General features: G+C 43.1%; 60 protein-coding genes (2 of these 60 cut by a window edge). 28 read left to right on the forward strand and 32 right to left on the reverse strand.

Translation table 11 applies throughout. The features are described 5' to 3' along the window. From VQ643_RS03585 to VQ643_RS03610, 6 genes are all read left to right on the forward strand, one after another. Window positions 1–23, forward strand: partial view of an acetyl-CoA C-acetyltransferase gene (locus VQ643_RS03585; protein ID WP_414197902.1) — the final stretch only. Its footprint begins 1,156 nt before the window's first position; only the last 23 of its 1,179 coding nucleotides appear in the window; its start codon lies beyond the left edge, outside the window; it ends in the stop codon at window positions 21–23. Window positions 24–168: 145 nt separating this feature from the next. Beyond that, window positions 169–3,033: a DUF748 domain-containing protein gene (locus VQ643_RS03590; RefSeq protein WP_414197903.1), complete on the forward strand. Its 2,865-nt coding sequence runs from the start codon at window positions 169–171 to the stop codon at window positions 3,031–3,033. Window positions 3,034–3,035: 2 nt separating this feature from the next. Next, window positions 3,036–3,332: a DUF2845 domain-containing protein gene (locus VQ643_RS03595; protein ID WP_414197904.1), complete on the forward strand. Its 297-nt coding sequence runs from the start codon at window positions 3,036–3,038 to the stop codon at window positions 3,330–3,332. Between the two features lie 62 nt (window positions 3,333–3,394). After that, window positions 3,395–4,180, forward strand: coding sequence for a hypothetical protein (locus VQ643_RS03600; protein ID WP_414197905.1), 786 nt, complete (start codon window positions 3,395–3,397; stop codon window positions 4,178–4,180). Between the two features lie 47 nt (window positions 4,181–4,227). Then, a complete protein-coding gene (locus VQ643_RS03605) occupies window positions 4,228–4,542 on the forward strand; it encodes a DUF2845 domain-containing protein (RefSeq protein ID WP_414197906.1) in 315 nt (104 codons plus the stop codon). Between the two features lie 2 nt (window positions 4,543–4,544). Continuing rightward, window positions 4,545–5,315, forward strand: coding sequence for a hypothetical protein (locus VQ643_RS03610; RefSeq protein WP_414197907.1), 771 nt, complete (start codon window positions 4,545–4,547; stop codon window positions 5,313–5,315). A 39-nt stretch (window positions 5,316–5,354) separates the two neighbouring features. Here the strand turns inward: VQ643_RS03610 and VQ643_RS03615 are convergent, their stop codons facing one another. Next, window positions 5,355–6,635, reverse strand: a complete 1,281-nt coding sequence (locus VQ643_RS03615) for an OmpP1/FadL family transporter (RefSeq protein ID WP_414197908.1) — start codon at window positions 6,633–6,635, stop codon at window positions 5,355–5,357. Between the two features lie 199 nt (window positions 6,636–6,834). Between VQ643_RS03615 and VQ643_RS03620 the strand changes: the two genes are divergently transcribed. Then, complete coding sequence (locus VQ643_RS03620) at window positions 6,835–7,479, forward strand: LysE family translocator (protein ID WP_414197909.1); 645 nt, start codon at window positions 6,835–6,837, stop codon at window positions 7,477–7,479. On the opposite strand, the gene sfsA is transcribed toward VQ643_RS03620, so the two are convergent. The 6 genes from sfsA to radA all read right to left on the reverse strand — a co-directional run bounded on the left by sfsA (window position 7,460) and on the right by radA (window position 12,806). Then, window positions 7,460–8,173, reverse strand: a complete 714-nt coding sequence (gene sfsA / locus VQ643_RS03625) for a DNA/RNA nuclease SfsA (protein WP_414197910.1) — start codon at window positions 8,171–8,173, stop codon at window positions 7,460–7,462. The genes VQ643_RS03620 and sfsA overlap by 20 nt on opposite strands. 1 nt (window position 8,174) lies before the next feature. After that, window positions 8,175–9,350 carry a pyridoxal phosphate-dependent aminotransferase gene (locus VQ643_RS03630; protein ID WP_414197911.1) on the reverse strand — a complete coding sequence of 392 codons (1,176 nt, stop codon included), beginning with the start codon at window positions 9,348–9,350 and terminating at the stop codon, window positions 8,175–8,177. 122 nt (window positions 9,351–9,472) lie between these two features. After that, on the reverse strand, window positions 9,473–10,300 hold the full coding sequence (locus tag VQ643_RS03635; RefSeq protein ID WP_414197912.1) for a helical backbone metal receptor: 828 nt from the start codon (window positions 10,298–10,300) through the stop codon (window positions 9,473–9,475). Beyond that, window positions 10,300–10,710 (reverse strand): hypothetical protein, encoded by a 411-nt coding sequence (locus VQ643_RS03640; protein WP_414197913.1) that lies wholly within the window; start codon window positions 10,708–10,710, stop codon window positions 10,300–10,302. Before VQ643_RS03640 ends, VQ643_RS03635 begins: the two co-directional genes overlap by 1 nt. Continuing rightward, a complete protein-coding gene (gene ribA, locus VQ643_RS03645; protein ID WP_414197914.1) occupies window positions 10,710–11,324 on the reverse strand; it encodes a GTP cyclohydrolase II in 615 nt (204 codons plus the stop codon). Before ribA ends, VQ643_RS03640 begins: the two co-directional genes overlap by 1 nt. Before the next feature lie 117 nt (window positions 11,325–11,441). Beyond that, on the reverse strand, window positions 11,442–12,806 hold the full coding sequence (gene radA, locus VQ643_RS03650) for a DNA repair protein RadA (protein ID WP_414197915.1): 1,365 nt from the start codon (window positions 12,804–12,806) through the stop codon (window positions 11,442–11,444). Window positions 12,807–12,964: 158 nt separating this feature from the next. Between radA and VQ643_RS03655 the strand changes: the two genes are divergently transcribed. Next, on the forward strand, window positions 12,965–13,201 hold the full coding sequence (locus tag VQ643_RS03655; RefSeq protein WP_414197916.1) for a hypothetical protein: 237 nt from the start codon (window positions 12,965–12,967) through the stop codon (window positions 13,199–13,201). 31 nt (window positions 13,202–13,232) lie between these two features. Here the strand turns inward: VQ643_RS03655 and VQ643_RS03660 are convergent, their stop codons facing one another. After that, a complete protein-coding gene (locus VQ643_RS03660) occupies window positions 13,233–13,853 on the reverse strand; it encodes an FKBP-type peptidyl-prolyl cis-trans isomerase (RefSeq protein WP_414197917.1) in 621 nt (206 codons plus the stop codon). Between the two features lie 231 nt (window positions 13,854–14,084). Between VQ643_RS03660 and VQ643_RS03665 the strand changes: the two genes are divergently transcribed. From VQ643_RS03665 to accC, 5 genes are all read left to right on the forward strand, one after another. After that, a complete protein-coding gene (locus VQ643_RS03665) occupies window positions 14,085–14,672 on the forward strand; it encodes a DUF4136 domain-containing protein (protein WP_414197918.1) in 588 nt (195 codons plus the stop codon). Window positions 14,673–14,680: 8 nt separating this feature from the next. After that, a complete protein-coding gene (locus VQ643_RS03670) occupies window positions 14,681–15,133 on the forward strand; it encodes a DMT family transporter (protein ID WP_414197919.1) in 453 nt (150 codons plus the stop codon). A gap of 80 nt (window positions 15,134–15,213) precedes the next feature. Beyond that, the gene (aroQ, locus tag VQ643_RS03675) at window positions 15,214–15,660 is read left to right on the forward strand and encodes a type II 3-dehydroquinate dehydratase (RefSeq protein WP_414197920.1); all 447 of its coding nucleotides are present in this window, start codon (window positions 15,214–15,216) and stop codon (window positions 15,658–15,660) included. Between the two features lie 18 nt (window positions 15,661–15,678). Continuing rightward, the gene (gene accB / locus VQ643_RS03680) at window positions 15,679–16,131 is read left to right on the forward strand and encodes an acetyl-CoA carboxylase biotin carboxyl carrier protein (RefSeq protein ID WP_414197921.1); all 453 of its coding nucleotides are present in this window, start codon (window positions 15,679–15,681) and stop codon (window positions 16,129–16,131) included. A 16-nt stretch (window positions 16,132–16,147) separates the two neighbouring features. Continuing rightward, a complete protein-coding gene (accC, locus tag VQ643_RS03685; RefSeq protein ID WP_414197922.1) occupies window positions 16,148–17,494 on the forward strand; it encodes an acetyl-CoA carboxylase biotin carboxylase subunit in 1,347 nt (448 codons plus the stop codon). Between the two features lie 191 nt (window positions 17,495–17,685). On the opposite strand, the gene VQ643_RS03690 is transcribed toward accC, so the two are convergent. From VQ643_RS03690 to tsaE, 6 genes are all read right to left on the reverse strand, one after another. Further along, window positions 17,686–18,321 carry a tetratricopeptide repeat protein gene (locus VQ643_RS03690; protein ID WP_414197923.1) on the reverse strand — a complete coding sequence of 212 codons (636 nt, stop codon included), beginning with the start codon at window positions 18,319–18,321 and terminating at the stop codon, window positions 17,686–17,688. A 26-nt stretch (window positions 18,322–18,347) separates the two neighbouring features. Next, window positions 18,348–18,692: a tetratricopeptide repeat protein gene (locus VQ643_RS03695; RefSeq protein ID WP_414197924.1), complete on the reverse strand. Its 345-nt coding sequence runs from the start codon at window positions 18,690–18,692 to the stop codon at window positions 18,348–18,350. A gap of 272 nt (window positions 18,693–18,964) precedes the next feature. Next, complete coding sequence (locus tag VQ643_RS03700; protein ID WP_414197925.1) at window positions 18,965–19,387, reverse strand: hypothetical protein; 423 nt, start codon at window positions 19,385–19,387, stop codon at window positions 18,965–18,967. Window positions 19,388–19,573: 186 nt separating this feature from the next. After that, a complete protein-coding gene (gene mutL / locus VQ643_RS03705) occupies window positions 19,574–21,448 on the reverse strand; it encodes a DNA mismatch repair endonuclease MutL (protein ID WP_414198016.1) in 1,875 nt (624 codons plus the stop codon). Beyond that, the gene (locus VQ643_RS03710; RefSeq protein ID WP_414197926.1) at window positions 21,448–22,863 is read right to left on the reverse strand and encodes an N-acetylmuramoyl-L-alanine amidase; all 1,416 of its coding nucleotides are present in this window, start codon (window positions 22,861–22,863) and stop codon (window positions 21,448–21,450) included. Before VQ643_RS03710 ends, mutL begins: the two co-directional genes overlap by 1 nt. Window positions 22,864–22,881: 18 nt before the next feature. Continuing rightward, window positions 22,882–23,349 (reverse strand): tRNA (adenosine(37)-N6)-threonylcarbamoyltransferase complex ATPase subunit type 1 TsaE, encoded by a 468-nt coding sequence (gene tsaE / locus VQ643_RS03715; RefSeq protein WP_414197927.1) that lies wholly within the window; start codon window positions 23,347–23,349, stop codon window positions 22,882–22,884. A gap of 364 nt (window positions 23,350–23,713) precedes the next feature. Here tsaE and queG point away from each other — a divergent pair, with 364 nt between their 5' ends. After that, window positions 23,714–24,775, forward strand: a complete 1,062-nt coding sequence (queG, locus tag VQ643_RS03720; RefSeq protein ID WP_414197928.1) for a tRNA epoxyqueuosine(34) reductase QueG — start codon at window positions 23,714–23,716, stop codon at window positions 24,773–24,775. Here the strand turns inward: queG and orn are convergent. Then, window positions 24,772–25,311, reverse strand: coding sequence for an oligoribonuclease (gene orn / locus VQ643_RS03725; RefSeq protein WP_414197929.1), 540 nt, complete (start codon window positions 25,309–25,311; stop codon window positions 24,772–24,774). The two genes, queG and orn, sit on opposite strands and share 4 nt — an antisense overlap. A 127-nt stretch (window positions 25,312–25,438) precedes the next feature. Between orn and rsgA the strand changes: the two genes are divergently transcribed. From rsgA to VQ643_RS03750, 5 genes are all read left to right on the forward strand, one after another. Further along, the gene (gene rsgA, locus VQ643_RS03730; RefSeq protein WP_414197930.1) at window positions 25,439–26,461 is read left to right on the forward strand and encodes a small ribosomal subunit biogenesis GTPase RsgA; all 1,023 of its coding nucleotides are present in this window, start codon (window positions 25,439–25,441) and stop codon (window positions 26,459–26,461) included. Window positions 26,462–26,471: 10 nt separating this feature from the next. Next, entirely contained in the window at window positions 26,472–27,281 is an 810-nt protein-coding gene (locus VQ643_RS03735) for a rhodanese-like domain-containing protein (RefSeq protein ID WP_414197931.1), read from the forward strand. A gap of 7 nt (window positions 27,282–27,288) precedes the next feature. After that, window positions 27,289–28,152: an archaetidylserine decarboxylase gene (gene asd / locus VQ643_RS03740; RefSeq protein ID WP_414198017.1), complete on the forward strand. Its 864-nt coding sequence runs from the start codon at window positions 27,289–27,291 to the stop codon at window positions 28,150–28,152. Window positions 28,153–28,309: 157 nt separating this feature from the next. Continuing rightward, window positions 28,310–30,373: an EAL domain-containing protein gene (locus VQ643_RS03745; RefSeq protein ID WP_414197932.1), complete on the forward strand. Its 2,064-nt coding sequence runs from the start codon at window positions 28,310–28,312 to the stop codon at window positions 30,371–30,373. 145 nt (window positions 30,374–30,518) lie between these two features. Then, window positions 30,519–31,025 carry a class I SAM-dependent methyltransferase gene (locus VQ643_RS03750; RefSeq protein WP_414197933.1) on the forward strand — a complete coding sequence of 169 codons (507 nt, stop codon included), beginning with the start codon at window positions 30,519–30,521 and terminating at the stop codon, window positions 31,023–31,025. Window positions 31,026–31,050: 25 nt separating this feature from the next. Here VQ643_RS03750 and serB read toward each other — a convergent pair whose 3' ends face one another. Next, window positions 31,051–32,268: a phosphoserine phosphatase SerB gene (serB, locus tag VQ643_RS03755; RefSeq protein WP_414197934.1), complete on the reverse strand. Its 1,218-nt coding sequence runs from the start codon at window positions 32,266–32,268 to the stop codon at window positions 31,051–31,053. Window positions 32,269–32,397: 129 nt separating this feature from the next. Here serB and VQ643_RS03760 point away from each other — a divergent pair, with 129 nt between their 5' ends. Further along, window positions 32,398–33,687: an AhpA/YtjB family protein gene (locus tag VQ643_RS03760; protein WP_414197935.1), complete on the forward strand. Its 1,290-nt coding sequence runs from the start codon at window positions 32,398–32,400 to the stop codon at window positions 33,685–33,687. On the opposite strand, the gene VQ643_RS03765 is transcribed toward VQ643_RS03760, so the two are convergent. The 12 genes from VQ643_RS03765 to rluD all read right to left on the reverse strand — a co-directional run bounded on the left by VQ643_RS03765 (window position 33,684) and on the right by rluD (window position 46,942). Next, complete coding sequence (locus VQ643_RS03765) at window positions 33,684–34,511, reverse strand: alpha/beta fold hydrolase (protein WP_414197936.1); 828 nt, start codon at window positions 34,509–34,511, stop codon at window positions 33,684–33,686. The genes VQ643_RS03760 and VQ643_RS03765 overlap by 4 nt on opposite strands. A gap of 86 nt (window positions 34,512–34,597) precedes the next feature. Beyond that, complete coding sequence (locus VQ643_RS03770) at window positions 34,598–35,329, reverse strand: membrane integrity-associated transporter subunit PqiC (protein ID WP_414197937.1); 732 nt, start codon at window positions 35,327–35,329, stop codon at window positions 34,598–34,600. After that, window positions 35,326–36,300, reverse strand: coding sequence for an MlaD family protein (locus tag VQ643_RS03775; RefSeq protein ID WP_414197938.1), 975 nt, complete (start codon window positions 36,298–36,300; stop codon window positions 35,326–35,328). The genes VQ643_RS03770 and VQ643_RS03775 overlap by 4 nt, the downstream gene beginning before the upstream one ends. Beyond that, window positions 36,297–37,073: an ABC transporter ATP-binding protein gene (locus VQ643_RS03780; protein WP_414197939.1), complete on the reverse strand. Its 777-nt coding sequence runs from the start codon at window positions 37,071–37,073 to the stop codon at window positions 36,297–36,299. The genes VQ643_RS03775 and VQ643_RS03780 overlap by 4 nt, the downstream gene beginning before the upstream one ends. 1 nt (window position 37,074) lies before the next feature. Beyond that, on the reverse strand, window positions 37,075–38,211 hold the full coding sequence (locus VQ643_RS03785; protein ID WP_414197940.1) for an ABC transporter permease: 1,137 nt from the start codon (window positions 38,209–38,211) through the stop codon (window positions 37,075–37,077). Between the two features lie 4 nt (window positions 38,212–38,215). After that, entirely contained in the window at window positions 38,216–40,480 is a 2,265-nt protein-coding gene (gene parC / locus VQ643_RS03790; RefSeq protein WP_414197941.1) for a DNA topoisomerase IV subunit A, read from the reverse strand. Continuing rightward, on the reverse strand, window positions 40,477–41,526 hold the full coding sequence (locus tag VQ643_RS03795) for an esterase-like activity of phytase family protein (RefSeq protein WP_414197942.1): 1,050 nt from the start codon (window positions 41,524–41,526) through the stop codon (window positions 40,477–40,479). Before VQ643_RS03795 ends, parC begins: the two co-directional genes overlap by 4 nt. Further along, window positions 41,523–43,418, reverse strand: a complete 1,896-nt coding sequence (parE, locus tag VQ643_RS03800; RefSeq protein ID WP_414197943.1) for a DNA topoisomerase IV subunit B — start codon at window positions 43,416–43,418, stop codon at window positions 41,523–41,525. The genes VQ643_RS03795 and parE overlap by 4 nt, the downstream gene beginning before the upstream one ends. Next, complete coding sequence (locus VQ643_RS03805; RefSeq protein ID WP_414197944.1) at window positions 43,415–44,041, reverse strand: YqiA/YcfP family alpha/beta fold hydrolase; 627 nt, start codon at window positions 44,039–44,041, stop codon at window positions 43,415–43,417. Before VQ643_RS03805 ends, parE begins: the two co-directional genes overlap by 4 nt. A gap of 49 nt (window positions 44,042–44,090) precedes the next feature. Beyond that, window positions 44,091–44,876: a 3',5'-cyclic-AMP phosphodiesterase gene (cpdA, locus tag VQ643_RS03810; RefSeq protein ID WP_414197945.1), complete on the reverse strand. Its 786-nt coding sequence runs from the start codon at window positions 44,874–44,876 to the stop codon at window positions 44,091–44,093. 356 nt (window positions 44,877–45,232) lie between these two features. After that, complete coding sequence (pgeF, locus tag VQ643_RS03815) at window positions 45,233–45,964, reverse strand: peptidoglycan editing factor PgeF (protein WP_414197946.1); 732 nt, start codon at window positions 45,962–45,964, stop codon at window positions 45,233–45,235. Window positions 45,965–45,967: 3 nt separating this feature from the next. After that, window positions 45,968–46,942: a 23S rRNA pseudouridine(1911/1915/1917) synthase RluD gene (rluD, locus tag VQ643_RS03820; RefSeq protein ID WP_414197947.1), complete on the reverse strand. Its 975-nt coding sequence runs from the start codon at window positions 46,940–46,942 to the stop codon at window positions 45,968–45,970. Between the two features lie 144 nt (window positions 46,943–47,086). Here rluD and VQ643_RS03825 point away from each other — a divergent pair, with 144 nt between their 5' ends. After that, window positions 47,087–48,082 carry an outer membrane protein assembly factor BamD gene (locus VQ643_RS03825; protein ID WP_414197948.1) on the forward strand — a complete coding sequence of 332 codons (996 nt, stop codon included), beginning with the start codon at window positions 47,087–47,089 and terminating at the stop codon, window positions 48,080–48,082. A gap of 51 nt (window positions 48,083–48,133) precedes the next feature. Here the strand turns inward: VQ643_RS03825 and VQ643_RS03830 are convergent, their stop codons facing one another. Next, a complete protein-coding gene (locus tag VQ643_RS03830; protein ID WP_414197949.1) occupies window positions 48,134–48,619 on the reverse strand; it encodes a glutathione peroxidase in 486 nt (161 codons plus the stop codon). A gap of 137 nt (window positions 48,620–48,756) precedes the next feature. Then, a complete protein-coding gene (locus VQ643_RS03835) occupies window positions 48,757–49,239 on the reverse strand; it encodes an FKBP-type peptidyl-prolyl cis-trans isomerase (RefSeq protein WP_414197950.1) in 483 nt (160 codons plus the stop codon). 203 nt (window positions 49,240–49,442) lie between these two features. Between VQ643_RS03835 and VQ643_RS03840 the strand changes: the two genes are divergently transcribed. The 7 genes from VQ643_RS03840 to VQ643_RS03870 all read left to right on the forward strand — a co-directional run bounded on the left by VQ643_RS03840 (window position 49,443) and on the right by VQ643_RS03870 (window position 57,146). Next, the gene (locus VQ643_RS03840) at window positions 49,443–50,636 is read left to right on the forward strand and encodes an acetate kinase (protein WP_414197951.1); all 1,194 of its coding nucleotides are present in this window, start codon (window positions 49,443–49,445) and stop codon (window positions 50,634–50,636) included. A gap of 8 nt (window positions 50,637–50,644) precedes the next feature. After that, window positions 50,645–52,726, forward strand: a complete 2,082-nt coding sequence (pta, locus tag VQ643_RS03845) for a phosphate acetyltransferase (protein WP_414197952.1) — start codon at window positions 50,645–50,647, stop codon at window positions 52,724–52,726. A 153-nt stretch (window positions 52,727–52,879) separates the two neighbouring features. Continuing rightward, window positions 52,880–53,791, forward strand: coding sequence for an acyltransferase (locus tag VQ643_RS03850; protein WP_414197953.1), 912 nt, complete (start codon window positions 52,880–52,882; stop codon window positions 53,789–53,791). A gap of 131 nt (window positions 53,792–53,922) precedes the next feature. Then, window positions 53,923–55,440 (forward strand): fumarate hydratase, encoded by a 1,518-nt coding sequence (locus VQ643_RS03855; RefSeq protein ID WP_414197954.1) that lies wholly within the window; start codon window positions 53,923–53,925, stop codon window positions 55,438–55,440. A 365-nt stretch (window positions 55,441–55,805) separates the two neighbouring features. Next, complete coding sequence (locus VQ643_RS03860) at window positions 55,806–56,015, forward strand: cold-shock protein (protein WP_414197955.1); 210 nt, start codon at window positions 55,806–55,808, stop codon at window positions 56,013–56,015. Between the two features lie 104 nt (window positions 56,016–56,119). Next, window positions 56,120–56,623, forward strand: a complete 504-nt coding sequence (locus tag VQ643_RS03865; protein WP_414197957.1) for an RDD family protein — start codon at window positions 56,120–56,122, stop codon at window positions 56,621–56,623. Window positions 56,624–56,705: 82 nt separating this feature from the next. Continuing rightward, a complete protein-coding gene (locus VQ643_RS03870) occupies window positions 56,706–57,146 on the forward strand; it encodes a DUF4124 domain-containing protein (protein WP_414197958.1) in 441 nt (146 codons plus the stop codon). A 1-nt stretch (window position 57,147) separates the two neighbouring features. Here the strand turns inward: VQ643_RS03870 and VQ643_RS03875 are convergent, their stop codons facing one another. Then, window positions 57,148–57,492, reverse strand: coding sequence for a YqcC family protein (locus tag VQ643_RS03875; protein WP_414197959.1), 345 nt, complete (start codon window positions 57,490–57,492; stop codon window positions 57,148–57,150). Continuing rightward, window positions 57,492–57,671: the final stretch of a tetratricopeptide repeat protein gene (locus VQ643_RS03880; protein ID WP_414197960.1), read on the reverse strand. The gene runs 597 nt beyond the window's last position; the window shows 180 of its 777 coding nt (coding positions 598–777); the start codon falls outside the window, past its right edge; the stop codon is at window positions 57,492–57,494. Before VQ643_RS03880 ends, VQ643_RS03875 begins: the two co-directional genes overlap by 1 nt.

The raw sequence follows: 57,671 nt of genomic DNA on the forward strand, positions 1-57,671 counted from the left end.
TTGCTTTAGCCATTGAGCGCTAACCCTCAAGGTTCGATCTAGTCACAGATTAGATCGAACCTGTCTATTGTTTACAAAATTCTCAAGGAACACTTACGTAATTTTTATATCTATAGGTACAATCTCTTTCTCGTATTACCTTCTGATAATAAAAAGGACTGTTACTTTATGCTTAAAGTGTTCAAGCGTGCCGCGCTAATCTTTGTTGTAGGCACTGCCTGTTATGCATGGGTCGGTTTTTTACTTTTACCTAGCCTTGCCCTAAAAATAGGTAAAGAACAGTTAAGCAACTATGCCAATGTGCCTGCTTATATCCATCGTATTGAATTCAACCCTTTTAGCTTAAAGCTAGATGTTTGGGGAGTAAGCTTAGGTGAGATGGATATGCCCCAAGCCAGCATCCAGCATCTACAGGCTAATCTAGAACTAGATAGCTTATGGATAGGTGCAGCCCATTTAGACGCAGTGAGTGTTCAAGGCGTTAACCTCAGTGTACTTTTTGATAAAAAAGGCAACTTAAACCTCACTCAACTCTTTACACTTCCTGAATCAGAAACCTCCAAAACAGAAACCAATAACGACATTTTTCCTGTTGTTATCAACCGTTTTGAGATCATTGACAGCCGCGTTCGTTACGCTGATCAACAACAAAAAGAAACAGTAGATGTCACCTTTAATAAAATTAATCTGAACCTAAGCCAAATTGACACTCGCCCTGATAGCGACGCCCCCCTTAGCCTTAGTCTCGTGGCTAGTGATGGAACAGAGCTAGAATGGCAAGGCAGCGTAACCGTTAATCCGCTAAGATCTAAAGGCATTATTAACGTCAATAAAGTACCCCTAAAAAGCTGGTGGCCGTATGTTGCTCAAGCTGTTGAACTAAAACTAAAAAAAGGCAAAGTAGGAGTCACAGCGCAGTATGAATTTAGCCTACATCAAGCCCTTGAGCTTAAGCTTAAAAAAGCGGCTCTAACTATTAGCCCACTGGCTTTAACAGATAAAAACAACCTGCCTTTAGCTAACTTCAAGCAACTGGCCGTAAGCGATGCTAGTTTTAATTTAACTGAGCAAACCGTCAATATCGGCAAAGTGGCCATTGATAGTTTAGAAGCTTGGGCTGATCTGGATAAAAACCAACAAATTAATTGGCAAAAAATTCTTCCTCCAGCTAAAGCAGCTAAACCCAAAGCCACTACCAGCGACAAAACCACCCCTGAAAAACCTTGGGCTGTCGCTATTCAAAGCATAGCGCTCACTAATTCAGGCCTGCATTGGAAGGATGCCAGCCAAAGTATTCCTGTTAGCTTAAATACGAGCAAAATGGATATTAAGCTAAGTAACTTTGACCTTGCTGGCACTAAACCTTTTGAACTTAATGTTAAATCGCAAATAGAAGAATTTGGTCAGCTTGCTGCTAAAGGTAAAATTCAATTAACACCTTTAACTGTTGATCTTAATATCAGCACCAATAACCTCGACTTAACTGAGGCTCAAGCCTGGATTACACCAGTGGCACGTGTAGAGTTACGCAGCGCGACATTAGATTCCAATCTTGCACTAAAATTGGCAATGGGCAAGCAACTAAGCGCCAGCGTTAGTGGTGATGTAACACTAAATAACCTGCATACCAAAGATGCGATTAATAAACGCGATCTATTAAAGTGGGATAGTGTTGCCGTTAATAATATTGACTTTGTCTTAGACAAACATTTAAAGCTGGGCTTAATTACCCTAAACAAGCCTTACGTGCGTTTTATTATTAATGAAAACCTAACAACCAACGTGGGTGAGTTAATCATTGCTGACAAAACGGCTAGCCCTGCTGCCACTAGCAAGCCAATGCCAATATCTATTCAAGGTATTCAAATCAATAACGGCTCTGCCAACTTTGCTGACTTTAGCTTAAGCCAAAACTTCTCTACAGCACTGCAACAACTCAATGGCAAAATCGGCAGTATTAATAACCAGCAAAATACAGCCACCAGCGTTAATATTACAGGCAAGGTGGACGCCTATGCACCTGTCACTATTGCGGGTTCACTAACACCTTTTGATCCGTTACGTAAGCTAGCTATTGAAACTAGCTTTAAAAATGTTGAGCTCACCACACTGACGCCCTATTCTGGCAAATTCGCAGGCTATCGGATTCGTAAAGGCCGCTTAACATTAGATTTAAACTATCAGATTGAACGTGGCCAATTACAAGCCCAAAACAAAGTGCTTCTAGAACAATTGCAACTAGGCGAAAAAGTAGAAAGCCCAGATGCAGTCAATCTACCTATTAAGTTAGCCGTTGCACTACTCAAAGACAGTAAAGGGCAAATTGATATCGACCTACCTTTGCGTGGCAATCTAGAAGACCCACAATTTCGCGTTGGTCCTATTATTTGGCAAACTGTGCGTAATTTACTCACGCGCGCAGTGCAAGCGCCCTTTAAGTTTGTATCGAAAATCGCAGGTGGTGGTAATCAAGATTTAAGTCAAGTTGCCTTTACCGCGGGTAGCGTGGAACTCAATGATGAAGCGAAAAAAGCCTTACTGACGTTATCTAAAGGCTTACAAGAGCGCCCTTTACTTAAACTAGAGATTGAAGGCACCAGCAGCCCAGTTCTAGACGCCCCTATACTGGCACAGTATCGTTTACAGTCAACGCTAAGAGAAACCTACATTCAAGGTTTAAAAGAGCGTGGCAAACGCCTACCCGATGAAAATAAAGTAATCGATTTTTCAACTGGCGAACGTTTAGATCTGCTGGAAATACTTATTCAGAACAATAAACTGACATTCAACCCAGAATGGAAACAGCTCTCTCGCTCAGAACGCGTAGAAGCTATGGAGCAAGCATTAACGACTCACTGGGAAAAACAGCCTCGTTATTTACGTTTACTGGCCCAGCAGCGGGCTGCTGTTATTAAGCAATTCCTAACGGAAGAAGGTAAGATAGACAGCGAACGGCTCTACCTGCTCGATGTCAGTGATACCAAGCAAGATGAGCAGCAAAAAGTAGCGACTGTGCTACATCTTGGAGGCTAACCATGAAAAGTATCCTAACCGCCATTATTGCTGCTAGCAGCTTATTCGTCGCCTCCAGCAGCTTTGCTAGCAGTTTTCGCTGCGGGCAAGCTATTGCTAAAGTCGGTGACCGCGCCTTCCAAGTACAGGAAAAATGCGGTGAGCCTAGCTACAAAGAAAGCATTGGTTACACTGTCAGTCCAAACAAAGATCGTGAATTAATCATCGAAGAATGGGTCTACCGCGAAGGCTCAAGCATGCATATTTTGCGCTTTGTAGGGTCACGCTTAGAGAAAATCGAATTTCAACGTATGCCTTAATCAAATACCAATAATGCCAACTTGATCCGCTTTTTTATTCTTTTTCCACGCTGAGTATAACTATGAAGGCTCTAAAATACACCTTAGGATTACTGGCTTTATTGGTTACACCTTTTACTATTGCCGCCGACGACAACCTTTTTTATGTCACTGCTGATAACGGCCTAATTATCCGTGACGCACCCAATGGCAAGCGCATAGGAAAACTCCCTTACGGTTACCCAGTACGTTTAGTTGAGCAAGCAGCGCCTATTTCTATCAAAGATGAACACACAGCAGAGCAAGGCCATTGGCAGCGTATTGATTTTGACTCCATTGATATTGCAGATGATCTTGAAAAAGGCATAGACAGCAATTCAGCCTATATCGCTGATATTTATTTACAACCCAAAGCCGACTTTGAAGCTGAAAAACAGCAGCTATTATCGCAATACGCTAGTCAGCTTAAGCTTAAACTAGCTACAGACTATAAAGCGTTTGCGTTAAAAGGTGACTTCTTTGGCGATGGTGTTTTAGATGATGTCTTACGTGCACAAGACCAAGATGAAAATATCTTACTTGTATTTATTAATCATCAAGCAAATGCACTGCCTAGCCTATCTTATTTAGGTGGTGGCGCCGATGTATTTAATATTGATAGCTACCCTTTTGCTATTTTAACCCAAGTACCACAAGGTCAGCCCTTATGGTCAAACTACGAAAATGACTTTAGAAACTTTGCTGATGTACCTGAAGCAGAAATTCAGAGGCTCACATACGATGCGCTTTATGTTCATGAGGCCGAATCATGCGGTGGTGGTTTTATATTTTGGCAAAATAACCAATGGAATTGGTTACAACAAGAATAATCCTTAAACACCAATTGCGTCTGTCATTTGTAAGGATATAACGCTATATGAAATCTGTTATCACAATGCTCTCTTGTATAAGTCTAGTTTTCCTTTGCCAGCTTGCTTTGGCTGATACTTATCGGTGCAATAGCCGTTTAGTCAGCACGCAATCTGCCACCACGCATGAAGTACTTGCCAAATGTGGTGAGCCAACTGAGCGTACCTTTTTAGGAATGAAAACCATAGTCAACGAATGGGGGCATGAGTTAGAAGTGCGCCAAGAAGAATGGATTTATGGCCCTAAAAACGGCATGTATCATTTTCTGAAATTTGAAGATGGTGTTTTTATAAAAGTAACTAGCCAACGGATGCAGAACTAAGTATGCCTCACATTAACTTATGCGCTGTAAACAATGCGCAAAGTCAAGCCATGCAAAACTTAACCGGCTATGTGCGTATTGAACAGTTTTCTTCAATAGCTGAGATTATTCAAACTTATCAACAACTTAAGGCACAACATCCAACTCAAGCTGTTTTACTGATTCTAGATGATCAAAACCAATGCGACTACACCAGTTGGCATTGCATAGAATGCCTTGAACTCGCGGAGTCTGAGGCTGAAGTAGATTATGCTGATCCTAACTACCCGCTCCATCTGCTACCTGCTATTCGCCACTTACTGCAACAAACAGATATTGCTTCGCAATGGGCAAGTATGGCTGAAAAAACTGAGCACTATAGCGCAGCTGACTGGAAAAGCTTCCTAGCAGTTAATCATAACCCGTTACCTACGCTAAAAAAGTCCTTACTGGTACGCATGGCAGACTTGCCTAATACCGCAGAAAAACTTGCTATCACGCCTAATGGCTATTTTACCTGTGATTTTAATCCCTTTGAAAATTACGCCATTATTGAGTCTTTAACTACAGAATTTGGCTACGAATTTTTAGGCTTAGGTGCCGCTTTACTTGGTTTTATTAAGACAGAGCGCTTTAGTAATGATAAAGCCAAAGAGGTGATTCAGCGGTTAAAACAGATCTATCCTCTACCAGAAGATATTGCCGCACAGATGCAGGAATTAATTATTCAGCAAGACTATTTGTTCTTGTTTTATACCGAATCACCTGAAGATTATTTATATTTTTATAGCTAGAAAAAACGCCTTTAGCAGTTTCCTAAAGGCGTTTTTGATTTAGAAACGATAAACCATTTGCCCCACTAAACCATGCGCACTATTACGATAAGTGGCTGAAAAAGGAGCTTTAAGTGGTTGACCTTCGGTTTGGCTAACTGAAGTTTTAGACTCACGAATGTAGGCATACGCGATATCAAAAGTCATATTAGGTTGCGGCGTCCAACCAGCACCTAAAGCTAGAATTTTTCGATTACCCACTGGAACGCGTACTGTACGATGCTCATTGGTAGTAGGCGACGCATCTAATGCAAAACCTGCACGCAGTACTAAATCGGGACGAGCTTGATAAGAAGCACCAATAGAGTAAGCCCAGGTATTGTGCCATTTAAAGCTCTCACCCATATTTCTGAACTGCTCAGGCGTAGTCGCTGGCATACCTTTGTTTTTCGCCACAATGCTTTCTAGGCGGCTCCAACGGGTATAAGTGGCTCCTGCATGAATGGTCCATTGATCATTGAGCTGATGTGTAATCGAGGTATCAATAGACTCTGGCGTAGTTAAATCCAGCTTAGCACTGTATTTACCATTTAAATTACCCAAGACTGGAACTGCTGGAGCACCAGCGACGCTAGTATGCCCAGTGATTTCATAGTCCACTTTGGAATGGTACGTAATACCCCAAGCCGTGCGCTCATTAAAGTCAACCAAGATGCCTAAATTAAAGCCATAGGCTGTATCATCACCTTTAATATTGACTTTAGTGTCTGCTTGCCCTGGCATCACACTTGTGTTTACTGTGCTCGTGAGTTTGCCATCAAGACGATTAATTGTTGGGCCAAAACCTACGGCAATATGATCGTTAAATTTATAACTTACCGTTGGTTGAATAGTCATTACCGCCACCTTGCTATACAAGCCATGATCGCTACCTTGGAAGGCCTTTTCATAATCACTAATTAAGGCAAAGGGAACATACATGCCAACCCCAACCGCCCAGTGTTCATTTACAGGTGTGGCGTAATAGGCAAATGGCACTGTGGCAAAAGGCACCATATCACCTTTGTGAGTGCCTTTTTTACTAGTACTTACATTACTAATATCAACTTTCGCCTTGACTGCAGCGGCGCCTAAAATCACTTCTGATTGTTGTAGACGCGAAAGCCCAGCTGGATTGCCATAAATCGTACTGGCATCTAATGCAGATGACGCTCGACCAGCATAAGCAGTACCTGCACCACTGGCACTTTGTTCGTTAATAGCAAGACCATTAGCATAGATAAAAGGGGAAGATAAAGCTAAACACACAGCCACGGCTGTTTTATTTAAAGTAAACTGCACTGTATTGCTCCGGCTAACAAGCACGCTTGTTATTTGATTAAATTGTATGTCGTGCACAAGCACTGGCACAGAAAAAACAAGTTTACCGTTTGAAAATAGACTTTTCATGATTTATCGAAAAATAAACGACTAAAATCGTAGTTAAAGTCACTTTTAAATCCAAAATAAACCTAATCTACACCTAGAGTAGCCTAAGAATATGTCGTACTTACCTGAGTTTTTAGCTGTAGCTCTCATTCACTTGTTAGCCGTGATTTCACCAGGCCCTGATTTTGCGGTGATCATCCGCCAAAGTTTGCGTTACGGTAGAAGCATTGCTATTGCCACAGCAATAGGCATAGGGCTTGGTTTAAGTGTGCATATTATTTATTCATTGCTGGGTGTAAGTGCGCTCTTACATACACTACCTTGGCTATTAACTGTGGCTAAAGTAGTGGGTGGGCTTTATTTACTCTACTTGGGTGTACTTTTTATCAAAAGCCAACCCAAGCAAGCATTGTCCTTAACCCAAAACCAACAAGAGCCCGCGACTAATGGCTATAAAGCCTTTGGCTTAGGTTTTCTAACTAACGCGACCAACCCTAAAGCCACCTTATTTTTCTTATCCTTATTTACGACCATTATTAATCCGCATACACCATTACTGATTCAGGCGGCTTATGGTTTGTGGATGGTAATCATTACCGCACTTTGGTTTAGCTTGGTTAGCATTATTTTTACCCACAGCAAGATACGCCAGAAATTCTTAGCCATTGCCCATTGGATTGAACGTGTCACTGGCGCTATTTTATTAATTTTAGCCAGTTTGCTAATTATCAGCGTTTTTATTCCAGAATCACTTTAAGTGGATGACTTAATGCAATACGCCCGTTATGAGGATCTATATCAGCCGCATAGGCTAGTATCTGCACGCCTGCTTTAGCGGCTTCAGTTAATGCTTGAGCATAGAGTTGGTCAATTTCTTGAGCAACCCGCACGCTATCTATACCCGATAAATTAACGCAATAAATTAAAACCGCAGGCTCGCCGGCTTGTGCCAACGCCATTAACTCCCGTAAATGACGAGCACCTCGGCTAGTAACAGCATCGGGAAAAGCCGCTGTTGTGCTGTCCGCAAAGCCTAAAGTAACGCTTTTCACTTCGACATAGACAGCCTGTTGAGCAAAACTTAAGCGAAAATCAGCACGGCTATTTTCATCACCGTATTTAACTTCGCGTTTAAGCTGGTCAAAGCCTTGTAGCTCAGTAATTACGCCATTGCGTAAGGCTTCTTCCACAAGGGCATTGGCACGCCCTGTATTCACACAGGCTAAGCGTCCATGAGCCGTCTCTACTAATTCCCATGTACCTTTGAGCTTACGTTTTGGGTCATCATTGCGGCTAAACCATACTCGCGCATTGGCAGGCATACAGTTGAGCATAGAACCTGTATTAGGGCAGTGAATGGTTAGCTCACTGCCATCAGCACAGATCACATCAGCAAAAAAACGCTTATAACGCTTAACCAAACGTCCTTCTTCTAAAGGTGGCAGCTGCATATTAGCGTGCCCGCCATTTTTTTAGACCACGTTCAATACGCTCTACCGCTTGCTGTAAGCGCTCAAGGCTTTGCGCATAGGCAAAACGCACATGTGTACTTTGCTGATAACGCCCAAAATCAATACCCGGCGTAAATGCCACTTGCTCTTCTTCTAAAAAGAAATGACAAAATGCATAAGAGTCATCCGTAAAAGCAGATACATCAGCGTACAGATAAAACGCACCTTCTGGCTCCACTGCGATATTAAAACCCAGCTCACGCAAAGCGGGAAGTAGGTAATCCCGACGCTGCTGAAACTCTGCGCGGCGCTGTTCAAAAATGGCAATAGTTTCAGCGTCAAAACAAGCTAACGCAGCATATTGTGCAATAGTAGAAGCACTGATATAGATATTCTGGGCGATTTTATCTATGTCATTAATCGCATGCTCAGGCGCTACTAACCAGCCTAAACGCCAACCTGTCATGCCAAAGTATTTTGAAAAACTATTTAATACATAAGCCTCTTGATCCACCTCTAATACGCTAGGTGCATCTAGCCCGTAAGTTAAACCATGGTAAATTTCGTCAACAACTAAATGGCCGCCTTTGCTTTTAATCGTTGTTGATAAGGCCTGCAGTTCTTCTCTGGTTAATACAGTACCCGTTGGATTCGCTGGTGAAGCCACTAAAGCGCCCACGCTCTGTTCATCCCAAAACGTATTTATTAGTTCTGGAGTAAGTTGATATTTAACTTCTGGCCCTACAGGGACTAATTGCGCACAACCTTCAATTAGGCGCAAAAAGTGACGATTACAAGGGTAGCCAGGATCGGCTAACAACCAGTGCTTGCCTGCCTCAACCAGCAAAGAACTCGCCATTAACAAGGCACCCGAGCCGCCTGGTGTAATCACAATACGCTCAGGGCTTACGTCAACAGCATAACGCTGCTTATAGAATTGGCTGATTTTTTCGCGCAAAGGCAAAATGCCTCGTGCCGCCGTATAGCGTGTCAAACCATTTGCCAAGGCGTCTTGGCCTGCTTTGACAATAGGCTCTGCCGTGGCAAAGTCAGGTTCGCCAATCTCTAAGTGGATAACATCTAACCCTTGAGCCTCTAACTCTTTGGCGCGCTGCAACAGCGCCATAACATGAAATGGCTCTATAGCTTGGCTACGAGCACTAAATGAATAACTCATAATAAATAGAAACTAAGCAATAAATAATTCCTCAGTTATACCTTTTTATGCTGACAAAGCCTAATCTTTGGTGAAAGCATAAGAAAAATCAAAAAAAAGCGCGAGTTACCGCTAACTATTGCTTAGTTTGCAGTAGCTTTCGAGCTTGGTATAACCTGCATTGGCTTTAACTGTTCACATAGCATTTGCATAGCATCAAGCATTTGATAGCTTGGGCGTTCCACACCATGGTCTAGTACGCTAATCACTTGCTGCTGACGCACTGCATTAATAGTTGTCCAAGGCTTCCACGTCTCCACTAAGGCCTCTGTGCTAGTGAGAATAACATCGGGATTACGCAACATAACTGCTTCACGGTCAACCTGTGGTGCAGCCATAGCTATATCAGAAAAAATATTTTGCGCACCGCAGACCTGCAAAATTTCACTGATAATTTGCTGTCCACCCAAAGTAAACATGGGCTTGTCCCAAATCTGGTAAAACACACGAATAGGCACTTCACGCTGATACGTTTGGCGCATTTGCGCAATACGCTGCTGTGCTTGAGCTGTCAACTCGGCACCTTGTTGGCTGTAACCCAATTCATCGCCCAAGCGTTGAAACAGTAAAGTATAGCTTGCTAAATCATTAGTACTAGCATCAAATACTCTTATCCCTAGCTGCTCAATCGCTTGTTTTTGACTGTTTTGAATACTGCCTGGCCAATATAAAACCAGATCTGGCTTAAGTGTTAGCAACAGCTCTAAATTAAGCTGTCCATGACTACCAATAGAAGGTATATGCGCGGCCGCTGCAGGCCGTTTGCCACCCTCTAAGATACCCACTAGCGAGGATTCTGCACCTAAGTCAAACATAACCTCTGTTAATGAAGGTGCAAGACTAACTACACGCTCTGCTTTAGCCCAGGCCAACGAGCTAAAGCTAAGCAATAAACACAATAAAATACGCATTATTTAAGCTGTAGTGGGATACGGTACAGCATTAACTGCAGCAAACTACCCAATAAAAGGAGTAACACTGCCACACCTTCTAAGCCAAATATATAGCCTAGCGTACCAATCCATGCAGGAAAACCTGCCACAATAAATGCGCGGCGACGGGCTTGGTGCAGGTCATCCCATTGCTCATCTAATACTGTTGAGTCATTTTTACCCATAGCAATGACGCAATGCTTAAACCGGTGAAAGCCTTTTAAGTTGGCAAATAAGCTGAGCAAGCCCAAAATAAAAATACTTAATACAAACCAATACGGCATCTCAAAGGACTCACCTAATAAGAGTACAGCAGTAACAGGTACAGCGTACAACAATAGGAAGCCCCACCATTGGGCTAGAAAAGTAAATTTAAGTGATGCTGGCATTAGTCATGATGCTCATCTTGATGCGACTTACCCAACATATGACCTAACTTGTTTGCTTTAGTCGCTAAATAAAACTCATTATATGGGTTTAACCCCACTTGTAATGGAACGCGCGTGGCCACACGCACACCAAAGCCTTCTACCGCTTTTACTTTACGAGGGTTGTTGGTCATTAACTGCAAAGAATGCACACCTAAGTGCTCTAGCATCGGCTGGCAAATAGAATAATCTCGCATATCCGCAGCAAAGCCTAAACGCTCATTCGCTTCAACAGTGTCTGCGCCTTGGTCTTGCAAATTATAGGCGCGAATTTTATTCAATAAGCCTATGCCACGCCCCTCTTGGCGCAGGTAAAGCAACACTCCGCGTCCTGCTTTTGCAATTTCTTCTAAAGCCGCATGTAATTGCGCGCCACAATCACAACGCTGGCTAAATAAAGCATCACCTGTTAAACATTCTGAGTGTAAACGTCCAAGTACAGGCTGACCATCTGCAATATCACCTAGCGTGAGTGCAACATGTTCCTTTCCTGTTTCTTGGTCTAAAAAACCATGCATAGTGAAAACTGCAAATGGCATTGGCAGCTTAGATGAGGCTACAAAAACTACAGACACCGGAGTACTCCTTGGAATTACGCAAAGCCCAGACTTTGCACCAATAACCTGATAATTAAACAGAAAGGAAGACTACGCTAGTTAGTCTGTTTTCCCAAATAGTTATTTTATAACAACTTATTCAAACAACGCATCTAAGGCTTGCTCTAAACGGGTAACAGCTAGCACTTCAATACCCGTAATTTTTTCTCGGGGCGCATTTCCTTTAGGCACTATAGCGCGTTTAAAACCATGCTTGGCGGCTTCTTTTAAGCGCTCTTGACCACTAGGTACTGGGCGAATTTCACCTGACAAACCCACTTCACCAAAAACTAATAAGTCATGCGCTAACGGTTTATTACGCAAACTAGAAATAATAGCCGCAACTAACGCAAGATCAGAGGCGGTTTCTAACACTTTAACGCCGCCAACTACGTTTAAATACACATCTTGGTCGTAAGTCGGAATACCACCATGACGATGCAGTACTGCCAACAACATAGAAAGCCTATTTTGATCCAAGCCCAAGGTAACTCGACGAGGATTGCCCAAGTGGCTTTCATCTACCAAAGACTGCACTTCAACCAGCATAGGCCGTGAACCTTCCCATGTTGCCATAACGACACTGCCAGAAACGGCCTCTTGAGCACGACTTAAAAAAATGGCTGAAGGGTTAGCCACTTCTTTTAAACCACGATCCGTCATACCAAAAACGCCTAACTCATTAACAGCACCAAAGCGATTTTTCACTGCCCGCAACATACGCAAGCGCCCGTCAGATTCCCCCTCAAAGTATAAGACCGTATCAACCATATGCTCTAACACGCGAGGTCCCGCTAAGGAGCCTTCTTTTGTCACATGGCCCACTAAAAAAATAGCAGTACCGGACTGTTTTGCAAAACGCACTAAATGAGCCGCACTTTCACGCACCTGAGATACACCGCCAGGAGCTGATTGCAAACTTTCACTAAAAATGGTTTGAATTGAGTCAACCACCATCACCCGCGGCTTTTCCATACGCGCGACATTAATGATGCTTTCAATACAGGTTTCAGTCATCACTTTCAGCTGATCTAAAGGCAGATCAAGACGGCGCGCACGCATTGCAACTTGCTGTTGTGATTCCTCACCTGTCACATATAAGGCTGGGAGTTTTTGTGCAATATTACATAGCGTTTGCAATAAAATAGTTGACTTACCTATCCCAGGATCGCCCCCAATCAGCACCACTGAACCATCGACTAGACCACCACCTAGCACACGGTCTAATTCACTCGAGCTTGTTGAAAAACGCGGTATTTCTTCAATACTGACTTCAGCCAAGGTCTTAATTTGCGCCTGCTGCCCTGCCCAACCACCACGGCCGCTACCGCCACTTGTGCTACTTTCTAAGACAGTTTCAATCAAGGTATTCCACTGGCCACATTCACCACACTGCCCTGCCCATTTCGAGAAAGTAGCGCCGCACTCGGTGCAGCCATAGATGCGCTTTGCCTTTGCCATAAAAAGTACCGCCAAAAATTTACTGGTTATCCTACCAGTTTTTTCAGGATTTTTAATAGACAGGCTATTGAAAAAGTTAATAAGGTCAATTTATTTCTTGCATTAAACGCAAATGATAATTATTATCAATAACTCCAAACCACCAAGAGGATCCTTCTATGACCTTTATGATTGATGCTTGGCTGGATAGACCTGAACCCTACTTGCGCATTATTAATCGTGAAAGCGGTGTAGTGTGCGCACAATTGCAAGGCGAGGCTCTTCGCTTATTGCAAGATCAGGGTGACTTAGACTTACAGGAACTTGCCAGCGCTGAACCTAAAACCCTGAAAGAGCAAGTCCGTACCTTATTCTTATACTGTAATAGTCAAAACTTATTACTTTCATCCAATTAAAAAAACGGGAAGCCTAGCTTCCCGTTTCTATTTAGCTTAATACTTCAAGCAATTCAACATCAAAAATTAATGTACTGTGTGCTGGAATGCTACCAACGGATTGTCCGCCATATGCCAACTCACTGGGTACATAGAGACGCCATTTACTACCCGCTGGCATTAGCTGTAGTGCCTCTGTCCAACCTGCAATAACCCCTGATACAGGAAACTCAGCTGGTGTACCACGCTCATAAGAGCTATCAAACACATCACCACTAATCAGGGTGCCGTGGTAATGCGTGCGAACATTACTTTCACGCGTTGGTTTAGTGCCATCACCCTGAGCCAAAACTTCGTACTGCAAACCAGAAGCCAATACAGTAACACCTGATTTTTGTGCATTTTCGGCTAAGAAATCTTTACCTGCTTGGGCTGCCACTTGAGCCTGTGCCTCTGCTTCGGCTTGCATACGTTCACGAATAACAGCAAAACTTTTACCTAATTCTTCTGCTGTAACTTGGCTTTCTTTGCCTGAAAAAGCGTCACTCAAACCAGCCAGTACAGCTTCTAATGTAGTGCCTGGAGGCGGATTTTGACGCAATTGATCGCCCATTTGACGACCAATACCATAACTTACGCGCGCTTCATCAGTGCTTAAATTAACTTGAGACATAACTATCCTTTCTAACTTTATTTAACTGACAACACCAAGCAACCTTATGTTAACTTTCACTGCTGCCAGCACGCTCTTGCTGATATATGGGACCATTTTATCAAACTTCAAGCACAGTATAGTCTTTGCACGGATAAACACTGTCACTAAATACCCATTGGCAACCTGCACCAACATGCTACATTGAGATTTTATTTTTATCTGAACTAATACAGAGTAAAGGATAGAAGTATGTTGAACACCTCTATTAAAAGCACCTATAACAGCGCACTGCTGCTTGGCTTACTGCTGCTCAGTGGCTGCCAGACTAGCTCTTTGAAGCAGCTAGATTATGAAAAAAATTATGATTACTCAACTATTGATACGTGGCAATGGGATGCTGCTAAACCTATTAATTTTAAACCTGATTCAGCTGATATCATCAATGATATTGACCGTCAACGTGTAGCAGACATAGTAACTGAGCAATTTACTTTACAAGGTTTAAAACAGCTTACTCAGAATGCGCAAGTCAGCATTAAAGCTTGGATTATCTATGGCGATAACACACAAGTCATCACTCAATATTTACCCGACATGCGTATTGGTATGCAGGCCTATCCCAACCTGAATAACAGTCAAATAGTAGAACAAAAGCAAGAAAAAATTACCCTACAAATTGATATTTTAGACACTAAGACACAACAACTTATCTGGCGCGCCAGCTCTCAAGGAATCAGCCAAAGTGCTATGACTAATCCTGATAAACGCAAACAATTCTTCAACAAACATATAACTCGAATTTTACACGCCTTTCCGCCTAAACCTGCTGATTATTAAGAGGATATATGTCTACTTATTACTATTATTTTTTATTATTTCTTGCCTTTGCAGCAGGCTCTTTAATGCCAGTACAAGGTGGCATTAACGGGCAACTGGCCAATACACTAGGCAGCACCTTAGCAGCCGCGTGCATCTCTTTTCTAGTAGGCACAATACTGCTACTTATTATTACTTTTAGTATCGGTCAAGGAAACGCATTCCTTTCATTAGGTAAATTACAGTGGTGGCATTGGGTAGGCGGAGTTTTTGGCGCATTTTTTGTTACGACTATGGCATTTGCTGGCCCCAAAGTAGGTGCATTGCTCTTTATGGTGCTGATGTTAGCTGGGCAATTGAGCAGTGCAACAGTGCTAGATCACTTTGGCTGGGTTGGTTTTCATGAAAACCCCATCAGCCTCAATAAAATAATGGGATTAGCCTGTATTTTATTTGGCATATTCTTTATTCAACGTGGTTAACAATAAACCTCGTTAAATTGGCTGACATTTGCACTGAATTACGGCATATTTATCTTATTTTACTCAAAGGAAAATAGCGCATGGCTTCATTTTTAGTGTTGCACGGTCCTAATTTAAATTTATTAGGCACACGTGAACCTGGCATTTATGGGGCTACTACTTTACCTCAAATTAATGCTCATTTAGAGCAGCAAGCCCAGCAATTAGGGCACCAACTCAGTAGTTTTCAAAGTAATGCTGAGCACCAAATTATTGATAGAATTCATCAAGCACGTGACCAGCAAGTCGATTTCATAGTCATAAATCCAGCAGCATTTACACATACAAGTGTTGCAATACGTGACGCATTGCTGGCAGTGAGCATCCCATTTATCGAAGTTCACCTCTCAAACGTGCATAAACGTGAACAATTTAGACATCATTCCTACTTTTCAGATATTGCAGTAGGTGTGATTTGTGGCTTAGGTGCAAAAGGTTATGACCATGCCTTAGCCTCAGCAATTGAATATTTAGAACAACATTCTTAACTTTTGGAGTTCCCACTTATGGATATTCGTAAAGTCAAAAAACTTATCGAATTGCTAGAAGAGTCTGGTATTGACGAATTAGAGATTCATGAGGGCGAAGAGTCCGTACGCATTAGCCGCCACAGTCAAAAAGCAGCTACTCAGCCTGTTTATGCGCCAGCGCCTGTCGCCGCTGCGGCACCAGCTGCTGCACCTGCGGCAGCTGTAGAAGCTACTCCAGCAGCGCCTAAATTAAACGGCAATGTTGCTCGCTCACCAATGGTAGGTACCTTCTACCGTGCTGCCTCTCCTACTTCTGCATCCTTTGTTGAAGTGGGTCAAACAGTGAAGAAAGGCGATATTCTGTGTATCGTTGAAGCGATGAAAATGATGAACCACATTGAAGCTGAAGTAAGCGGTGTGATTGAGTCAGTTCTAGTCGAAAACGGTCAACCTGTTGAGTACGACCAACCTCTATTCACCATTGTTTAATCCTCTGGAGCGTACAATGCTGAAAAAAGTCCTCATTGCAAACCGCGGTGAAATTGCCCTTCGCATTCTTCGCGCATGCAAAGAGATGGGCATAAAAACAGTAGCGGTGCACTCTAGTGCCGACAAAGAGCTAATGCATTTATCATTAGCTGATGAGTCGGTATGTATTGGCCCAGCTTCAAGTGCCTCATCTTACTTATCTATCCCAGCTATTATTGCAGCCGCCGAAGTAACTGGCGCTGATGGCATTCACCCAGGCTATGGCTTTTTAGCCGAGAATGCTGACTTTGCTGAGCAAGTAGAAAAATCTGGTTTTACTTTCGTGGGTCCGTCGGCTGATGTTATTCGCTTAATGGGCGATAAAGTATCAGCTAAAAACGCCATGAAAAAAGCTGGTGTACCTGTAGTTCCTGGTTCTGACGGCCCACTACCCGAAGATCCTGATACCGCTTTAAAACTGGCTCGCGAAGTAGGCTACCCAGTTATTATTAAAGCAGCAGGCGGTGGCGGTGGTCGCGGCATGCGTGTAGTACACAAAGAAGAAGACCTTATTCGCAGTGCTGAATTAACGCGCAACGAAGCTTGGGTTTCTTTTGGCAACCCAGTTATTTATTTGGAAAAGTACTTAGGCAACCCACGCCATGTGGAAGTGCAAGTGCTATCTGACGGTAAAGGCAATGCTATTCATTTAGGCGATCGTGACTGCTCATTACAACGTCGCCACCAAAAAGTCATTGAAGAAGCACCGGCACCTTATATTGACGAAAAAGCCCGTCAAGATATTTACAAAAGCTGTGTGCAAGCCTGTATTGATATCGGCTACCGTGGCGCAGGTACGTTTGAGTTTCTTTACGAAGATGGACGTTTCTACTTTATTGAAATGAACACCCGCGTACAGGTTGAGCACCCAGTCACTGAAATGATCAGCGGCATTGATATTGTTAAAGAAATGCTCAACATCGCTTCTGGCAATAAGCTATCTGTAAAGCAAGAAGATATTACATTCCAAGGCCATGCCATTGAATGCCGTATCAATGCAGAAAACCCAGATAACTTTATGCCAAGCCCAGGTAAAGTAAAACTATTCCATGCGCCAGGTGGTAACGGCGTACGTGTAGATTCACATTTATACAGCGGCTACACAGTGCCACCTCATTATGACTCGCTTATCGGCAAAATCATTACTTGGGGCGCAACTCGTGAAGAAGCAATGGCTCGTATGCGCAATGCTCTTGATGAAATCATTATTGATGGCATCAAATGCAACGTTCCACTGCACCAGTTCTTACTAGATGACCCAGACTTCTGCAAAGGCGGTGTAAATATTCACCACCTTGAAAAGAAACTTGGCATGACTAAGTAATAACTGAAAATCCCCGAAAAGTTCGCCTACTTTTCGGGGATTTTTTTGCCTTAAAAACACTACCAAGGCAAAGACTGAAAACACAATACGCTTTTCCACTGCGCCAATTGTCTTTCCATATTTAGATTTTATATGGCATCTATAATAGCCATTGACTAAAAACAGTTACTTGCTTGGCTCTGCTTCGGGTATTAGTTTAGTCGTTTATAATTGTCACACCCATCTTGCAAACCGTTATCACAGGCTTGAGCATACCAGTCTTTAGCCTGAACTACATCTTGCTTCACACCATGGCCATTCTCATACATTACTCCAAGGTTAGACTGCGCCTCAGCATCTCCTTGGGCTGCCGCTTTTCTAAACCAAGCTACAGCCTGAACGTAATCCTGTTTCACACCATTACCATTAACATACATAGCCCCAAGACTATATTGCGCATCGGCATGTCCTTGATCGGCCGCTTTTTTAAACCAGACTAGAGCCTGAGCATAATCCTGCTTCACACCATTACCATTTATATACGCCATCCCAAGGTTATATTGCGCATCGGCATATCCTTGATCAGCCACTTTTTTAAACCAGATTAGAGCCTGAGCATAATCTCTCTGCACTCCTTCACCATTGGCATATGCCACCCCAAGGTTATATTGTGCAGCGACAAATCCTTGAGCAGCCGCTTTTTTATACCAAGCTACAGCCTGGGCATAATCCTGTTTAACTCCATGACCTCTCGCATACATCACCCCAAGGTTGTATTGTCCATTAGCAAATCCCTGATCAGCCGCTTTTTTATGCCAAGTTATAGTCTGAGCATAATCCTGTTTCACTCCTCTACCTTTGTAATATGCCACCCCTAGGTTATATTGCGCAGCAGCATCTCCTTGCTCAGCCGCTTTTTATACCAAATTACAGCTTGGGCATAATCCTGCTTCACTCCATAGCCATTTTCATATGCTACTCCAAGGTTCGCTTGCGCTTTAGCATCTCCCTGTTCAGCCGCTTTTTTATACCAAACTACAGCCTTAGCTGAATCCTGCGTCACACCATCACCAGTTGCATACATCCGCCCAAGTATTATTTGCGCGCTAGCATCCCCCGCCTCAGCCTTATTACATAAATCCAAATCAGATACTTCACACTGCGCTGCAATCACAGACACAGGAAGTGATAAACAAAAACAAAGCAATAGGTTTTTCATAAAAATCGTTCCCTAATAGGTTTTTCTAATCCATTGTAGGCTGAGCTAATAATTCAAACTCATGTGAAATACTTTAATGTAAGTTCGAATCATTTTATTCGCCTGAGTCAATACGCTAATTGTTCTTTCAAAACGCTATTTTGCTCACTCAATTTCGCACTGATGTAACTAGTTGATATTTTTCTATGTACAAATAAAAAAGTTCTACGCAAATGAATTAACCCTGAAAACTTGAATATACTTTTCAGGGCTTTTTGTATTATCACGCTTATTTAACGGTTATACGCTTCATCATAGGTTGCAAGAATTTGGTGTATATCCCAGTTATTTGCCGCCCAAATTGAATAAGCAGCCCAAGTTGTATGCCATATCCAAGTACCCTTGCCTTGTACCCCAGCAGCCACTTGGTTACGTACAGCAAAGGATGCTAAACGCAATCCAGAATATCTATCTACACATTGAGGCTGGTTCATTAAACAGAAAACAAAACCATAGACCGTTATTGATTCTATTCGAGGCTCACCCGTTTGTTTTTCTTTTTGCCAAATCACAAGTTCACGTTCAGCGCTCAGTTTTATAGAAGAAGGCTGTGGTAGCTGATCTAAATTAGACAGCGCCCACCAATACACAAACAATGGCGATATACCAACCAATACCAACAAAAATACGAAACCGTAAGCCATTTTCTTTAACATAAATAATGCTTCGTTATATATAAAAGTAATTCTTTATATAGGATAGCTTTCCTCTCTTGGGCATTGAAAGTGGCTAAACACCTCAAAACTACAGCTCGTATGCAGCATGCATTTCGCATAATTTCAGGCAAAAAAAGGGCAATCCTTAAATAGGAGTTACCCTTTAGGTTGCACTAGCTAGGCATACTAACGACCGCGCAAAAATAGCTTATCGAGATCATCCATTCCCATCTGCGTCCATGTTGGTCGGCCATGGTTGCATTGTCCACTGCGCTCTGTTGTTTCCATATCGCGCAATAAGGCATTCATTTCAGCAATGGTTAAACGCCGATTCGCACGCACCGCGCCATGACAAGCCATGGTGCCTAACAGCTCATTTAAATGCGCTTGAATTTTGTCGCTAGTGCCAAATTCGAGTAAATCGCTAATAACAGCTCGCAATAAGTCGGCTGCTTGTGCTTGTTTAAGCAGCGCTGGAATTTGCCGAATAGCTAAACTTTCCGGGCCTAGGCGTTGTACTTCAAAACCTAGTTTAGTAAACCACTGCCCATGCTCTTCTGCACAGTCTACCTCACGTTCACTAAGTGCTATCGTTTCAGGAACTAATAAAGGCTGAGCACGTAAGCCTTCTTGATCCATCGCTACTTTTAAGCGTTCATACATGATGCGCTCATGCGCCGCATGCATATCAACTAAAACTAGCCCTTGAGCATTTTCGGACAGAATGTAAATACCTTTTAGCTGTGCTAAAGCATAGCCTAGTGGCGGAATATCAGCGTCTTGTGGATTACTTTCAGGTAAAGGTGCAACAAAATTTTGATAAGCACCTTGCTGTTCTGCACTAAAACCTGCTTGCGTTTGAAGCTGCGGCTGTGGACGCCAAGTACCATTATTAAAGCTGCCACGTGGCGTTAATGGTGTTGCTACTGGCTGCTCTAATAAATTTTTAGCTAGGCTCATTTCAGCTTGAGGGCCAAACTCTCCAGCCGCCAAGCCGCTAACCTGAGGGGCTACTGTTGGCATAACCGCAGGTGCCAGTTGATCCTCAGGACGCACATCAGCCAAACTACGGTGCAAAGTGCTATATAAAAAGTCGTGAACACTACGATTTTCACGAAAACGCACTTCATGCTTGGTTGGATGCACATTAACATCTACTGTGATGGGATCCAGCTCTAAAAATAATACAAATGCCGGATGACGCTGCCCATACATTACATCGCGATAAGCCTGACGCACTGCGTGCGCCACCAACTTATCACGCACTGTACGTCCATTTACATAAAAATGCTGCAAATCAGCCTGACTGCGTGAGAAGGTTGGTAATCCCACCCATCCCCATAAACGCAACCCGTTGCGCTCTACATCTATAGGCATTGCCTGTTCAAGAAATGCATGCCCGCAGATTTCCCCAACACGACGTGCTTTAGCTATATCATCAGTTGCTGGATGCAGATTAAGCACGGTTTTACCGTTATGCTTTAAATGAAAAGCCACATCAAAACGTGTTAATGCCATACGTTTGACCACTTCATGCAAATGATCAAACTCGGTTTTCTCTGTACGTAAAAATTTGCGCCGTGCAGGCGTATTAAAAAATAAATCGCGCACTTCTACTGTTGTACCAACAGGGTGTGCAGCAGGCTGGATGCGTGCTTGCATATCACGTCCTTCTGCCTCAACCTGCCATGCTTTATCTGCTGAAGCTGTGCGTGAAGTTAAGGTTAAACGAGACACTGAACTAATAGAGGCTAATGCTTCACCACGAAAACCTAGACTCATTACGCCTTCAAGGTCTTCGAGTTCAGTGATCTTACTGGTAGCGTGCCGCGCCAAAGCTAACGGTAAATCATCCTGATCAATACCACAGCCATCATCTCTAATACGCAATAACTTAATACCGCCCTGCTCTACATCGACCTCAATGCGAGAAGCACCAGCATCCAAGCAGTTTTCAAGTAACTCTTTAGCCACTGATGAAGGGCGCTCAACCACCTCGCCAGCTGCAATTTGGTTAGCTAGACGAGGGTTTAAAAGATGGATTCTACTTTGTTCGATGATCATTTAGATGCCGTAGTTGCCGGTATTTTTAATGTTTGTCCTATTTTGAGTACGTCTGTTTTTAAGCTGTTGGCACTGCGAATATCAGCAGTACTCACACCATAACGATTAGCAATGATGGAAACGCTCTCGCCTGAACGAACCGTGTGCTCACGCGCGCCGAAAGTAATTTTGCCATTATCACGCAACCATGCAATATAGGTGCCTGGTGGTGGTGTTTCATGGAAAAACTGGGTAATACCACCTGTAATGGCCTTAGCCAAGGCTTTTTGATGTGCTGCTGTTGATAACTTACGCGATTCATTAGGGTTGGAAATAAAACCTGTTTCAACCAAAATAGAAGGGATATCAGGTGATTTGAGTACCATAAAACCCGCTTGCTCAACGCGGCGCTTATGTAAAGGGGTTATTTTCCCCATCTGATTCAGTACCTTTTGCCCAACATCCAAGCTCGAAGACATGGTTGCTGTCATGGATAAATCCAGCAAAACACTGGCTAAGACTTTATCTTTATCGTCTAAGGTTACGTTACCTGCACCACCAATTAAGTCTGAGCGGTTTTCGCTATCAGCCAGCCAGCGTGCTGTTTCTGAAGTGGCGCCACGATCAGATAAAGCAAATACCGAGCCACCAAAGGCCGCAGCACGTGGCGCTGCATCCGCATGAATAGAAACGAATAAGTCCGCCCCTTTTTTCCGAGCAATTTCGGTGCGTTTGCGCAAAGGAATAAAATAATCGCCTGTACGCGTTAATTCAGCACGAAAACCTTTTTGTGCATTAATTTGGCGTTGCAATTCTTTGGCTATTTGCAATACCACATCTTTCTCTCTTAAACCTTTTGGCCCTAAAGCGCCAGGGTCTTCACCGCCATGGCCTGCATCAATGGCAATAACAATATCGCGCTGTCCTTTTTGCATCACTGTCGGCGGACGAGAAACATTAATTTCGGGCGGCTTATTCGTAGCAGGCTTGCTTGAGGCAGTTGCAGGAGGCGTACTAGTAGTGGTTGCGCTTGCGGCGCTAGCACTATCAAATAAATCCACAACCAATCGATGGCCATATTGCTGATTTGGCGCTAACGTAAAGCTTTTAGTAACGACCTTAGCTTTCATATCCAATACGATGCGTAATTGGTTATTAGGCTGCGGACCACTACGCACATTAGAAATAGGCGTATTCTGTAAAGCTAATTTAGTCAGCGTAGTATTTAACTTGGCATTTTTTACATCAATTACCACGCGTGCAGGACCCTCTAGCATAAATACACTGTGATCTACTGGACCAGAGAGGTCAAAAACTAAGCGGGTATTATCAGGCGCTCGCCATAAGCGTACACTCTGAATTTGACTTGCTGCCCATAGTTGAACTGGCATTAATGCAAGTAAAAAAATAATTAAGTGAGAACCTAAGCGCATGATTACCTCATTGGCAGCTTAACTTGATTGCACTAAGGCGGCGCACCAATGGGCTGCGCGGTCACTATACGCCTTAAATTGCAACTGTCGTCCTTGAGCTGCGTGTGCAATATGAATTTCTAAATCTGGACGTGGTAAAACGCCACGCCCCTTACAAGGCCATTCAATCAAACAAAGATCATCATCGGCAAAATAATCACGGATACCTAAAAACTCCAACTCATCAGGATCAGCTAAGCGATACAGATCAAAATGCCAAACTCGCTTACCGGCCAACTCATAAGGCTCTACGAGGGTAAAAGTTGGACTTTTAACAGGGCCTTGATGACCTAAGCCTGTGACAATACCACGAGAAAGTGTGGTTTTTCCTGCACCTAGATCACCGATAAGAAAAATCACACCGTGTCCTTTTGTTAAAGCGCCTAAGTGCTGACCTAAGGTGGTCATTGCCTCATCGCCTTGAACATATAATGCTACTTCTGACACAGTGGCTGCTCCTCATCTAAATGGTTAAAGGTCAGTTCGAGGAAATTTAGGAATGAATTAGATCTAAGCCGCTACTATATAGATAATTTAACCTAGTAAATACTGACAATAACTAGGTCTTTTACCCTATAGAAAACTCATTTTAGCTCATGTTTAAAGCCGTTTAGTATAACCTTACTCGCTTATTTTTGTACAAGGAGTCACCGATTGCGTTCAGTTTTACCTTATATTTATAGTCTTTATTAAATATAAAATAATATATTCTTAGGTGAAAATTTATCGATAAGTTCAGGAAAAACATAATTCATACTGCTAGCCTTTAATTTTGTGGCACAATTTATCCAGCCATCACCTTGTATTTTTCATGAATAATTCTGATCTTGATCTTCAACAGATAGCCCAACAAATCAAACACACTGCACAAGCCCTTGGTTTTCAAGCGGTGGGCATTACAGGTACTGACCTTAGTGCTGATGAGCCACGCTTTTTCGAGCAAGTTGAGGCCGGTTATTTTGGCGAAATGGAATACATGGCCAGCCATGGTACAAAACGCACTCGCCCAGCTGAGCTAGTACCTGGCACTTTACGCGTTATTTCTGTACGCATGAACAATCTTCCCTCTGATCCGCAAATGGTTCAGCGGTTAGCTCAGCCCGAATCAGCCTACATTTCACGTTACGCATTAGGGCGCGACTATCATAAACTGATTAGAAAACGCCTACAGCAGCTGGCAAGTAAAATAACCGAGTTAATCGGTCCTTTTGGTTTTCGTGCTTTTGTTGATAGCGCCCCTGTATTAGAGCGCCCGTTAGCGCGCAACGCTGGGCTAGGCTGGATTGGTAAAAATACGTTATTGTTAAATCGTCAGGCAGGTAGCTGGTTCTTTTTAGGTGAGCTTTTTGTTGATATTCCTCTTCCTATAGATGAAGGCAATGTAAAAGAACATTGCGGCAAGTGCACGAGCTGCTTAACCCACTGCCCTACCGATGCTTTTGTCGGCCCTTATGTGTTAGATGCCCGAAAGTGTATTTCTTACCTAACCATTGAGCTCAAAGGGGCCATTCCTGTTGAGTTTCGCCAAGCCATGGGGAATCGAGTTTTTGGATGTGATGATTGTCAAATAGCTTGTCCCTGGAACCGTTTCGCTAAAACTACCGAGGAGAACGACTTTCAGCCTCGCCATGGCCTAGATAATAGCTCCCTTGCAGAGTTATTTTTATGGACTGAAGACGAGTTTTTGCAACGCACTGAGGGCTCCCCTATCCGACGCATTGGTTATGAGCGCTGGTTGCGTAATTTAGCTATTGGTTTAGGTAATGCTCCAAGTACTATTAGCGTGCTTGAAGCATTAAAACAAAGGCAGAACTTTCCATCTACCCTCGTCCAAGAACATGTTGCTTGGGCACTTGAGCAACACGGTTATTAATAACGCAAAAAGTGCTCGCGGTAATAACGTAGTTCCTCAATAGAGTCACGAATATCATCTAAAGCTAGGTGTGTACCACCTTTTTTAAAGCCTGCTTGCAACTCTGGCGCCCAACGGCTTACTAACTCTTTTAAGCTAGAAACATCTAAATTTCGATAATGAAAATACGCCTCTAACTCTGGCATATGGCGGTATAAAAAACGTCTATCTTGGCAAATACTATTACCACACATAGGCGATTTACGTGCTGGCACCCAATCTTTTAAAAATTCTAAAGTCTGGGTTTGAGCTTGCTCCATACTAGTCTGGCTAGCTCGTACACGTGCCGTTAAACCACTTTTGCCATGCTGGTTGGTATTCCACTCATCCATGCCCTCTAAAATAGAGTCTGGCTGATAAATTGCCAATACAGGGCCTTCGGCTAGCACATTTAGCTCTTTATCTGTGACAATAGTTGCCATTTCAATAATCACATCGGTATCTGGATTTAACCCAGTCATCTCTAGGTCAATCCAAATTAAATTCTGTTCATTCATACAAAGACTCCTTAATTGCTAAGTAGTGTAGCACTCTTGAGCTTTCCATCGTTAAATCGCATTCAAACATGGTTATTTGCCAAGCAACCTACTAAACTTCTAACCTTCTAATCTGAGTTAAACACTTATGGCCAAACGCCAACTATCTCGTCGCCAAAACTGGCGCATAGGAAAAATTCAAGAAGAACGTGCCGCTCGTGCTGCCAAGCGTGAAGAAAAACTGGTTGCCGAATTAGAAGGTAGCGAGCTAGGTAACGAAGAATTTGGACTAATCATTGCCCATTTTGGCGTGCAAGTTGAAATTGAAGCGCTAGATGGCGAGCATAAAGGACAAAACTTTCGTTGCCATTTACGTGCAAATCTACCGCCTCTCGTTACAGGCGATACCGTTATTTGGCGTAAAGGTAATCAAGGTAATGGCGTTATTGTTGCACAGCAGCCTCGCCATTCTGAGCTATGCCGCCCTGATTCCCGCGGCACACTAAAACCTGTGGCTGCCAATGTTGATCTGATGATCATTGTATTTGCGCCTTTACCAGAGCCGCATGCTAACTTAATTGATCGTTACCTAATTGCTGCTGCCCATGCCAATATTCAGCCATTACTGCTACTGAACAAGGCTGATCTACTGGCGACTCAAGCTGATCCTCGCGTACAAAGCCTAGTCCAAACCTATGAAGATTTAGGCTACCCACTGTTAAAAGTATCCGCTCACGAAGGCGCTGGCATGGCTCAATTAGAACAGAAACTAAAAGAGCGTATTAGTGTCTTTGTGGGTCAATCTGGGGTTGGAAAGTCCTCTTTAGTGAATCGCTTACTGCCTGATATTAATACGCGTGTCGGTGCACTATCAGAGTTAACCCAAAAAGGTACACATACCACGACAACAGCACGCTTATTTCACTTTCCACAAGGCGGTGATCTAATTGACTCCCCTGGTATTCGTGAATTTGGTTTAAGCCATGTCACTATTGCTGATGTGGAAGCTGGCTTTACTGAATTTGCTGACTTTTTAGGCCGCTGTCGGTTTCGCAACTGTAGCCATGAGCATGAACCCAATTGTGCCCTACTTGAAGCCGTAGCACAGGGCGCCATTCATCCGCAGCGCTTAGCCAGTTTTAAACATATTATTAATGGGCTTGAAGATTAAGGAGTTTAAGGTGTCCTTAGCTGATTTACCCTTACTGATTGAACCGGCTGATTTAGCAGCGCATCTAACTGATACTCAGTTAATTTTAGTCGATGTTTGCCAAGCCGAACGCTTTGCTCAAGGGCATATTCCACATGCACAACTAGTAACGCCGCCACAAACTCAGGCCCAGCATCCCCCTAAAGGCTATGCACCCACAGCAGTAGAGCTTGAGCAGTTATTTTCTCAACTAGGGCATCATCCTGACGCGCACTATGTGGTTTATGATGATGAAGGCGGCGGTTGGGCAGGACGCTTTATTTGGTTGCTTGATTTAATCGGCCATAAGCATTATCACTATCTTAATGGTGGCTGGCATGCTTGGCTGCAAGAACAAAGAGAAGTGACGACCGACTACCAGCCGCGCCCTGCCACTGAAACCAAAATACAACTCACGCACGAGCCCTTTAGCGTGACAACAGAGCAACTTATCAGCGCCCTTGAACAAAGCAATACACGTATTTGGGATGCACGCTCTCTGGCAGAGTTCTCAGGAGACAAAGCATTAGCTCAACGTGCTGGGCATATACCTAATGCCATCTGTTTTGAGTGGACAAAGGCAATGGATATCAATAATAGTCTACGTATTCGTCAAGATATGCAGCAAGTACTTGAGCAACTGGGTTTTTTAGCTGAACATACTGTTATTACACATTGCCAAACGCACCACCGCTCAGGTTTCACCTATTTAGTAGGTAAAATCTTTGGCTTAAACATAAAAGCTTACCCAGGTTCATGGAGTGAATGGGGTAACCGTACTGATACACCAATTGAGATCTAATATGAGCATTAAGCAACGCTTTTTCATTCTTCTTCAATATTTATTACCTCAGCACTTGCTCTCACGCCTTGCTGGCTGTGTTGCAGAAAGCCGTAATACTTGGTTTAAACAACGCTTTATTAATTGGTTTATTAAAAAATATAATGTAAATATGAGCGAAGCCTTAATTGAAGATCCCAATGCTTTTGCACACTTCAATGACTTTTTCACCCGCGAACTAAAACCAGGCATTCGTCCTATTGATAATAGTGAAAACAGCATTGTTTGCCCCGCTGATGGCGCCATTAGCCAACTAGGAAGCATTGAGTTTGGACGTATTTTCCAAGCTAAAGGCCAAAGTTATGGCCTACTTGAGTTGCTAGGTGGCAAGCAATCACTGGCTGACGAGTTTATGGGTGGGCAATTTGCCACCGTTTATTTATCGCCTCGCGATTATCACCGTGTCCATATGCCAGCAACAGGCACATTACGGGAAATGATCTATGTACCTGGCAAACTATTTTCTGTGAACCAAACTACCGCTGAAAACGTACCTGAGCTTTTTGCACGTAATGAGCGTGCTGTGTGTATTTTTGATACAGAGCATGGCCCCATGGCCGTTGTACTAGTAGGGGCTATGATTGTTGCTAGTATTGAAACCGTCTGGGCCGGATTAGTAACACCACCGAAACGTGAAATTCGTCAATTTAGTTACACGGCAGCAGCACGCCAGCCTATTGTGATTGAGAAAGGGATGGAAATGGGTCGTTTCAAACTAGGTTCAACTGCTATAGTGTTATTTGCACCTAACCAAGTGCAATGGAATGAAAGCTTACAAGAAACAACGCCTGTGCAAATGGGACAATTATTTGCTACAGGCCTCTCAAAATAACCTGTAAAAACAGTAAATAGTGAACATCATTGAATATCTATGCTCATTACAATAGCTGAGCCTCCTGTAGATACATATCAATATCTAGACTTGGCTTTCTCTGTTTAAATGCAGAAAAGCCAATATTTTTGATGGCTTTTACGAATAGAAGTGACTTATGCCTGATCGAAATATAGTTCGCCTACTTCTTTTAGAAGACTCTCAAAATGAAGCGGAACGCCTCGTTAGCCTTTTTCGCAACGCTGGACATGCCACACGTGTACATCGTTTAACCTCTGAACAAGACTTAAATGAAGCCTTACAACAGCCTTGGGATCTTTTAATTGCCGCACCTACTAGCGAAAACCTAGATCCCTACACCGCATTAGCCGCTATACAAAAACAAGCTAAAGATATTTCATTTATTCAACTGCTTGATGAAGATGACTTTGAGCTAGTAGAAGAAGCACTGGCTAATGGCGCTAAAGACGCCGTACTTAAAACACGTAATCAACACCTATTATTAGTGGCGCGCAGAGAGTTAGCTGACTTACGCACTAGACGCCAATTACGTCAAATTGAAGTTGCTTTACGCGAGGCTGAGAAACGCTGCCAGTTACTGCTAGACAGCTCTATGGATGCCATTACTTATGTACATGATGGCATGCATATTTACGCTAACCGTTCTTATATGAATTTGTTTAACTTTGAAAGCATTGAAGATCTCGAAGGTCTACCTATGGTAGATGTTATAGATAGTCAAGATCAAAGCACGTTCAAAGACTTCTTACGCCACTATAGTAAAGACGCAAGTAACACAGATATCACCTGTAATGTTTCTAAATCTACAGGTGAAAAAATGAAAGTCACTATGAGTTTCTCTCCTGCTCACTACGATGGTGAACCTTGCATACAGGTTGTAATGCGCACCGTGCAAGATGATGCAAAACTCAAAGAGCGTCTCAAAGAAGCCACCAGTAAAGATCCAACCACAGGTTTATATAACCGTAGCTATTTCTTAGAGCTACTGGATCAATACATTGAGCGTGCTATTAAAAACAGCGAACAATCAACACTGGCTTACTTATATGTTGACCGCTATGACGAGATTTTCCAAGAAGTTGGTATCTCAGGCTTTGATACTGTACTCAAACAACTCACCACAGTATTTCAAAACGAACTAGGCGAAAGTGCTCGTTTAAGTCGTTTCGGTGATGATAGTTTCACCTTTATTTTACCGCAAAAAACACCAGAACAAAGCCAAGTTATTCTTGAAAAGGTCTTGCAAAAAATCGCTAACACCTTAATTCAAGTAGATAACAAAAGCGTACAAGCAACACTTAGTGTTGGCATTGCTGGTATTAATGAAACCACCAGTAAAGCAGATATTGTCATTGAGCGCGCGCATCGCTGTGCCGATAGCTTAAAAGACGGCAATAGCATTAAGCTCTACGACCCAGCAGAAGAACTAGCACAAGCAGCAAGCCGCGGTAACATGGAAGCCATCGTACGCCACGCCTTAGATACTCAAGATATTAGCTTGCTATTCCAACCAGTGGTGAGTCTACGCGGTGAGGCAACAGAGCTTTATGACTTAACCTTTAATATTATTAATGATAAAGGTGATGCTTTAACACGTACCGAGCTTTACCCAGCGGCAGAACAAGCCGGTTGTGCAACACGCCTTGACCGCTGGATTCTCCTCAATGCGATTAAACGCCTAACCGTTGAATACAGTGAAGGACATCGCACACGTTTGTTCTTGCCTATATCCAATAGTAGCCTGCAAGATAAAACACTACCTACTTGGCTAGGTATGGCGCTAAAAGCAGCACACCTGCCGGCCTCTGCGCTCATTATTAAGATTCCTGAGCCAGATGCCATCACCTATCTACAGCAAACTCAAGAGCTAGCAAAGGCATTGCACGCCATGGGTATTGAAGTAATGCTAAGCTACTTTGGTGGCGCATTAAATCCATTTAATACATTTAAATTCTTAGATGTGGACTTTGTAAGGCTAGACCCTGACCTCTTTGAAGTATTAGAGCCAGAAGAAAAGCTAGAAAAAATTACTGACATGCTCAACCACATTCATGCACTGAAAAAGCGTAGTATTATTTCACATGTAGATAGCGCTACGGCACTTGCACCTTTATGGCAAGCGGGTGTGAACTTTATTCAAGGTGAATACCTACAAGCCCCTACCCCTAATATGAACTACGTTTTTGCTAGCGAAGAGTAGCTTCATCTTGCAGTGCGCGTCCGCAACAGGCGCGCACTTGGCTTACAAGCACGACTCATTCAAGCGCAAAAAACATTATTTCACTGTATCAAAAGCATGGTTTAAGTTGGACTGAAAAACGTCGCCAGCCTGGGTCTGAGCGTATTTGGTTAATCGCTTTATTGCTTTGCTAACAGGCAACATACTACTTGACCTTGGTGGCGGTAAAGGTATTCCTTTGGCGCGCTACTTTATTGAACATGGCTATAGCATGCATGCTATAGATACAGCCCCTCAAATGATTGAGCAATGCCAACAACACTTTCCTAAGCAACAATGGTTTGTTGCGGATATGCGCCACCTCAATCTAAAACAAAGGTATGCCAGAATTCTTGCTTGGGATAGTTTTTTTCATCTTACACATGATGATCAACGAGCTATGTTTCCTATTTTTCTCAGCATGCTCAAATGGGGGCCCCATTCCTATTTACTTGGCCCCAGCTATGGTCAAGCTCTAAGCTTTCTAGAAGGTGAAACACTTTATCATGCCAGCTTAGCCGTAGAAGAATATCAATATTTATTGGCGGCTAATGGCTTTCAGGTGATTCAAATGATTGTTAACGATTCAAGCTGTACCAAGCATACTGTCTGGCTTGCACAAAAACACCAATAAAAACGCTCCTTAAGGAGCGTTTTTATTACTGATCAGCACTTTCTCTATCACGATAACCTAGTAGATATAAAATACCATCCAAGCCTAATGTGGAGATGGCTTGACGCGCTGACTTTTTCACCAGCGGTTTAGCACGAAAAGCCACACCTAAACCTGCTAGCCCTAACATAGGTAAGTCATTAGCCCCATCTCCCACCGCTATTGTCTGATCTAAACTTAATCCTTCTTTTTCTGCCAAATAGGCGAGCAAGTCGGCTTTACGTTGCGCGTCTACAATTGGCTCTATTGCCCGCCCCGTGAGCTTACCGTCAACAATTTCGAGTTCATTAGCAAATACATAGTCAATGCCCAGTTGTTGTTGTAGATAATTAGCAAAATAAGTAAAGCCGCCAGATAAAATGGCTGTTTTGTAACCTAGTCGCTTGAGCTCTGTAAATAACGTTTGCGCGCCTTCAGTTAGCGGTAGCTGCTGTGCAATGCGCTGTAATTTAGATTCATCTAAGCCTTCTAATAAAACTAAACGCTCTTTAAAACTGGCTTTAAAGTCAAGCTCGCCTTGCATTGCACGCTCAGTGATGGCGGCGACTTTATCGCCAACACCAGCAGCCTTAGCGAGTTCATCAATCACTTCCGCTTCAATCAGCGTTGAATCCATATCAAACACAGCTAAACGGCGATTTCGACGAAATACCGTATCACGCTGAAAAGCGATATCAACATTAAGCTCTTGTGCCACACTTAAAAAATCTGCACGTAATGCATCCACATCGGCTGGCTCACCGCGCACAGAAAACTCAATACAGCCTTTACCTTTATCTAGTGGCATATCTAATGGCATGCGCCCTGAAAGCCGATCTATTTGATCAATATTAAGACCATATTTAGCTGTAATTTCACTCACACGCTGTAGCTGCTCAGCGGTCACCTTGCGTGTCAGCAAAGTAACGATATAGCGAGGCTTACCTTGACCACTGACCCAGTGTTGATAATCGGCTTCTGAAATAGGCGTAAAGCGTACTTGTTGGTTTAACTTGTAGGCGGTAAAGAGCACATCTTTTAAAGCAGATGAGGCTTTTTCACCAGCGGGGATTTCTACCAAAATACCAAAAGATAGCGTATCGTGAATAACAGCTTGGCCAATATCCAAAATGTTAACGCCTGCTTGCGCTAATACACCTGTCACAGCTGCAGTTAATCCTGAGCGGTCTTCACCGGTCATATTGATCAAGACTATTTCACGCAAAACATCCACTCCAGCCAAAATAAAAAACTATTTTAATGATTAATCTCATAACAGCCAGCTTGTTCTCAGATTAACCAGCGTTATACTGCTAACTTTGTGCCAATCCAGCTTTAATTAGTGCGCTATTTTATGTCAACTTCCAACACATTACAGCGACATCTACCTATTACCTTTAAATTTATTGCCTGCACCCTATTGTGTGTGAGCGCTACTGTGCTTACCTGTTTATGGTTGATGCAAAGCCAATTGCAACGAGCCTCAATCGAACAAGCAGACTCTTTAGGGAATAGCATTATTAAACAAACCGCCCATAGTGTAACCAGCAGTTTAGTGGCTGATGATACGCTAAGCTTAAATGTATTACTGAATCAGTTAACTAAAGATCCTTTAATTCGTCACGCTGCTGTCTATAGTATTGATAATCAACGTATCTTAGCAGAGTCCGGACGACGTATAAAAACCTTAGAAGGCGAACCTTCTGGGATTTATCGCCTACCTATTACCTATCAACATGAAATTGCAGGCCATCTTTATATCCAAATTGATATAGCTAACCTACAACAGCCGTTTAAATTAACGCAAAACAGCCTTCTTATTTTGGCTGTAGTACTTTTAATTTTAAGTTTTATTTTCAGTTTACATATCGCTCGTAGTATTGCATTACCTTTGAATACCTTGGCTAAATGGACGGACGAACCAACTAAAGAACCACCTTATGTTTTTCGTTCAGATGCTTTAGGTAAAATTGCCCGCACCCTACGTGAAGACTTCCTGGCCAAACACCCTGTTTTACCACCTAAGCCTCTAGCCCTAGATCCTCAAGTACTAGAATCTAAGTTAAGCACCCCACAACCCTCCCCGATAACGCCTACGTATGCACTCGCGCTTTCATTAGGAGGGACGGAACAGTTTAAACGCTTACTCGATGAAGAACTTAATCTTTTACTGGCTGACTACCGTCAACTCATCATCACTACCAGTAAGCACTTTAAAGCCAAACTAGTCATGCTAACGGACAGTAGCTGTCTTATGCTCTTTGATCACCAAGCTGCTAAACCTGCGGCTAGGGCTATTTGCTGTGCTGAATGGTTACGTGCTTATGCCCATAAGCAACAAGAACGCTTAATTAAAGATCAGCTACAATTATATTTGCGTATGTCTCTCACCTTAGCTAATAACCTGATGGCTCTTAGCCAAGGCGAACTATTGCTGCAAAAATCCATACAGGGATTATTAAAACTCAATCAAGAAAGCTGTAATTTACTGCTGATTTCACAGCAAGACGCTGCTGCCAATCCAGAACTTGATCAATGCTGTATTTTACGCCCACTAGCACAACCACAAAATACGCTATGCGTTGATCAAGTATTGCCACCTTACTTGCAGCAATTAGAAAAATACCTAGCGCGTCATCTTTAACTCTTAAGTAAATAGGCTAAAGCATGCTTAGCCGCCGTCTTAGGCGACTCTATTGGCAACATATGATTGGCTGATTCAACAATTAATAACTGCCCATTGGCCAATGAACTAGCCATGTACCGCCCTACTTTTTGAAATAACCCTGTGGTTTTTTCTCCTTGCACTAGTGCTATAGGCACTGGGCACTGGGCTAAGCGCTTTGTGCTCATATCTGGTTGCTGTGTTTGTTTGAGCTGTTCTAACAAGCTGGCAGCTTGCTGTAATTGGGCTTCTTGCACAGCTTTGGTTTGTCGTGAGAAATAACCTAAACTACCGCCTGAAGCATCAATTAAAGCTTCAATGGCATGCAGCATATCGACTTCTTCCAATAACGGAAAAACAGGCCCAAACATTTGCGTGGCATCGCTCAACGCCAAACTAAACTGCTCTTTAGGTAAGCAACCAAAATAACCGGGTTCATACAGATACAATTGTTTAAAAGCGCCTGGCTTGTCTAACGCCGCTAACAAAGCTACATCCGCACCATAAGACCAAGCAATAGCCTCTACCGGTTGCTGACAGTTTAACTCGTTGAGTAAGTCATGTAGTTGATTAGCATGGCTTTGCAAACCAAACTCACCTTGGTTTGACGAAGGTATAAAATGGCTTAACGTAATAGCGATAGGCGAGTAATGCACTGTCAAATACTCTAGCCAAGGCTGCCAAACCTGTGCATTGGCTAGAGCACCATGCACTAATAGTAATAACGGCTTATCACTGTCTTTATCTTGCCAATAACTTAGGCTGTTACCATCTTGACTGATAAATTTATGCTCAAGGTACATCTGAATTCCTTTAGTTGTTATATTTCCATAAAAAAATAGGTCTAACTGCCAATGCCGTTAGACCTATTTTTAAAGTCTATTACTGATTAGAAGCGAAAAACCTCAACACCTTCACGCCCAAGCTCAAAATTAGGTAAGGTTACTTTCTCAATTTCTGAACGAGGCTTATCTTTTGATGTCACCACTTCTGCATCAGCATTGGGTCTAACTGTGCCGAGTTTAGCAAAGTTATTTAACTCAATTGCAGCCGCAATTTGTTTCGCTAATTTGCTCAGCAAACTACTTTGGGCACGAATTTGTTCATCCATAGTGCCATTATGCTGTTGCTTAAAAGTGACAACACGGCTACTTTGCATATTTCCATCTACATCTAGCACTCGCCATTGCGCTTCTAAAACGGCTGGCTGATCGCGCCCTGAATCAAGACGTCGGATACTTAAAATAATCTGCGCCTTTGGTTTAAAGCCTACACGATCAGGATATAAAGCAATACGGCTAGTTTTTAAATCACTGGATAACTGGCGCAATAATAATTGCCCAATATCATCTTGTAGGTTTCCTGCCCAACGAGCATTGGCAGAAGTACTTAAACTGCCACTTTCTTCACGTTGTAAAATAGTTTCACGCTGTAAGTAGTCAGCCACATTGACTGGCCCTAACAACACAGCTAGTTGGTTATCTTCAGTTACTTCAATTACTTCATTACTTTGTAACTGATAATAATTTAGCGGTCCTTTATTAAAAGAACAGCCAGAAAGCCCCAATAAACTAATAAAAGCAAGGCTTAATAAACTGGTTTTGGTCATTGACTTACTCACCGTTGTTTCCCAAAAATCAAAGATTGAGGATCGTTATTTAATCCATCCGCAGTGCGCTGAAGTGATTTACTTGCATGAGTTAACTCTTTTAACGACTGCAATAATTCAAATTGTAGTTCAGACTGAGGCCCAATACTACGACGGCTATCAACCACTAACCCATTCATTTGCTCTAATGCTTGCTGAGCTGATTTCACAGCTAGACTCACATCACGCATGGCTTTATTCAGCTCCTGCGTACTGTCAGCGGCATTTTTCATCAATGCTGGCATCTCGCTACGAAGACTTGCCGTAATAGCTTCTAAGTTAGCTAGTGTATTATTTAAGCGCTCTAAACTACCAGATAATTCTGGTGAATTGGTAATTCTATCAATAGACTCTAAGGTTTTGTTAGCTGTTACTAAAATTTCTTGCAGTGGCATCGACTTTAAACCTTCAACCAAGTCGCGCACTACATCTGCTGCTTTATCAATGGCTGATGGAACAGAGGGGATAGCCACCAACTCTAAATCATTTGCGGCCTCAAGATTAATATATCCTTGTTCTTCTGGGAAAAAGTCCAACGCCACTATAGCTTTGCCTGTTAGCAGGCTAGGGGTTTGTAGCTGAGCACGCAAACCACGCTGGACAGCACGCTCAAGAAACTTGTTGAGGCGGTCTTTATCTTTGCTCTCTGTTTCCGTGTGCCCTGAAGACGCATAGTCAATCTGTATGATAACAGGCATTACCATATCATTAATTTGCGCATCATAACTAAGGCGTATTGCTGTTACAGACCCCACTTTTACCCCTCGATAGGTAACATCTGCTCCAACATCCAAGCCATCAAGAGCGCCACGAAAGTAAATGACATACTGTTCAGGTTTAGAAAATAACGAAACGCGATTCAGTACTAATAATGCAATCACTAGTAGCGTTAACCCTGCCAGTAAAAAACCACCAATTAATAATGGTTTACGTGTTTCACTCATAGTATTTTCTCCAGCACGGCGCTACTTTTACCACGGCGCAGGAAACTACGTACTTCGTCTGGGCCATGATTAAGCAAATCATCCAATGATCCTAAGGCAATTTGTGTTCGGGTTTTATTATCTAAGAACAGACAGCTATCTGCCACTGTATAAATGCTAGGTAACTCATGAGTCACAAGAATAATGCTCGCACCTAAACTATCACGCAGTTGCAAGATAAGTTCATCTAGAGCAGCGGCACTGAGTGGATCTAAACCTGCCGATGGCTCATCAAAAAATAACATATGCGGATCAAGTGCTAAAGCTCGTGCCAAAGCCGCTCGCTTGCGCATTCCACCGGATAACTGAGACGGATATAAGTCAGCGCAGCCTGTTAAGCCAACAAGTGATAATTTCAGTTGAGCTAACTCTATTCGCTCTGCTTTACTCACATGGGGGCGCCAAGTCTCTATGGGTAAACAAATATTTTGCAATAATGTCATTGAGCCCCATAGAGCACCGTTTTGATACAGCACTCCAAAGTTTTGCTGTAGCAAAGCACGCTGACTCTCATTATTTGACCAGTAATCTTGCCCTTTATATACAATTTTTCCGGCTAATGGTGGTTGTAGGCCAATTAAATGACGAAGCAAGGTGCTCTTGCCACATCCACTGCCCCCCATAATAATAAATACTTCGCCTTGTTTAATACTAAAATTCAGATCATTTTGAATCACTAGAGAGCCATAACCAGCATTTAAATGCTCAGCAACTAGTACAGTTTCCTTGCTCATATTAAATGCCTAGTTGGGTCAAGATTAATGTAATGGTGGCATCACTCACCACTAATGCCACAATGATACTCACAACTGCTTGGGTGGTTGCTTTACCTACAGCCTGCGCATTACGTCCACAATTGAGCCCGTAATAGCAGCCAATTAAACCAATTAGTATGGCAAAGACAAAACCTTTAAATACACCAATCAGAACATCAGTAATACTTAACATTGCAATACTTTGATTAATATACTGGGTTGCTGAAATATCAAATAAACCTGCACCAATAACAAAACCACCTAAAATACCTATAACATCGGCAAAAAGAACCAAAATAGGCATACTTACCATTAACGCGAGCAAACGTGGCATAACTAAAAACTCTAATGGCGGAAAGCCAAAGGTTTTTAGTGCATCTACTTCCTCATTAGCTTGCATACTGCCTAATTCAGCCGCGTAAGCTGCACCTGTACGCCCGGCCATAATCACTGCTGTCATTAATGCACCCATTTCACGGGTCATGCCAATGGCAACCATATTAGAGATATAAAGTTGAGCACCAAAGGCCTGTAGCTGAAAGGCGCCAACAAAAGCTAGAATCAACCCCACCAACCCAGCAATCAACGCGACAATAGGTAACGCGCTAGGCCCACATTGTTGCAGTGCCCACCAAAAGTCTGAGGCACGCACGCAGGCTTTACCTCGACACATGCGCCCTAGGCTTATCAGGGTTTCACCAAGAAAAATACAGCTATTACGCACAGCATCAGTTGCATTTAAAAATGACTGTCCAACCCCTGCCACAAAACCTAATTTAAACTTTTTTTGGGCTTGAACTTGTACCGAGGGCGTATCAGCCATGCCAAGCAAACGCGTAATATCTTCTGGTAATTGCGAGCTATCTAACTCTAGCCGTTGTTGCTTGGCCCACTGTAGCAGTTGACGTATGGCCACTAATAAGCTGCTATCCCATGCTGTAACAGCACTAATATCCAGGCTAACGATTTGCTTTTCGGCCAGTGTTTGGGTAGCAAGCACCTGAAAAATATTAGGTTTTTGCGTATGCAAAGTCCAAGCACCTGTTAATACCAAAACAGCGGCTTGGGTTGCTGAAGTTTGCCAGCGCATAGTTGGCGATTGTGCGCTATCCTTCATGTCATTAGCTCTCGCTTGGGCACTCAACTAAGAGTCTATCTACACGTTGAAAACCGCGTGGTAATTTACTACCACGACGTCCACGCTCGCCTCGATAATGCTCTAAATCGGTTTGTTTAAGAGTAAATCTGCGCTTACCTACTTCTAATATAAGCTGAGCCTCTTTAGGCAAGACAACACAGTCTGCCATAAACTCTTCACGTTTAATTAGACGATCCGTTGGAATCCCGATAATTTTATTGCCCTTACCCTTACTTAACATAGGCAACTCTTTTACAGGAAATACCAATAAGCGCCCTTCATTAGAAACGGCTGCAATTAAATCGTTTTCAATATCAGCAATAGCTACTGGCGGCATAACCTTAGCACCAGCTGGTAAGGTTAATAAGGCCTTACCGGCTTTATTCTTAGCTTGCATATCTTCGCCTTTCACAACAAAGCCATAGCCTGCATCTGAAGTAAGCATATACTGTTGTGTATCTTCTGGAACTAAAACGCATTCAAAACTGGCCCCAGCTGGCGGTGTTAAGCGCCCTGTTAAAGGTTCGCCTTGTCCTCTAGCAGACGGTAAGCTATGCGTAGCTACAGAGTAACTACGACCAGTGCTATCAATAAATACTGCAAATTGGTTAGAGCGTCCTACTGCACTGGCTTTGTAAGCATCACCTGCTTTGTAAGATAATGCAGCGGCGTCTACATCCTGCCCTTTGGCACTACGTACCCACCCCTGCTCAGACAACACCACAGTAATAATCTCAGAAGGCAATAAATCAGTTTCTGCTAATGCTTTGGCTTCACTTCGCTCTATCAAAGGGGAGCGTCGCTGATCACCATAGGTTTTACTGGCTTCAATAATTTCTTGGCGAACAAGCTTTTTCAGTCTGGCATCACTGGCTAATAAGGTTTGTAATTGATCACGTTCCTTTTCGAGCTCGGCTTGTTCAGCACGAATTTTAACTTCCTCTAAACGTGCTAGCTGACGTAAACGTGTATCCAGTACATAGTCTGCCTGCATTTCAGTCAAGGCAAAACGCGCCATTAACTCCTGCTTGGGTTCATCTTCTTCTCGAATAATACGAATCACTTCGTCAATATTTAGAAAAGCAATTAATAAACCATCTAATAAATGTAGGCGTTTAAGTACACGTTCTAATCTAAAATTAAGGCGTTTACGAACTGTTTCAACTCGAAATACTAGCCACTCCGTCAATAAAGTACGTAAGTCTTTAACTTGTGGGCGACCATCTAAGCCAATCACGTTCATATTAACGCGGTAGCTACTTTCTAAGTCAGTTGTAGCAAACAAATGCTGCATTAGCTGCGGCACATCTATACGGTTTGAGCGCGGAACAATAACGATGCGACAGGCATTTTCATGGTCAGACTCATCACGCAAGTCAGCCACCATAGGCAGCTTTTTCGCTTGCATTTGTGCTGCAATCTGCTCTAGCACTTTAGAGCCAGAGACTTGATAAGGCAGCGCATAAATAACAACCTCACCTTCTTCTACTGTATATACAGCACGCATACGAACTGAACCGCGCCCCGTTTGATAGATTTTTAAAATATCCTCACGCGGTGTGATAATTTCAGCTTCTGTTGGAAAGTCTGGGCCTTGAATATGCTCACATAGCTGCTCAATGCTAGCAGCAGGTTCATCTAATAAGCGAACACAAGCCGCAGCTACTTCTGTTAAGTTATGAGGTGGCACATCAGTTGCCATGCCTACAGCAATACCTGTTGTACCATTGAGTAAAAGATTAGGTAAGCGCGCAGGTAATACTGCTGGCTCTTGCAATGTGCCATCAAAGTTATCTACCCAGTCAACAGTACCCTGCCCAAGTTCGCTCAACAGCACTTCTGAATAGCGGGCTAGACGTGCTTCGGTATAGCGCATGGCCGCAAAGGACTTAGGATCATCTGGCGCTCCCCAGTTGCCCTGCCCATCCACTAAGGTGTAACGATAACTAAATGGTTGCGCCATAAGCACCATGGCTTCATAGCAGGCACTGTCACCATGCGGATGATATTTACCTAATACATCACCTACTGTACGTGCCGATTTTTTATGTTTACTTTCAGCACTTAAACCTAGCTCACTCATGGCATAGACAATACGTCGCTGTACGGGCTTTAACCCATCGCCAATATGAGGCAAGGCACGATCCATGATGACATACATGGAATAGTTTAAATAAGCTTGCTCTGTAAAGGTGGCTAACGAGCGCTGCTCTACGCCGTCAAAACTTTGCTCAAACGATTGACTCATTTATCGCCTCTTTCAACCATGCTTGTTCCCTGCCAACCTGTTTGTGGAGCTGCAAAATGCCAAATAATAGGGCGCTGCTCGCCATCAGCACGCGCTTGTTGATTGTTATCTAATACAATCCAAGCCCCTTTTTCACTAATCCAAAGCCCTTCTGCAATACCAAAGGGACCTTTTGGATTTAGTTTATCTGGAAGTAAGGCTGTTTGTGCAAATGACCAGCATTGCTCCTCTTCACCTGTATTAGCATCACGTCGACAAATTTGATGCTCTAAGCGTTCTAAACTATAAATTTTGCCACGAAACCAAACTAAATCAGTGAAATCTTTGTAATATTTTTGGCCATTGAAAATTGAGTTTTCTCGATCGTTATCATTAGCGAATAGGCAATTTTCTGTGCATTCCCATCTATCAGGAAAAGTAGCGCCTCTAACACGATCAGGTATGTGTTTTGTTGGGCTTTCGCTAAATTTTAAGTGGAAAATCCCCCGTGCTTGTCGCTCAGCCGCTAACCACATTTGTGTTCCATCTGGATTAAGCGCAATACCTTCAAAACCTGCATTATAAATTTTCAGCAAGCCATTCGCCTTTGCCAAATTAAACATAGCGCTAGGCAGATTAACCCAGTGTGTTGTGTTATCAGGCCGTATTTGCAAAACAGCATGGGTAGATTCACTGACTAAATACTTATTACCCTGTTCATCACAACTAATACCTTCAAAATCATAATCACCAGCTCGCCAGAGCGCAGCGCTTTTGGCGGTAGGACTTAAAGGAATATACTCCATGGGAGGCTGAGTTATGCTAAAAGGCTGAGCAATAGCTTGTACCCTATGAGTATCTGATTGAAATTCAAGCTGATAAATATGCTCATCATCCTTATCAGACACAGTCCAAAACTGATCTTGACAGTACGCCAAACCAGAAAGATTACCTGCTTTTACGCCATCAACTACGTACTCATTGAGTAAGTTTAACTTAGGTATTTCTGCGTAACCTTGACAGCTAAAGAGGATAGCCAAACCTGCAGTTATTGACCTTATGCTCATATTAAAACCTCAGCTAGATTACCTTTATTTTCTAGCCAAGTTTTACGATCACCTGACCGTTTCTTGGCCAATAACATATCCATTAACTCACAGGCTTCTTCAGCATTATCTAAAGTAAGCTGAACCAAGCGGCGTGTATTGGGATCCATAGTTGTCTCACGCAATTGCGAAGGATTCATCTCACCCAAGCCTTTAAAGCGTGTAACTTGCACTTTCTGGCGTTTATTCTGATTTGTTAAGCGTTCGATAATGGCATCACGCTCTGTTTCATCTAGTGCGTAATGAATTTCTTTACCAATATCAATGCGATACAGGGGGGGCATGGCTACATAAATATGACCATGTGCTACTAGTGGACGAAAATGCTGTACAAATAAAGCACAGAGTAAAGTTGCGATATGTAGTCCATCTGAATCGGCATCGGCCAAAATACAAATTTTTCCATAACGCAATTGGCTAATATCTTCGGCTCCAGGATCTACACCAATGGCTACGGCAATATCATGCACTTCTTGGGAACCTAAAACCACACTACCATCAACTTCCCAAGTATTTAATATCTTACCGCGCAGCGGCATAATCGCCTGAAACTCTTTATCGCGGGCTTGCTTAGCACTACCTCCAGCGGAATCACCCTCGACTAAAAATAGCTCGCCACGCATAGGATCTTGTCCTGTGCAATCGGCTAACTTACCGGGTAGGGCGGGCCCTTGCGTAATACGTTTACGCTCAACCTTTTTAGCTGATTTTAAGCGTCTGCCAGCATTGCTAATGGCCAGTTCAGCCAGTTGCGTGCCTATCTCATGGTTGCTGTTTAACCATAAGCTAAAAGCATCTTTTACAACACCAGCGACAAAGCCAGCAGCATTACGTGAGGATAACCGTTCTTTGGTTTGGCCTGAAAACTGGGGCTCCTGAATCTTTAATGACAAAACAAAGCAGATTTTTTCCCATACATCCTCAGGCGCCAGCTTAACCCCACGCGGAAGTAGATTGCGAATTTCACAGAACTCACGCATAGCATCAAGCAAACCTTGGCGCAAACCATTTACATGAGTACCACCTTGCGCTGTAGGAATAAGGTTAACATAGCTTTCTTGGATGCTATCACCACCTTCGGGCAACCAGAGCAACGCCCATTCTACTTTTTCCCCTGTACCTGCAAAGCTGCCGCAAAATGGCTCTTGCGGTAAGCGTTCAAACTCAGTAACAGCTTCAGTTAAATAACTACGTAATCCATCTTCAAAGAACCATTCAATTTTTTCATCGGTATTTTTATCATGAAAACTAATGGTTAGGCCTGGGCACAATACAGCTTTCGCTTTAAGCACATGTTTTAAACGGGAAACTGAAAACTTAGCGCTGTCAAAATACTTAGGATCAGGCCAGAAGCGTACTGAGGTACCTGTATTACGCTTACCTACAGTACCTATGACATCTAAATCTGTAGCTTTGAAACCATCTTTAAAGCTCATCTGATGCTCTTGCCCATCGCGCTTTACACGTACTTCAACCAAGGTCGATAAGGCATTAACGACTGAGATACCTACACCATGCAGGCCACCTGAAAATTCATAATTTTTATTGGAAAATTTACCACCTGCATGTAAGCGCGTAAAAATCAGCTCAACCCCAGGAATGCCCTCTTCAGGGTGTAAATCTACAGGCATGCCGCGCCCGTCGTCAGTAACCTCTAAGGACTGATCGACGTGTAGAATCACCTGAATATTGCGCGCGTGTCCCGCTAAAGCTTCATCAACACTGTTATCTATTACTTCTTGTGCCAGATGGTTTGGACGCGTTGTGTCTGTATACATACCAGGGCGTTTGCGCACTGGATCTAACCCTGAAAGAACCTCAATCGCATCAGCGGTATAACTTGTATTACTCATTCAACACCATCTATTTTAGTTAAATCTAATTGAGCTACATGTTCAGCAGCTACGCCAGCAAACAACAAAAGTGCTGGCAAATGCTGGGCAAAGTTAGCAAATCCATGATCTCCACCTGCTTCAATGCGCAAACTACAGGCTTGATAATAGTGTTCAGCATGACGATAGTTTAGTGTTTCATCCCCTGTTTGCAGCCAAACTTGATAGTTTTCTTGCGCGGTTGGGGCACTTACTTCTAATGCGGCTAACGCTTCAAGATGCTCCTTTGTCAGTTGCCAGCGCTCACCGGTATAGAGATTTTCTTGCTCACCCAAGATGCCATCAAATAATGTATGTGGTGCAACAGCTGGATTGATCAACAATGCAGGCAATTGATACTGCCTTGCTAAATAAGTACTGTAATAGCCGCCTAAAGAGCTACCCACTAAGGTCAAGTTCAGCTGTGGGTCAATCAAAGACTCAAGCAGTGCAATGGCTTGTGCAGGGTGATGAGGTAACTGTGGGATAATTAAATGCTCACTAGGTAACTCAAGCTGTTGCCATGCCAGCTGAAGCTGTTTTGCTTTCACAGAGGAAGGTGCACTATTAAATCCATGTAAATATAAAATAGCTGGAGCAAGCATGCTGTTAACTCTCACACGTAACTAACAAGCTACCAAGCATAGCATTGTTTTAATAACCGCTTGCGTGCTCATCGGCTAAAAAGCTGTTTTCAGGCAAGCGTTTAACATAAGTGGTAAAACGTCCATCAGCATAAAGCTGAAAAACCCGAAAGCCTGGTTGTTGTGTATCCACCTTAAAATCCTCGGCCCATGGCATAAATTGCACGCAAGTAGAAGGTGTAGTAACAATACGGATATGTTCTAGAGTTAAGTCAGATAGCTGATGAGCATGTCCACAAGAAACAAGCTTGACTTGCGGAAACTGTTTTATACAAGCAAGAAACTCATCAGCATTACGCAGGTTAATATTATCAAGCCAAGCACTACCTAATGGTAAGATATGGTGGTGTATAGCCAGCATAATATGTTCTTGCTCTGTTGTTTTTAGCTTTTTTTCAAGTGCTGGAATATCAGCTAAATAACCATAGGATTGATGACGTACATGCGAGTTCAGGGTCAATAATAGCCAGTTTCCTAAACTAGTTTGCGTATTTAGAAAGCTATTATTGCGACAAAAACTTTGCATTTGTAACAGCTCATCATGATTTCCAGGTAGCCACCTTGTATTACTTGCCAAACCTTCTGTGTAATGAGCAAACTGGCGATAGGCTACTGGTGAGCTATCTTGAGCGATATCTCCAGTAACTAACAGTAAATCAATTTCGCCCATTTCCTGCCTTACCAAGCTCACTACCTGTTTAAAACTTTCTAATGTAGTGATGCCCAGCAATTGAGCGTCAGGCTGGGAAAACAGATGACTGTCTGTAATCTGCACTATAGTTGCAATCGGCTGCACGATACTTATCTCTTACTCAAGGATATTTAAGCTATCTTGTTTAATATTATCGTTAATTTGATTTTAGATGGGCAAATCTATCACGAATATTTAGTCCACTTAAGGATCTTGAACAATGCTTGATTTTATTCACATTTTTTAGCTGTTAAAAAACTTTTTCACACCAAATGAGAAAAATTCTCAAAAAGATGTTGACATGCAAATGAGAATCGCTATTATTAACTCAACTGGTCGCAAGATCAGCCGATAACCGAATTTCCGTCAGGTTGGTTGTTCAGGTTATCTCCTCATCAGGCTAAACACGGTTTTTGACCCATACTCTGTATGGGTCTTTTTTTATCTAAATTTTTATTTGTTTAATCAAGCCAAATTAAGCTGGCAAAACGTCCTGTCACTGAGTTTCTACGATATGAGTAAAAACGCTGATCATAATAAGTACATTCACCGCCACCATAGACCTGATGCACACCACAACTGGCTAAACGAATACGTGCGAGTTGATAGAGGTCAGCCATCCACTTACCCTGATTAACACTAGGCACAAAAGCCTGTTCTGCCTCCAAATGCTGACTCATAAAAGCGTCACGCACTTGCAAACCAACTTCAAATGCCGCCTGACTAATAGCTGGACCTAACCAAGCCATAAGCTGGTCTGGCGCTGTCGTAAATTGCTTAACTGTCTGCTCCAACATTCCACCTGCTAGCCCACGCCAACCGGCATGTGCGGCAGCAACCTGCGTGCCTTGCTGATCACAAAATAACACTGGCAAACAGTCGGCCGTCATCACACAGCAAGCAATCCCTTTTTGCTGCGTAATTGAAGCATCTGCAGTACAACGCATATGCGTTACTGCATCCGCTACGGCAGTACCATGAACCTGCTCTAGCCATGTGGGCTGACAGTGTAACTGTTGCGCCAAAAACTGCCGATTATGAGCAACAGCCATTTTATCATCACCCACATGATCGCCTAGATTAAAACTGGCGTAAGGCCCCTGACTAAGGCCTCCAGATACTGTCGTAACACAGCTTTTTACATTACTGGGCGCAGGCCAATCAGGCGCCAACCAATCAAAGGGTAAAGGCATTAGTTATCCTACAAAAGATTCACGATCTTGACGCAATAAGGTTAGCAGCCACGTAAAATCTTCTGGGAGAGGTGCTTCCCATTTCATAGCTTGCTGCGTTATTGGATGGGTTAACTCCAGAAAGCGTGCATGCAGAGCTTGACGTGGAAAATCTCGCAAGGTTTCTACCATAGTTGGATTAGCCGCTGGCGGAATCTTAAAGCGGCCACCATAGGTTTGATCGCCTATCAGAGGAAAACCAACATAGGACATATGCACACGAATCTGATGGGTACGTCCTGTTTCTAATTTTACACGCACATGGGTATGGGCTCTAAATCTATCCAACACGCGATAGTGTGTAATGGCTTGCTTGCCATTTTCTGTGACAGCCATTTTTTGTCGCGATTGGCTATGACGTCCTATAGGCGCATCAATGGTATCGCCTGAAGTTACTACGCCAACCACAATAGCTTCATAGGTACGACCAACAGTACGCGCCTGTAGCTGTTCAACAAGATTGGTGTGTGCCTCTAATGTTTTAGCAACCACCATTAATCCTGTTGTATCTTTATCTAAACGATGCACAATGCCGGCACGAGGTACCTGAGCAATACTTGGCACATGATGCAAGAGCGCATTTAAAATAGTACCATCGGCATGTCCCGCTGCTGGATGCACTACCAAATCTGTGGGCTTGTTGATGACCAGAATATAGTCATCCTCATAAACGATATCTAAAGGGATATCCTGCGCTAGCCATTCACCCTGCGCTTCTAGTTCTGCCATTAATTCAAGCTTAGAGCCACTGTGCACTGTGTCGCGTGGACGTTTAACCTGACCATCGACAGTTAAGCGCCCCTCTTTAATCCAAGCCGTTAAGCGTGAACGTGAATGCTCATCGAACAATTGTGCTGCAACTTGGTCTAAGCGCTGCCCCCCCAGTTCAAAGGGAACATCGGCCTGCAACTGGATGGTTTCTGTGATATTAACTGGCATACTATTTATTAAACATTAGGTTTTGATGTTTAACGCTTGTAGTTCAATACAGCGTCTTTTATGCTTCGCATATACGAAAGGTTGCCCACTATAACAGGACGGCTTATTTTAAGTCAGCCAACCGTCACTAGGACGTTAGCTAAAATGCATGTGAAATCTTTACTGCTTATTGCCTCATTCGCACTGATTACGGCGTGTTCATCTAACAAAGTAATAGACGAAAACTTAAGCGAAACAGAGCTTTATCAACTTGCTCAAACGGATTTAGACAAAGAAAACTACAGCTCAGCAGTAAAAAAACTGAAAGCTTTAGAAACACGTTATCCCTTTGGGCGTTATGCTGAACAATCGCAATTAGAGTTAATCTACGCACAATATAAAAGCGGAAACACCACAGAAGCAATGGCCTCTGCGGACCGTTTTATGCGCCTGCACCCGCAACATAAAGATATTGACTACGCTTACTACTTAAAAGGCTTAGCCGCCTTTGAACAAGATAGAGGCATAGTTGCACGCTTTTTGCCATTAGATATGACCAAGCGCGACCCAGGTTCTGCACGTAACTCCTATAATCAATTTGCTCAATTAACAGCGCGTTATCCCCATAGTCGCTATGCACCCGATGCGAAACAACGCATGATTTATTTGCGCAACCTGTTGTCTTACTACGAAGCGAACGTAGGCTACTATTATTTACGTCGTAATGCCTATGTTGCCTCTTTAAACCGTGGCACCTATATTGTTGAAAACTATCAAGGCACACCTTCTGTAGCAGACGGATTGGCATTGATGACGGAATCCTATCGCCATCTTGGCTTAAATGATTTGGCAGAAGTTTCCTTAAAAACACTCATGACCAACTACCCTGATCACCCTAGTGTGGTAAAAGGCGAGTTCAAAGCACGTATTAAAGAAGAAGATCGCCGTAACTGGTTAAGCCGTATGACACTTGGTGTTATTGATGGCACAGAGAGCAAACGGCCACAAATGAGCCAAGCCGATAAAGATATGATCAACCAATATAAGGATGCGGTTGAAAACTTATCTAAAGAGCTAAATCAAGGTGAAGAGCAAACAATCCAAACCGAGAAACCATCACGCACTTGGAAGAGCCGTTTAACTTTTGGTATCTGGGAATAAGCGATCTATAAAAACAAAAGGAGGCCAATGCCTCCTTTTTGTTGCTTAAGTTTACAAACCCAAAGCAGATTCAATGGCACTAAGTAACACAGGATCATCTGGTGTCGTACGTGACGCATAACGCCCAATCACCGCACCTTGCCCATCTAATAAGAACTTTTCAAAGTTCCACGCAATCTCACCAGGAAACTCAGCCCCTTCCCCTGCCAGTAAACGGTACAACGGATGACAGTTAGGCTCATTGACCAAGAGTTTTTCAGTCATAGGAAAAGTTACTGAGTAATGCTCTTTGCAAAACTGAGCAATCTCATCTGCTCCTGCGGGTTCTTGCTGTCCAAACTGATTGCAAGGTACACCTAGTACTGAAAAACCATGCTTAGCATAACTATCCTGTAGTGCTTGCAGCCCTTCGTACTGAGGAGTGAACCCACACTGTGAGGCCACATTTACAATCAATAGCACTTTATTAGCAAATTGATCTAATGCTAGCTCACTTCCGTCCAGAGCACACAAGTTCAAACGATGAATAGCGCTCATATTTCATTAACTCCTATTAAGCACATTATCGCTGTATGTTTTTACTAAGGGTACAAGTAAAGTGACACACATCTCATTTTGGTAATTATACCTTGAAAAAAAGCACCCTAAGGTGCTTTTTTTGGGGCAACTATCTTTTAGTGATGACAACCTTCACCATGAATATGGCCATGGGTAATTTCATCAGCCGTAGCGTTGCGCACCTCAGTAACCTCAACCTTAAAGGTTAAACGCTGTCCAGCGAGTGGATGATTTCCATCCACTACAACATCATCACCGTCAATATCACGAATAGTTACAACCTGCATACCACCATCTGGGCCAGAGGCATGGAATTGCATACCTACAGCTAACTCTTCAACGCCCTCAAACATACTGCGGCTTAATGTCGCAACTAGCTCTGGCAAATATTCACCGTAAGCTTGTTCTGGCTCAACAGTAACTTCTAACTTGTCACCTACACTTTTTCCCGTCAACGCTTGTTCAAGACCAGCAATAATATTTTGTGCGCCATGAAGATAGGTTAACGGCTCCGAATTTGCTGAACTATCAATAACTTCGCCGGCATCATTGGTTAACGTGTAATGAATTGAAACTGCTTTTTTGGCAGCAATAGACATAGAAAAACCTATAAGGTGTGGTAAATGTAGATCTAGTTTAACGTCCTAAACAGTCGAATGCGACTTTAGAATGACAATACTTTTGCAGGATTGCTGCAAGCGTCTAGGAAAGACAAGATTTTAAGCACTACAAAATCACCATGCTCTTGCATGTGATGCTCTAGCAAGACTTTTTAATCGTGTTTACTAATCAAGGACAAAATATGTCGGGTCGCAATATATTAGTGATAAATAGCGGTAGCTCTTCTGTTAAGTTTGCACTGGTTAACGAGAACAGTGACAGCTTTCCACTACAAGGATTAGCAGAGCGACTCGGCACTGAAGATGCAGTATTAAACTGGAGTTTTGAAGGCGAAAAACACCTTACTTCATTACATGGCGCCACACACAAAGATGCCTTTGAGCGCCTACTACCTATGGTACAAAAAGCCAGTCATGGCCAACTAGATGGCATTGGCCACCGTATTGTGCATGGTGGCGCACATTTCACCAAAGCTACAGAATTAACACCCAATGTTATAGAGGTTATTCGTAACGCTGCAGTACTGGCACCACTACACAACCCAGCCGGACTCATTGGCGTTGAAGCTTCTTTAGCCTTATACCCTGACCTACCGCAAATTGCCGTATTTGATACAGCTTTCCACCAAAGCATGCCCGCTCGCGCCTATCGTTACGCCGTTCCTGAGCATCTTTATACTGAACATCATGTACGTCGTTACGGTTTCCATGGCACTAGCCATATGTACGTCAGCCGCAAGGCTGCAGAGTTCAGTAAACTACCTGTAGAGGATAGTTGCTGGCTGATCGCCCATTTAGGGAACGGCAGTTCGACTTGCGCCGTAGTAAATGGTGAGAGTCGTGATACCAGCATGGGGTTAACTCCGTTAGAAGGTCTAGTGATGGGGACGCGTAGTGGTGATATTGATCCAAGCCTACCAAACCATCTACATCGCACACTAGGTTGGGACTTGGCTAAAATTGAGTCAGTACTCACTAAAGAAAGCGGCCTGCTTGGTTTATCTGGCCTATCTAACGATATGCGTACGCTATTAGAAGCTAGCCAGTCAGGTAACGATAAGGCTACTCTCGCCATTGAGGTATTCTGTTATCGCCTAGCTAAATCATTAGCCGGCATGGCTTGTGCCTTACCACGCTTAGATGGCTTAGTATTCACTGGCGGCATTGGTGAAAACGCTGACGCTATTCGTGAAAAAACACTATCCTACATGCCACTATTTAATTTTAAACTTAATAACGAAGCAAACAAAAAATGTATTCGTGGTGTAGCTGGTGTCATTAGTGCAGAAGGTTCTCCTCGCGTATTGGTTATTCCTACCAATGAAGAACGCCAAATTGCCTTAGAAACACTCGCTCTTTTAAATAATCGTAAATAGGACGAGCTATGCATACCTTCCTTCTCGCCCCAACCGGATTTGGTGTTGGCCTTGCCAGTATCAGTCTTGGATTAGTTCACGCACTGACTAGCGCTGGCATTAAAGTAGGTTTTTTCAAACCTATTGCTCAGCCTCACCCTGGCTATTCAGGCCCTGAGCGCTCCAGCACTATGTTAGCCAACAGTTTTGGTTTAAAGCAGCCTCAACCATTATCCCAACAGCATGTTGAACGCATGATTGGTAATGGGCAGCAAGATGAACTACTCGAAGAAATTGTTAGCAACTACCAAGAAGTGGCTAATCAATACGACGTGGTCATTATTGAAGGTATGTCACCTACAACCCAGCAAGATTACGCACAGCGTATTAATACAGCGGTCGCACGTGCGGTCAATGCTGAGGTTATTTTAGTTAGCGCAGCTAACAGCAATGACTTTGCTGAATTAGCTGACCGTATTGAAATGCAAGCGCAGTTTTTTGGTGGCAGCCAATCAGAAAACTTACTTGGCGTTATTATTAACCGCGTACCTGAGGCTATTCAAACCTCTTTTGCTGAGCAGCTAACTGCCAACAGTGCGGCTATTCGTCAAGGTAAACTCCAGCTTTTAGGCTGCATTCCGCAAAACGAAGAACTCAACGCGCCACGCACTTTGGACGTCGCTAACGAGTTAAATGCAAAAATTTTAAACCAAGGTGAACTCAATAGCCGCCGTGTACAAAAAGTCATTCTATGCGCCCGAGCGGTACCTAACACAGTACCACTATTCAAACCAGGCGTTCTAATTGTTACGCCTGGCGACCGTGACGACATCATTATGGCTGCTAGCCTAGCAGCACTTAATGGCGTGCAATTAGCTGGCTTATTGTTATGTACCGACTTTACGCCTGACCCTCGCATCCTAGAGCTTTGTAAAGGTGCCATGCAGAGCGGCTTACCTGTCTTAACAGTGTCTACAGGCTCTTATGATACCGCTAGCAACTTATTCAGCCTGAACAAGGGCATTCCTGTTGATGATGAACAACGAATTAAACAGGTTACTGAATTTATCGCTCAGCATCTGGCGGCTGAAAAAATCAAAGCACGCTGCGCTAATGTGCGTGAGCTTTTGTTATCGCCACCTGCTTTCCGCTATCAGCTCGTCAAGCGTGCGCAGGCCGCCAACAAGCGTATCGTTCTACCTGAAGGCAATGAGCCTCGTACTATTCAAGCCGCCGTTATTTGCCAAAACCGCGGTATTGCCCGTTGTGTTTTATTGGCCAAACCTGAAGAAGTAAAAGCCGTTGCCGACGCACAAGGCATAGAACTGCCAAAAGATTTAGAGATTTTAGATCCAGACCTTATTCGCAATAACTACATTGCACCTATGGTAGAAATGCGTAAAAGCAAAGGCTTATCTGAGATTATGGCCGCTTCGCAACTAGAAGATACTGTTGTGCTGGCAACCATGATGCTAGCCCTTGATGAAGTAGATGGACTAGTTTCTGGCGCAGTACATACCACAGCCAGCACTATTCGCCCAGCATTACAGTTGATTAAAACAGCACCTGGCTACAACTTAGTCTCTTCTGTCTTCTTTATGCTACTGCCAGATCAGGTACTAGTGTATGGCGACTGCGCTGTAAACCCTGACCCTAATGCCGAAAACCTAGCAGAAATTGCCTTGCAAAGTGCTGAGTCTGCCAAAGCCTTTGGCATTAACCCTAAAGTAGCCATGATCAGCTACTCAACAGGTGACTCTGGCACTGGCGCTGAAGTAGAGAAAGTTCGCGAGGCCACTCGTCTTGCTCAAGAGCGTGCGCCAGAACTAGCTATTGATGGTCCACTTCAATACGACGCTGCCAGCATTGCTAGCGTAGGCAAGCAAAAAGCGCCTAACAGCAAAGTTGCAGGCCACGCCACAGTGTTTGTATTTCCTGATTTAAATACAGGCAATACCACTTACAAAGCTGTACAACGCAGCGCCAATGTCATTAGTGTTGGCCCTATGTTGCAAGGCTTACGCAAGCCTGTGAATGATTTGTCTCGTGGCGCTTTGGTTGAGGATATTGTATTTACTATCGCCTTAACCGCTATTCAGGCTGTTAAATAAAGCATAACTACAGTATATATCAGCAAAATAGCACTAATTTCTGCTATTTTGCTGTTAAAGCTTAGATCTTACTTGCAGTAATATCATTCAGCGTTAACATTAACCTTTATAATAAGCACGCTCAACACCCTGGCTGCATCGAGGTTATTATTTATGCTGCATTTTTTACCAAGCGCTATCCGAGGCATCATCTCAGCCCTTATTCTATTTATCAGCACTTTTATTTTGTGCTGGCCTTTATTCCTACTTTCACTTATTAAATTTCTTTTTCCGTTTAAACCTATTCAAAGAGCCTTACGCTTTGCTATGCACAGCATTGCTGAACTATGGATTGGTGTGAATAATTTTTGGATCAAACTGGCAGCTAAGGTACAGTGGACAGTACAAGGGTTAGACAACCTAGATATGACCCACTCACGTTTAGTGACTAGCAACCATCAAAGCTGGGTTGATATTCTCGTACTGCAAAATCAGTTCAATCGCAAAATTCCCTTACTTAAATTCTTTCTTAAGCAAGAGCTTATTTGGGTTCCTATCATAGGTTTATGCTGGTGGGCACTAGAGTTTCCTTTTATGAAACGTTACAGCAAAGCCTATCTTGCCAAACATCCAGAAAAAAAAGGACAAGATCTAGCCACCACACGTAAAGCCTGCGAACGCTACAAAACCAATCCTGTTTCTGTTTTTAACTTTTTAGAAGGCACTCGCTTTACGCCAGAGAAGCATGCCGAACAGCAATCAAGCTTTACATACTTACTCAAACCTAAAGCTGGCGGTATCGCTTTTGTTTTAGACGCCATGGGTGAACAACTACATAAAATGCTTAATGTGACTATTCACTACCCACAAGGCTCACCCAGCATGTGGTGCTTATTATCTGGAAAAATTAAACAAGTGGTGATGCACGTCGAAACCTTAGATATTCCCAAGCATTTTTTAGGCAAAAACTACGATTCCGACACCAGTTACCGACAAGACTTTCAAGCCTGGGTTAACCAGCTGTGGGTCGAAAAAGACCGCTTACTAGCCCAATTACACGAGCAATATCCTGAGTCCAAAGGTTAATGCTACCTATGTTGCATAGCACTAGGTCTTAGCCTTGACAAAAGGTATACTTGCCTAAAGTGACTTATAACGCCGAGCTTTGCTCGGCGTTGCTTTTAATAAAAGGTTCCCGCTAATTAGAGGAGCGCGTAATGACCGTTATTAAGCAAGATGATCTAATTCAAAGCGTTGCTGATGCTTTACAATATATTTCCTATTACCACCCCGTTGATTTCATTCAAAGTATGCACGAAGCCTACTTACGTGAAGAATCACCGGCAGCTAAAGATGCGATTGCACAGATCTTAATCAACTCACGTATGTGCGCTACTGGGCATCGCCCAATTTGCCAAGACACAGGTATAGTGACTGTCTTTGTACGCGTTGGCATGAATGTTCAATGGGACTCACAAATGAGCCTTGATGATATGATCAATGAAGGTGTTCGCCGTGCTTATACTCATCCAGACAACGTACTGCGCGCCTCTATTTTAGCCGACCCGGCAGGCAAACGTAAAAATACTAAAGACAATACCCCAGCCGTTATTCACTACTCTATAGTGCCTGGTGATACTGTTGAAATTGATGTAGCCGCTAAAGGCGGTGGCTCTGAAAATAAATCTAAAATGGCTATGCTCAATCCATCTGACTCTATTGTGGATTGGGTACTTAAAACTGTACCTACAATGGGAGCTGGCTGGTGTCCTCCAGGGATGCTTGGCATCGGTATTGGTGGCACAGCAGAAAAAGCCGCATTAATGGCTAAAGAAGTATTGATGGAGTCTATCGATATCCATGAACTTCAAGCCCGTGGCCCACAAAATCGTGCTGAAGAGTTACGTTTAGAAATCTTTGAAAAAGTAAACCAGCTTGGTATTGGCGCCCAAGGCTTAGGCGGTTTAACTACGGTGTTGGATATCAAAATTAAAGATTACCCAACCCACGCTGCATCTTTACCTGTGTGCATGATTCCTAACTGTGCTGCCACACGCCATGTTCATTTCACACTAGATGGCACAGGCCCAGCCAAATTAGCAGCCCCCTCATTAGATGCTTACCCAGAAATTGTTTGGGAAGCGGGTCCATCAGCACGTCGTGTGGATTTAAATAGCATTACGCCAGAAGAAGTGGCTAGCTGGAAACCAGGTGAAACATTATTACTCAATGGTAAAATGCTTACTGGCCGAGATGCCGCCCATAAACGCATGTGCGAAATGCTAAATAATGGCGAGCAACTACCTGTAGACCTAAAAGGTCGCTTTATTTACTACGTTGGCCCTGTAGATCCTGTACGCGATGAAGTGGTAGGACCGGCCGGCCCTACAACAGCAACACGTATGGATAAATTTACCCGTCAGATTCTTGAGGCCACAGGGCTTTTAGGTATGATTGGTAAATCTGAACGTGGACCTATTGCCATTGAAGCCATCAAAGACAACAAGGCTGTATACTTAATGGCCGTAGGAGGTGCTGCGTATTTAGTAGCACAGGCTATTAAACAGGCTAAAGTTCTGGCATTTGAAGAGTTAGGCATGGAAGCTATTTATGAGTTTGATGTAAAAGATATGCCTGTAACTGTTGCTGTAGACAGTTTAGGCGACTCTGTGCACATCAGCGGCCCACAAATTTGGCATGACAAAATTGTTAAAAGTTTAGCTGTCGAAGTTTAAGCCCAAATAAAGAAGCATTAGCTTAAACACTAATGCTTCTTTCCACCAAAGTATAACCACCCATTTCCCATTTAATAATTAATCTTTTGTTCTAACGCATTTATTTAAATATATTTATTAGAACTATGACTAAATGAGCAATAATTTTATTCAAGTTAGAACTTATGCTACTTGGCTTTAAAGTTTAGTTATCGTAGAGTATTGAGACTGATTTGCGAGGGTCGCTCAGAACCGTGATCTAGTACCTAACCAATTTTATGTGCTTATTGTATCTCGCTCGACTGCTTAACTCCCTGCAACTCAGTGTTGGTATTTATTATTACTTAATAAATGCACAATTAACTTTAGTTTCAAAGGATATAAGTATGTCGCGTCAAACTGGTACCGTTAAATGGTTCAACGATGAAAAAGGTTTTGGTTTTATTACTCCGGAAAATGGCCCTGACCTTTTTGTTCACTTCCGTGCTATTGAAGGAACAGGCTTTAAAACCTTGAAAGAAGGCCAAAAAGTGACTTTCGAAGCTGTAGAAGGCCAGAAAGGAATGCAAGCAGATAAAGTTCAACGCGTTGACTAGACCCTCTGCAAAGCCCTTGATTAATCAAGGGCTTTTTCTTTTAGCAATTTGCTCGGTTCAGCTGTTGCAGTACAATACCTAGCACTTTTTGTATTGGGCTAGTTATGTCAAAGAATAGACACCTTCTAAAACCTACAGGCGAATACCCTATTGCCGGCATGGGCCGACGTTTCGCTGCTATGTTTTATGACTTTTTATTGTGCTTGGCCATTGTGATGGTAGCGACCTTAATTTACCAACAAGGTATCTTACGTGCTATTTATGGTGCCGAGCAGCTTATGGCCATGTCGCAAGCCAAGCAGCTTGATCAAGACCCCGTCCTATACAGCATCCTCGTATTCTGCTTATTTGGTTTTTTCGCCAAATTTTGGACACACAATGGACAAACACTGGGCATGCAAGTTTGGGGGGTGCGTGTACAAAACAGGGATGGTACAGCAATAGATCTCTGGCAAAGCCTACTGCGCTTTTTTATTGCAATATTTTCATGGCTAGCCTTTGGCTTAGGCTTTTGGTGGATGCTGTTTAACAAAGAAAAAAGCACCTGGCACGACAAGTATTCTGAGAGTATTGTTGTGCAGCTACCTAAAAATGCTCATAAAAAATAGTGGCTTTGCTGTGAGCTAGCTCAAACCATTATATCGACTATGGCTTTATAGTTTATTTATTGTTGATTAGGAAGGATTAATTATGCGCCGCGCTTTTATTTGCTTTGGTTTATGCGCCGCCCTCTTTGCAGGCGTTGCACAAGCTAACGCCATTTATCAATGGACTGATGCTCAAGGCTCTATACATTACGGCTCTAAACCGCCCGATGGTGTTAATGCTAAAATCATATCTACAGGTCAACAACGCTCTTTTGGTTCAAATACTGAACCAGCAAAAGTAGATGAGCCAAACAAGCCAGCTACGCAAGCAGATATTGATAAAAAAGTACAAGAGGAAGCCGCTGAGCGGGATAAGAAACTACAAGAGTACTGTACTAATATCCGTAATAACTTGGCACAGCTTAAGTACAACTCACGCGTTATGAGTAACGAAAACGGTGTAGTAGTGCGCTTAACTGAAGAAGAGCGTCAAGCGCGTATTGTAGAAGCCGAAAACGGAATTAAAGAATACTGTAAAGACTAACCTATTGCGGTAACGGTAAATGTCCTTCAGTAAGTAAATGATCTAACGCTTGCAGCCGTTTAACTAACGGCTGCATTTTGTCTAATTTATCCTTAAATCGCTCTAATGCCATAGGTGCAATAGCACTTTTAGCTGGTAGTGGCTGACCTGATTGCACTAAAGCGATCATTCTTGGTAAAAAAACCCATTGCAGCCATTGTTCAAGATCTAATCTATCTACGCAAAATGGCTCTGAGCTCATCAGCGCATCGGCATCAGGCGCTTGTTCTGACCACAATCCAGCGACCCTTAACTCGCGCTCAAGCCACAACAACTGTTCTGCAACTAAATTAATATGTTGTGACATTAAAGTAATACCTTCGCCCGCTCACGAGCTTGAGCCGCACCCGCTGCATCATTGCGTTCATCTCGCGAACGTGCTATCAACTCCCAAAAACTAGCCTGTAGCGCTGGCTTATTATTACTTAAACTTAAACCTCGTTGCGCCATCTGTTCAGCTGTAGCAGGTTCGCCTTGGGCAAGATA

Source organism: Pseudomonas sp. F1_0610 (genome assembly GCF_047470865.1).
GTDB lineage: Bacteria > Pseudomonadota > Gammaproteobacteria > Pseudomonadales > Pseudomonadaceae > JAZDRH01.

Bases quoted from the DNA above. Each gene is read 5' to 3' on its own strand.
- accC (WP_414197922.1), top strand. From the start codon at position 16,148: ATGCTGAAAAAAGTCCTCATTGCAAACCGCGGTGAAATTGCCCTTCGC.
- VQ643_RS03855 (WP_414197954.1), top strand. From the start codon at position 53,923: ATGACCGTTATTAAGCAAGATGATCTAATTCAAAGCGTTGCTGATGCT.
- VQ643_RS03780 (WP_414197939.1), bottom strand. From the start codon at position 37,073: ATGAGCAAGGAAACTGTACTAGTTGCTGAGCATTTAAATGCTGGTTAT.
- VQ643_RS03600 (WP_414197905.1), top strand. From the start codon at position 3,395: ATGAAGGCTCTAAAATACACCTTAGGATTACTGGCTTTATTGGTTACA.
- VQ643_RS03655 (WP_414197916.1), top strand. From the start codon at position 12,965: ATGACCTTTATGATTGATGCTTGGCTGGATAGACCTGAACCCTACTTG.
- sfsA (WP_414197910.1), bottom strand. From the start codon at position 8,173: ATGCAGCTGCCACCTTTAGAAGAAGGACGTTTGGTTAAGCGTTATAAG.
- VQ643_RS03795 (WP_414197942.1), bottom strand. From the start codon at position 41,526: ATGAGCATAAGGTCAATAACTGCAGGTTTGGCTATCCTCTTTAGCTGT.
- parC (WP_414197941.1), bottom strand. From the start codon at position 40,480: ATGAGTCAATCGTTTGAGCAAAGTTTTGACGGCGTAGAGCAGCGCTCG.
- VQ643_RS03825 (WP_414197948.1), top strand. From the start codon at position 47,087: ATGCATGTGAAATCTTTACTGCTTATTGCCTCATTCGCACTGATTACG.
- VQ643_RS03640 (WP_414197913.1), bottom strand. From the start codon at position 10,710: ATGCCAGCATCACTTAAATTTACTTTTCTAGCCCAATGGTGGGGCTTC.
- rluD (WP_414197947.1), bottom strand. From the start codon at position 46,942: ATGCCAGTTAATATCACAGAAACCATCCAGTTGCAGGCCGATGTTCCC.
- VQ643_RS03805 (WP_414197944.1), bottom strand. From the start codon at position 44,041: ATGCTTGCTCCAGCTATTTTATATTTACATGGATTTAATAGTGCACCT.
- VQ643_RS03605 (WP_414197906.1), top strand. From the start codon at position 4,228: ATGAAATCTGTTATCACAATGCTCTCTTGTATAAGTCTAGTTTTCCTT.
- accB (WP_414197921.1), top strand. From the start codon at position 15,679: ATGGATATTCGTAAAGTCAAAAAACTTATCGAATTGCTAGAAGAGTCT.
- VQ643_RS03865 (WP_414197957.1), top strand. From the start codon at position 56,120: ATGTCAAAGAATAGACACCTTCTAAAACCTACAGGCGAATACCCTATT.
- rsgA (WP_414197930.1), top strand. From the start codon at position 25,439: ATGGCCAAACGCCAACTATCTCGTCGCCAAAACTGGCGCATAGGAAAA.
- VQ643_RS03610 (WP_414197907.1), top strand. From the start codon at position 4,545: ATGCCTCACATTAACTTATGCGCTGTAAACAATGCGCAAAGTCAAGCC.
- aroQ (WP_414197920.1), top strand. From the start codon at position 15,214: ATGGCTTCATTTTTAGTGTTGCACGGTCCTAATTTAAATTTATTAGGC.
- VQ643_RS03665 (WP_414197918.1), top strand. From the start codon at position 14,085: ATGTTGAACACCTCTATTAAAAGCACCTATAACAGCGCACTGCTGCTT.
- VQ643_RS03840 (WP_414197951.1), top strand. From the start codon at position 49,443: ATGTCGGGTCGCAATATATTAGTGATAAATAGCGGTAGCTCTTCTGTT.
- VQ643_RS03875 (WP_414197959.1), bottom strand. From the start codon at position 57,492: ATGTCACAACATATTAATTTAGTTGCAGAACAGTTGTTGTGGCTTGAG.
- VQ643_RS03850 (WP_414197953.1), top strand. From the start codon at position 52,880: ATGCTGCATTTTTTACCAAGCGCTATCCGAGGCATCATCTCAGCCCTT.
- VQ643_RS03745 (WP_414197932.1), top strand. From the start codon at position 28,310: ATGCCTGATCGAAATATAGTTCGCCTACTTCTTTTAGAAGACTCTCAA.
- VQ643_RS03590 (WP_414197903.1), top strand. From the start codon at position 169: ATGCTTAAAGTGTTCAAGCGTGCCGCGCTAATCTTTGTTGTAGGCACT.
- VQ643_RS03835 (WP_414197950.1), bottom strand. From the start codon at position 49,239: ATGTCTATTGCTGCCAAAAAAGCAGTTTCAATTCATTACACGTTAACC.
- orn (WP_414197929.1), bottom strand. From the start codon at position 25,311: ATGAATGAACAGAATTTAATTTGGATTGACCTAGAGATGACTGGGTTA.
- parE (WP_414197943.1), bottom strand. From the start codon at position 43,418: ATGAGTAATACAAGTTATACCGCTGATGCGATTGAGGTTCTTTCAGGG.
- VQ643_RS03830 (WP_414197949.1), bottom strand. From the start codon at position 48,619: ATGAGCGCTATTCATCGTTTGAACTTGTGTGCTCTGGACGGAAGTGAG.
- VQ643_RS03630 (WP_414197911.1), bottom strand. From the start codon at position 9,350: ATGAGTTATTCATTTAGTGCTCGTAGCCAAGCTATAGAGCCATTTCAT.
- VQ643_RS03620 (WP_414197909.1), top strand. From the start codon at position 6,835: ATGTCGTACTTACCTGAGTTTTTAGCTGTAGCTCTCATTCACTTGTTA.
- VQ643_RS03660 (WP_414197917.1), bottom strand. From the start codon at position 13,853: ATGTCTCAAGTTAATTTAAGCACTGATGAAGCGCGCGTAAGTTATGGT.
- VQ643_RS03860 (WP_414197955.1), top strand. From the start codon at position 55,806: ATGTCGCGTCAAACTGGTACCGTTAAATGGTTCAACGATGAAAAAGGT.
- pta (WP_414197952.1), top strand. From the start codon at position 50,645: ATGCATACCTTCCTTCTCGCCCCAACCGGATTTGGTGTTGGCCTTGCC.
- queG (WP_414197928.1), top strand. From the start codon at position 23,714: ATGAATAATTCTGATCTTGATCTTCAACAGATAGCCCAACAAATCAAA.
- VQ643_RS03595 (WP_414197904.1), top strand. From the start codon at position 3,036: ATGAAAAGTATCCTAACCGCCATTATTGCTGCTAGCAGCTTATTCGTC.
- VQ643_RS03765 (WP_414197936.1), bottom strand. From the start codon at position 34,511: ATGTACCTTGAGCATAAATTTATCAGTCAAGATGGTAACAGCCTAAGT.
- VQ643_RS03700 (WP_414197925.1), bottom strand. From the start codon at position 19,387: ATGTTAAAGAAAATGGCTTACGGTTTCGTATTTTTGTTGGTATTGGTT.
- pgeF (WP_414197946.1), bottom strand. From the start codon at position 45,964: ATGCCTTTACCCTTTGATTGGTTGGCGCCTGATTGGCCTGCGCCCAGT.
- VQ643_RS03635 (WP_414197912.1), bottom strand. From the start codon at position 10,300: ATGCGTATTTTATTGTGTTTATTGCTTAGCTTTAGCTCGTTGGCCTGG.
- VQ643_RS03695 (WP_414197924.1), bottom strand. From the start codon at position 18,692: ATGAAAAACCTATTGCTTTGTTTTTGTTTATCACTTCCTGTGTCTGTG.
- VQ643_RS03870 (WP_414197958.1), top strand. From the start codon at position 56,706: ATGCGCCGCGCTTTTATTTGCTTTGGTTTATGCGCCGCCCTCTTTGCA.
- VQ643_RS03760 (WP_414197935.1), top strand. From the start codon at position 32,398: ATGTCAACTTCCAACACATTACAGCGACATCTACCTATTACCTTTAAA.
- radA (WP_414197915.1), bottom strand. From the start codon at position 12,806: ATGGCAAAGGCAAAGCGCATCTATGGCTGCACCGAGTGCGGCGCTACT.
- VQ643_RS03670 (WP_414197919.1), top strand. From the start codon at position 14,681: ATGTCTACTTATTACTATTATTTTTTATTATTTCTTGCCTTTGCAGCA.
- VQ643_RS03785 (WP_414197940.1), bottom strand. From the start codon at position 38,211: ATGAAGGATAGCGCACAATCGCCAACTATGCGCTGGCAAACTTCAGCA.
- VQ643_RS03775 (WP_414197938.1), bottom strand. From the start codon at position 36,300: ATGAGTGAAACACGTAAACCATTATTAATTGGTGGTTTTTTACTGGCA.
- VQ643_RS03710 (WP_414197926.1), bottom strand. From the start codon at position 22,863: ATGCGCTTAGGTTCTCACTTAATTATTTTTTTACTTGCATTAATGCCA.